We start from the raw sequence: 41,896 nt of genomic DNA, 5'->3' as shown, positions 1-41,896 counted from the left end.
TTGTTGATAAAATTCAAGTTAATGGTTCACTCATGTATTTTTTGTTTCTATCTTTGGGACAGGTAATTTTACAAAAATGATTCAGCCCAACTTTTTAAAAGAAGGTGATAAAATAGCAATTGTAGCTCCAGCCAAACAAATGTTGTTTGGAGAATTGGACGAAGTAATTCAATTAATAAAAACTTGGAAATTAACTCCTGTATTAGGAGAAAATGTTTATGCTGAATTTGATTTGGGATATCATTATGCAGGAACAGACGAAATCAGAACCGAAGATTTTCAATGGGCGTTGGATGATTCCGAAATCAAAGCAATTTGGTGCGCGCGTGGTGGATATGGTTCAGTAAAAATTATCGACGAATTAGATTTAACAAATTTCAAAAAATCTCCAAAATGGATAATTGGTTATTCTGATATCACTATTTTTCATAATCATTTTAACCGATTAGGTTTTCAAACAATACATGGTGTTACAGCGAAGAAATTAGCAAATACCGAATATCATCCAACATCTTATCAAAGTGTTTATGAAGCATTGTTTGGACATGAAATTAATTATGAAATTCAATCACATGCTTACAATAATTTAGGTAAAACTGAAGGCGAATTAATTGGCGGAAATCTTTCGATTGTGTATTCACTTTTGGGGAGCGAATCTGCAATTACAAATCCTTCGGATAAGATTTTATTTTTAGAAGATTGGTTCGAGAATTGGTATGCAGTTGATCGAATGTTGATGAATCTTAAACGCAACGGAATCCTCACTCAAGTAAAAGGAATTATTTTAGGAAATTTTACACACATGGATACGGAAGAAGAAAATGCTGATAACTACAATCATCCATTCGATCCAAAAACTTTCGAAGTCATTCATAGTTTTACAAAAAAAATAAATATTCCAGTAGCTTTCGGATTTCCTGCGGGGCATACAGGTCACAATGTTGCGCTAAAAATGGGGGCAAAAGTTCAGCTAAATGTTACTTCAAATAATGTAACTTTGCATCATTATACAAACAAATATGAAACAAGATAATTTAACAGTTATTACTCACCCGTTGGTAAAAGCAAAAATTACGCAAATGCGTGATAAAAACACAACAACGAAAGAATTTGGTGAATTAGTAGACGAAATTTCAGGTTTAATGTGTTACGAAATTACACGTAACATCGAGCTTGAAGAAGTAGAAGTTGAAACGCCAATTACCAAAACAATCGGTTACAAATTAAAAGGAAATGATATGGCTATCGTTCCAATTTTACGTGCTGGATTGGGAATGGTAAAAGGGATTCATCAATTAATTCCAACAGCTAAAGTTGGTCATATTGGGCTTTACCGCGATCATGATACATTGCAACCAGTTGAGTATTTGTGTAAGCTCCCAACTGATTTAGATTCTCGTGATGTGATTTTGGTTGATCCAATGTTAGCTACAGGAGGTTCTGCAATCAAAGCAATCGAAATTTTAAAAGAAAAAGGAGCAAAATCTGTTCGTTTGGCTTGTTTAGTTGGTTGTCCAGAAGGAGTGGAAGCAGTACAAAATGTTTATCCAGAAGTTCCAATTTTCTTGGCTGCTTTGGATGAAAAATTGAATGAAAATGGATACATCGTTCCAGGTTTAGGTGATGCTGGAGATCGTTTGTACGGAACAAAATAATTTTTTTGAATGAGTATTAGTTACGATTTCGGAAAAGAAGCAGAAGATTTTGCCGTTAATTATTTAATCCAAAATGGATACAAAATATTGGCTCGAAATTATTTTTACAGAAAAGCCGAAATCGATATTATTGCTCAATTTGAAAATGAGATTGTTATTATAGAGGTTAAGAGTCGTACTTCAAATTATGTTGCGGAGCCAGAAAGTTCTATTAACACAAAGAAGAAGAAATTGTTAATTCTTGCCGCAGATGATTTTATTCAGAAAAATAATTTTATTTCTGAGGTAAGATTTGATATTTTAGCACTTTTAAAAAAACAACAATCTTGGAGCGTAAATCATATCAAAAATGCATTTAATGCTTCGGAAATTTAATCAACTTTTATGGAAGTATTTATGAGTCTTTTTGACTTTATTATGCATATCGACCAACATTTAGCAGAGTTTGCAAATGAATATGGTTTGTGGTTGTATGCAATTTTATTTTTAATCATTTTCGTGGAAACAGGTGTGGTTGTGATGCCATTTTTACCTGGAGATTCACTGTTGTTTGCGGCAGGTATGTTGGCTGCGCAAGAAACAAATGATATGAATGTGTGGATTATGATTGCAATTCTTTTGGTGGCCGCTATACTCGGTGATACGTTGAACTATACCATTGGAAAAAAAGTTGGTTACAAAGCAACTAAAGTGAAGATTTTTGGTAAAAATTTCATCCAAGAAGAACATATCAATAAAACGCATGAGTTCTACGAAAAATACGGTTCAAAAACCATTGTAATTGCTCGTTTTGTACCAATAGTAAGAACTTTAGCGCCTTTTGTTGCAGGAATTGGACGAATGGGATATTCTATTTTCATTACATATAATGTAATTGGAGCTGTGTTATGGGTTGTTGGTTTAACGCTTATTGGATACTTTTTAGGAAATATAGAATGGGTTCAAAATAATTTTTCTAAAGTAATTTTAGGAATAACAATCGCTTCTGTACTTCCAATTTTAGTGGAAATTATCAAAGAAAAGTTCGGCAAAAAAAAGGTAGCTGAACAAGAATAACTATAAAAACTTAACTCGACTTCGGTCGAGTTTTTTTATACCTTTAAATCATGGAAATTTTAGATTATATTCTACATATCGATAAATATTTAGAAACCATTTTGAATGATTATCAACATTGGTTTTACTTGATTTTATTTCTCTTAATCTTTATCGAAACAGGTTTGGTTGTCATGCCTTTTTTACCTGGAGATTCGCTTTTATTTGCAGCAGGGATGTTAGCTGCGGCTTTTCCAGCTCAACTCAATATTTATATTGTATTAGGTTTACTTTGGATCGCGGCAATTGCAGGCGACACAGTCAATTATACGATTGGGAAAACCTTAGGAACGAAATTAGTTACAACTAAAATTTTCGGTAAACGAATTATTAAAGATTCTGCGATACTAAAGACCGAAGATTTCTTTACAAAATATGGTTCAAAAACCATTGTAATTGCACGTTTTGTTCCGATTGTAAGAACGCTTGCACCTTTCGTTGCAGGGATTTCTAAAATGCATTATGGTACATTTATTATATATAATTTTATCGGAGGAACAATTTGGGTTTTCGGGATTACATTGGCTGGCTATTTCCTTGGAACAATTCCATTTATCAAAAACAATTTCGAAATTGTCGTAATGGCAATTATTGTGTTTTCTTTGGTTCCAATTATTGTAGAATTCGTCAAAGAGAAAATAAAAAAATAAAAAATGAGTACAGAAAATTCGATTTTCATCATCTTACTTTTGTTGATAATCTTTTTACCAATTATTTTATTTATCATTGAGTCTCAAAAAGAATATAAACACGAAAATGATGAAGTTATTCGCGTCAAAATTGGTTTTTTAAGCTATATTTCAGTTTTTAATATGATTCTTTTTGCAATTCTTTGTCTTACTTTTTTATTTATAGCTTATCAATTATTGTTTGTGACAGATTTCATTTTAACTAACATAATTATTGGAATGATTTTTTTGATACTATTCTTTGTTTTTACCATTCCAGTTGCCAATACTTACAATCATCTCTTACATGAATCTAAGCGAGAAATTTATTTTTTCAGGAATAAAAAGGTTTTGTTCGTTGTAGAAAAAGAATCAGAAATTACTATTGATTTAGAAGATGAAATGATTGAAATCAATCACGAAGTTTCTAATAAAAGTTCTAAATATCAAACTGGTCATGGTAAATATAATTTTATTCAGAATGATGAAATTATTCCAATTTCAGATTTAATCAAATTTCCGCAAGATTTTCTTGATCAAAATAATATTGAGCAAGTTAAAGTTTCGAAACTTTTTATTTGGATTTAGATAATCATTCAAATAATTCGTATCTTCTATTTTTAAAAATATCAATCAATGAAAAACCTATTAATTATTTGTTCTATCCTTTTTTCTTTTGTTGTAAATGCACAACAAGGTTATCCTGTTCCTCCAAAATCAGAAAATAGATTATTTTACATTCAACACAACGACAATAAAAATACGTTTGTTTACGATGCACTTTTTTCGAGCAAAGGAATTTTAGATGATGATAATCCAGTTGATATTTATCGCATTCTTTATGCTGAAGATGGCTCAAAAAAGCCCTTGACTTCTATACAAAAGAAATTGGCATATGGTTTAGATATTAAGAAAATTGAAAAGAATGTTTTTCAGTTGACATTAGTATCTTATCCAACTCAAAAATTAACGCTTAAGCTTGATTCTCAAAAAAATCCAATTGTTCAAACAACTGTTAATAACAAGTTGATAACACTGAATCGTGTTTTCTTAAAACAGAAGAAAGGAACGGCTGGAATTTCGGTAAAGCTTGATTATATTTTATTTTACGGAAAAGATAAAAACGGAAAATCTGTAGAAGAGAAAATTGTTCTCTAAAAAATTCTTCCTAAATTAGAATCTGTTAGACGCAATTTAATAGCATATGATCGAAGTAAGAGAGGTGAATACGCCAAGTGAAATGAAGAAATTTGTCGATTTACCTTTTGAAGTGTATAAAGATAATCCGTATTGGGTGCCTTCTTTAAAGAAAGATGAACTCGCAAGTTTTGATAAAAATAATGCAATTTTTGAGACGGTTGAAGCTAACTATTTTTTAGCTTACAAAGGAAAAGAAGTCGTTGGACGAATTGTTTCGATTATTAATTGGACCGAAGTAAAAGAACTTGGAAAGACTAAAATTCGGTTTGGTTGGTTAGTTTTTAAAGATGATATCAACATTTTAAAAGCTTTATTAACAACTGTTGAAAACATTGCTAAAAATAATAAACTGAGTTATATAGAAGGTCCGATGGGATTTTCGAATATGGATAAAGCTGGATTATTAACAGAAGGATTTGATAAAGTTGCCACTTTGATCGGTTTATATAATTACGAATATTATCCAATATATTTGCAAGAATTAGGTTATCAACCAAAAGCCGAGTGGTTAGAATATTCTATTGATATTGCCAATTTGGGCAAGGTAAAGCAAATGGATAAATTGTGTGAAATGCTCAAAAAACGTTACGAAATAGATACGTATAAATTTGATACAATTGACGAAATGTTACCTTACGTAGATGAGATGTTCGATTTGTTGAATGTGACGTATGCAGAATTGCAAAGTTTTGTTCCGATAGAAAAATTTCAGGTTGAACATTACAAAAAGAAATATCTAAAATTTATTCATCCTGATTTTATTTCGTGTGTAAAAGATAAAAACAACAAAATGATTGCTTTTGCGATTACAATGCCTTCATTTTCGAAAGCATTTCAGAAAACGAAAGGAAAATTGTTTCCATTTGGTTGGTGGCATTTGATGCAAGCGCAAAAAAAGAACGATCATGTCGAATTTTATTTGATAGGAATTGATCCTCATTATCAAAATAAAGGTGTAAATGCCTTGATTTTTAAAGAACTTTATGATCGATTTATAGCAAGAGGGATTAAAACTTTAGAAACGAACCCTTTGCTTGAGGAAAATACAAAAGTGCAACAATTATGGAAAAACTTTGATCCTGTTGTTCACAAGCGACGAAAAACATTTTATAAAAATATAGAAGCATAAAAAAAGGTTAGGATTTTGTCCTAACCTTTTTAATTGAAATAATAATTAATCTTGATTGTCTTCTTTCCAATCTTTGATTGTACTTTCAATTTCTTCTCTAGATTTTCCTGTTTTTTCCTGAATTTTACCTACAACTTCATCGTATTTTCCTTCAGCATAAACTTTGTCATCATCAAACCAATCACCATATTTTTGTTTTACAGCACCTTTGATTCGATTCCATTTTCCTTCTAATTCTAATTTGTCCATAATTTTTTGTTTTATAAGTTGTAAATAGATTTATACTATATGTTGAACAAATATTAAACCATAGATTTCGAAAGACTTATAAAAAAATGTTAAATAAAATATAGGAATATTGGTTTAGAATACTGCGAAGTAAATCAAAATAATGATGATAATAACAACCACTATAAATTCAAAAATGGGGATAGTTCTCCCTCCAGATTTCAAATTTCTTTTTCTTTTCGAATACATACCAAACAACTTGTAACCAAATAATTATCTAAATTTATAAAAAATATTATAAAGTAATAAGTCATAAAAAAAAGACTTTGAAATATTTTTCAAAGTCTTTGCTGTTGTACGGGCGGGGAGACTCGAACTCCCACACCTTGCGGCACTAGATCCTAAGTCTAGCGTGTCTACCAATTCCACCACGCCCGCTAAAATCTCACCGATTTGGATTGCAAATATACACAAGTTTTCTTTCTAACAAAATTTCGAAATAAAATTTTTTTAATCTTTTTTTACATTCTAAATTTGTACAAAGCTTTTACAAAAATGGAAATTACAGGAAGAATTAAGAAAGTATTTGAAACTCAAAATATTACTGCAAGTTTCAAGAAAAGAGAATTTGTTGTTACAACGCAAGAACAATATCCACAAGATATTTTAATTGAGCTTACACAAGATAAGACTGATGTGTTGAATGCTTACAAACCTGGTGATGAAGTGAAAGTTTCTATCAATATTCGTGGTCGTGAGTGGATTAATCCAGAAGGAGTAGCAAGATATTTTAATACAATCCAAGCGTGGAGAATTGAGAATATGGCGAATGCAGCTGCACAAGCACCTCAAGGTTACGATAATTTTGCACCAGCGCCTCCAGTTGATACTTTTTCTAATGGAGATGATGATGATTTACCATTCTAAGTAAAAAAACATCAATTAATACTAAACGTGTTCTTTATTGGACACGTTTTTTTAATTTTATATAAATTATACACAAAACGATATGTATTGGTTAAGTTCTGATTTAATCTTTCCTGATTACGATGAAGTGAATAGCGAGGGAATTATAGCTGTTGGAGGAGATCTTTCGCCAGAACGCCTAATTTTGGCTTATCAGAAAGGAATTTTTCCTTGGTTTAATGAAGAAGATCCAATTATTTGGTGGTTTCCACAAGATCGATTTGTTTTGTTTCCAGAAAATTTGCATGTTTCGAAATCGATGAAGAAAGTTTTTCGAGATCAAACATTTACCTATTCAGAGAATAAAGCGTTTCGAGAAGTGATTACAAATTGTTCGCAAGCGTATAGAAAAGATCAGGACGGAACATGGATTACGAATGATATGATCGAAGCATATTGTACGTTACATGAAATGGGAATTGCTAAAAGTATCGAAGTTTGGCAAAACGACGAATTGGTTGGTGGTTTTTATGGAATTGATATAGGCGATATTTTTTGTGGAGAAAGTATGTTTGCGAAAGTAAGCAATGCTTCCAAAGCGGGTTTTATACAGTTTGTTGCAAAATATCACAAGAAATATAAATTGATCGATTGTCAGGTTTATACCGAACATTTAGCGAGTTTGGGCGCAATGGAAATTCCGAGTGATGTTTTTTTGGAGTATTTAGAACATAATCAATCAAAATAATATGAAAAAATTTACAGTTGCCGATATAGAAAAAGCACACGAAAAAGTGAAATCTGGAGCAGATTTTCCGAATTATATCAAAGAGATTAAATTTTTAGGCGTTATAGCTTTCGAGACTTGGGTGATAGATAGTCATACAAATTATTTTGGGACAGATAATTTTGAAAAAACTTCTGATGCACAATATGATGATTTAATGATTGTAGATGATGTAAATATTGAAAAGTTTACAGCGTATCTAAAAATTCATCAAAAAGGTGAGACTAATTATTTTACGTTTTGTAAACATTGCGCAGAAACAGGCGTAGAGAAATGGATTGTTTCTTTAGAAGATTATACGTGTACTTATTTTGACAAAAACGGAAATATGATATTAAATGAAAAAATCCCGCATTAATAGCGGGATTTTTTATGATTTACTATCAATTTACTTCGTAAAAGTAATAGGATATTTTAGATTGCTATACTCGTTAAGATCTGCATTTAACGATCCAACTAATAACCCAGCTTTTATTTTTAGCGGAACTAAGTTATCATCGTCAGAAATCCACATCGTAACCGATTCTGATTCTTTGAAAACACGACCAGATTGTACGTATGGACGAATTTTAATTGCTGCAATTTTCCCGAATTTTGTTTTTAGGGTTTCACGTCCCAAAACTTTCAATCGAAATTTAAGCGTTTCATCACCAAGAAAAATATTTTCGTTCAAATAATCTCCTGTTTTAAGAGTGGTATGATTGGCATTACGTAAGCTATAAAAAGCAGAAAGTAAATCTTGCGCATCGTAAGGAATCGTTTCTGTTGTAACTTTTCCATCTCGTTTATTTTCAACTTTTGCTTTTCTATTGGCATGATCAAAATAATAGATTTGATGACGTTTGTAACTTCCTTCTACAATATTTCGAACAAATTTTGTAGGTTTCAAATCTGTTTTGTCAATATACGATTCGTAATTATCATCTACCTTAAAAAAAGCACGCACAGCACCTGTTGAAGTTCCTTTTCCTATGATGTGATAATGGCTTTTTCCATTCAATGTAGCTTCTCTTACATCAATGGAAGCAAAACCTGCATTCAATCCAGAATAATGAACTCTAAATTTTAGATTTTCGCCAACTTTGTAGTTGTTTTGAGCATTTAAAGGCAATGCAAATGAAAGGACAATAAAAGTAAAAAATAAAATATATTTTTTCATTTTGAATTTTTGGTTTTGAGGTTAAGATTCAAATTGTTTGCCAAAAATAATAAAACGCCTTTATAAATTGATATAAAGGCGTTTTAATTTATGAGAATCTAATGATATTCTAATTTTCTTCTTTTAAGGAAGATATTTGATCTGCTTCAGTTGAAGTTTCAAAATCTGAAACATTGATAACCGAAACTATTTCTGGAACATATTTTTTGATGGTCATTTCAACACCAGACTTTAAGGTCATTTGGTTGACAGAACATGCTATACATGCACCTGTAAGGCGAACTTTTACAATATTATCTTCTACAGATACTAATTCGATATCGCCTCCATCTGAATTTAAGAATGGTCTAATTTCAGTTAAGGCCTTTTCAACTTCTGAATATTTTTCTTCTGGAGTCATGATCTTTTACTTTTTTTAATTTTTTGCCGAACAACCTGCCATCGTTGTAATACGAACGGCTTCTGTTGGAGGCAAAGTATTGTTACGTTCTACTAAACTTTGTACTGCGTTACGTGCAATTTCTTTGTAAACATTAGCTACAACAGTATCTTCTTGCATTGCAGCTGGACGACCAACGTCAGCAGCTTCGCGAATAGATTGTACAATTGGAATTTCGCCTAAGAAAGGAACACCAATTTGTTCTGCTAAGTTCTTTGCACCATTTTGTCCAAAGATATAATATTTGTTGTTAGGTAATTCTTCTGGTGTAAAATACGCCATATTTTCTACAATTCCTAAAACTGGAACATTAATCGCTTCCATTTGGAACATTCCAACTCCTTTTTTTGCATCTGCTAATGCAATATTTTGAGGCGTAGAAACTACAACAGCTCCTGTAATTGGAACTTGTTGAACGATAGATAAATGAATGTCACCTGTTCCTGGAGGTAAGTCGATTAATAAGAAATCTAATTCTCCCCAATGTGCATCACGAATCATTTGATTCAATGCTTTTGCAGCCATCGGTCCTCTCCAAACAATTGCTTGATCTGTATCAGCAAAGAATCCAATTGATAATAATTTAATTCCGTAAGCTTCTACTGGTTTTATTTTCGTTTTTCCATTAACTTCTACAGAATATGGACGAGCATCTTGACAATCGAACATAATTGGCATAGAAGGTCCGTAGATATCAGCATCTAATAAACCTACCTTGAATCCCATGTTTGCTAAACTTATTGCTAAGTTTGATGAAACAGTAGATTTACCAACACCACCTTTACCTGATGCTACAGCGATAATATTTTTAACACCTGGCAATTCAGAACCTTTGATTTCGTTCGGATTTTTTTCTTCAACTTCAACAGAAATGTTAAGTTTAAGATTTGACTCAGGTAAATTTTCTTTAAATGCATTTTTCAACGCAATTTCCAAACGCTTGCGTTCGTGCATTGCAGGCGAAGGAGAAACAATATCCAATATAATATCATTTCCCATCACTTGAGCGTTACGCATCCAATTGCGAATACCTAATTCTTCTAATACTTGATATATTTGATCTCTTGTGTAAGCCATCTTTTAATTTTAATGAGACAAAATTACGAAGAATCAAAGACTTTAAATAATCTAAAAACGTGATTTTAATTGTTTTGCTTTATAATTTGATAAATAGACTTAATTTGATGTATATTTAAACTTTAAATCTGACTATGGAAGAGCATATTATTTATCTGACGAATATAAGAAAACAGATTATTGATGAGCTTGAACAACACTCTCTGAAACAACTACTTTATATACCTGTTGGCTATAAAAACAATTTGTTTTGGAATGCGGCTCACGTTTTGGCAACACAGCAATTGATCCATTATTATTTAACCGATAATAGGATGTTGGTCGATATTCAGTTTATTCAGAAGTATAAAAAAGGAACAATCGGAAATACGGAAGTAACGGAAGAAGATGTGACAGAATTGAAGGAAATGTTGGAAAGTACACCAATGCAGATGTTCAAGGATTATCGTTCGGAAAAACTATCGTATTATCGATCATATAAAACAAGTTTTGGTATGACGCTAGAATCGATTGAAGATGCAATTTTGTACAACAACATTCACGAAGCAATGCATTTGGGCTATATGATGGCGATGAAAAAGAATATTCCTTTTTAAAATTGAGAATAAAATTTAAAAATTTAGATGTTAACATACAGAGATGCTAAACGAAGCGATTTAGAAAAAATAACAGAAATTTATAATTCTACAATAGCTTCGCGATTAGTAACTGCCGATACAGAACCAGTTTCAGTTGAAAGTAAAGTAAAATGGTTCGAAGAACATTCTTCTGAAAAAAGACCACTTTGGGTTGTAGAAAATGAGTCGAAAGACATTGTAGGATGGGTAAGTTTTCAATCTTTTTATGGAAGACCAGCTTATGATGCAACTGTGGAAATCAGCATTTATTTAGATGCAGCGCAACGTGGAAGAGGTTTAGGAAAGCAAGTGTTGGAATATAGCATTACGAAAGCACCAGAATTTGGAATTAAAACGATTTTAGGTTTTATTTTTTCGCATAATGAACCGAGCTTGAAATTATTCAAACATTTTGGTTTCGAAGAATGGGGAAACTATCCCAATATTGCAATATTAGACGGAATAGAAAGAAGTTTAACTATTTTAGGAAAACGAATCGCATAAAAAACCCTCACTTTAAATGAAGTGAGGGTTTTTGTTTATCAGATAAATTTTATTTCCCAATACTCCAAATCAGAGCTTTTTCTTTAGTTGCTCTGTAAATTGTAGCATGTTCTTCTTTCGGTTCTGGAGAATAATTCCATTGTAGATTTGGAAGTTTTTCTTGCGTTAAAATATTCTTCAAATCATCTGTATAAGGCAAAATATCACTTGCTCCAGATCCTGCAAACCATAACTTTTTTGGAGTTGAAGGAAATTTAGCTAAATCATTTTTTGCATTCAATAACATTTTGTGATTGTTCCACCAAAGTGAAGGATCAATTGCAATATAATAATCAAACATTTCTGGTTGTTTCAGAAAAGTTTCCATGATAAATAATCCAGCCAACGATTCGCCAATAATTCCTTTATTATTTTTAGTGCGATACTTTTTCGTGATTTCAGGAAATAACTCATCCTTGACAAAGTTTCTAAATTGATTAGAACCTCCCACAACATCGGCTATTTTTTTATCTTCTTCATTTTCAGTTGGTGGACTCAAATCTTTGCGACGTTGTATATTTTCTATTCCAACCAAAATAACTGGTTTTATTTTTTTCGAAGTAATCAAACTATCTAATGTGTTTGCAATATGTGGAAAATCTTCTTTTGTTCCGCCATCAGGCATATACAAAACGGATAACGAATCCTGAGAAGTCGAATATTCTATTGGAACCCAAACATTAATAACTCGTTTTTCATTTAGAATTTTAGAATCAATTGTAAATGTTTCGTGTTTCGGGATTGGATCGTTGTAAACAGGCAGATTAGAGTTTTTGCAAGATGTAAAAAAACTAATAGAGATTACAACTAATAAGTAGTTAAAAATCGATTTCATGTATTTCATATTAAAGTATTTATTCAAATATACAAAAATCATAAAGAGTTGATTTTCTATTTAATAAAAAAGACCACTAAAAAATAGTAGTCTTTCTCAAATTATTTTCAGAAGATTTTTAATATTCTAAAAATCTCACTTTATCTTCGATTGGTTGACGAATAGCTTCTGGGATTTCTCCATCAAATTTTCCCATATAGAAAACACCAACACATTTTTCACCTTCTTCCATAGTTGTAAACTCATCAACATTTGCAATTACATTTGCTGGAGAAGACCAATATGCACCAATATTTAAGGCACTTGCCATTAACCACATATTTTGAACAGCCATAGAGGTTGCAGCTAATTCTTCCCATTCAGGATTTTTTTCTGTGTTGATAAAATTGATTAAAACAATTTTATTCGACTTATCACATTTCTCAATTAATGCATTTATTTTTCTGTCGCTCAATTGATCTGTTGGCGTTCCTTGCACATAAACACGCTTTACGTATTCGCGGAAACGGTCTTTTGCAGGGCCTTCTAATACGACAAAACGCCAAGGTTCTGTTTTTTTATGAGATGGTGCCCAGTTTGCTGCCTCAAAAATTTGATTCAATTCTTCGCGTGTAATTTCTTCTTGTGTGTATTGCGGAGGAAATATAGAGCGTCTATTTTTTATGATTGATAATAAATCGTTTGCATTCATGTTGTAACAATTATTAATTTTATTCTACTAATCAAGCAAATTTACATTAATTTCAATAAAACCAACGTTAAGATGAAAACATTAGATTACAACAAAATTGAGTATTACAAAAACAATAAATTTCAATTTGATATTGGAAAATATTTCAATCAATCATTAGAACTTTTCCAAAATAATTGGCAGCCATTTGTTATTTATGCTCTTGTCGCAGCTATTATTTATATGTTTACTTCCTTCACTGTAATCGGATTGCTTTTTGTGATGTATCCACTTATAATGGGATTTATGATTGGAGCAGAACGTGCCGAAAACAAAATGTCAGTAGAACTAGGTGACTTTTTTGGAGGTTTCAAAAATATAGGAAGCTATTTCCTTTTAACACTTATCGTAATGGGAGTCGCAATAGTTGTAATGTTACCATACATTATTTTTTCTTTTTTACCACTTATGTTTAATGATCCCGAAAATGTAAACCCAGCATTAATGATTGGTTCATCGCTTTTTGGTATGTTATACATCTTAGTGGCGACAGTATTTTTATTGTTCTTACAAGCGTGTATTTATCTGGCTCCGTATCTTATTCATTATGGAAATATGAGCGCTATTGACGCAATGAAAACGTCTTATGCAATTGTGAAAAAGAATTTTTGGTGGATGGTTTTAATGGCGATTGTAGTTAGTCTGGTTGCTTCAATTGGTGCTATTGCTTGTTATGTAGGTGCTCTTGCAACGTATCCATTTGCTTATATTATGGTATATTTTATGTTAAAAGATATGATTTTGACAGATGATGAAAAAACAGAAATTGATCTACTTGGTACAAATCAAGAATAATATTAATTTTATCGAATGTTAGCAAAGCATTCGATTTTTACGAAAATGAATGAATTGGGAGCTGCAAAAGTTCCCTTTTTTTTTATGATCGATTTTTTGAAAGAAAATGGAGAAGTAATTCCGTTAAATGAATTACCTGATGAGATAAAATTTGAAATAGATTCACAAAAAAAAGAATCTTTTCAGAAAGATTTTAAATTCAATAAATTCCCGATTTCTTTCGACGAATATTTGCCAAAATTCAATTATGTTCACGATAATCTTTTGTTTGGAAATTCATATTTAACGAATTTAACGCTTCCAACAAAAATTGAAACTGATTTGACTTTACACGAAATTTTTCAGTTTTCTGAAGCAAAATATAAACTGAAATATAAAAACGAATTTGTTTGTTTTTCTCCCGAACGTTTTGTGAAAATTGAAGATCAAAAAATCTTTTCAAATCCAATGAAAGGAACCATTGATGCCTCGATTCTAAATGCGAAGCAACTTATTTTGAATGATGAAAAAGAAGCTGCCGAACATGCAACAATTGTCGATTTAATCAGAAATGATTTGAGTCTTGTTTCCGAAAATGTTGAGGTGATAAATTATCGCTACATGGATGAGGTGAAGACAAATGATGCAACACTTTTGCAAGTAAGTTCTGAGATAAAAGGCGATTTGAATGATGATTATAGTCAAAATTTAGGAACGATTTTCGATCAACTTTTACCTGCTGGTTCTATTTGCGGTGCGCCCAAAAAGAAAACCGTTGAAATTATTTTAGAAGCCGAGAAGTATCATCGAAATTTTTATACAGGAGTTTTTGGTGTTTTTGATGGCGAAAATCTTGATAGTGCTGTGATGATTCGTTTCATCGAAAATAATCAAGGTGAATTATTTTTCAAGAGTGGAGGAGGAATAACAGCAAAAAGTAAGGCAAAAGCAGAGTACGAAGAATTAATTCAGAAAGTATATGTTCCAATTTATTGAATCGATTTGTTGTGTAAACAAACAACTTCGAAATTTAGAATTTCATCAAGCGAGATTTGCTCGAACAAGAAATGATAATTTTACTGAAATCAATCCGATTTTATTGGACGAAATTATTAAGTTTCCGACAGACTTAACGGACGAAAAATATAAAGTTAGAATTGTTTATGATCGTGAAATTCAATCGGTAGAATTTCAACCGTATCAAATCAAACCAATTGAAAGTATTCAACTTTTTGAAATCGAAAATAAAATTGATTATTCCTACAAATATTTGGATCGTTGGTTTTTTGATGAGTATTTGAAAGAATCAAAAACAGATGATTTGGTCTTGGTAAAATCGAATTATATTACCGATTGTATTTATTCGAATATTGTTTTTTTTGATGGTTCTAAATGGATCACGCCACGAAGTTTTTTGTTGAAAGGAACAATGCGAGAAGCTTTGTTGCAATCAGGCGAAATCATTCAGAAAAATATAAAAGTTTCAGATCTAGTTAATTTTAAATCCTTTAAACGAATCAATGCAATGATGAATTTAGATGAAAGTCAAGAATTAGATATTTCATTGTTAATTAAATAACTCTATAAAATTGATAGAGTATTATTTGCATTTTCATTTTTTAACATTACCTTTGCATAACTTATCAAGAAAGGTGGAGGGATTGGCCCTGTGAAACCTTAGCAACCAGATGACTTATAATCTAAGGTGCTAAATCCAACCTATTAGAGGGAAAGATGAGTAAAAGTATTTCACTTTTATCTGTTGGTTTCTTGAAAGTTTTATGAAAATTAAAAATGAAAAGAAACAAATTTTTACTTGCTTCATTCGCATTTATTTGCGCATCTACACTTTTCGCTCAAGAAGTTGAAAAAGAGGAAACAAATCTTAACGAAGTTATTTTAATTGGTGGTCGTACATCAGAAAGAACGGTGGTTAATTCGTCGGTTCCTGTCGATATTATCGATGTTGAGAAATTGAAAACGTCTTCTCCTCAATTGAGTGTGAATGATATTTTGAATGTGGTTATTCCTTCTTTTAATTCGGTTCGTCAATCATCTGCCGATGGAACGGAGCATATTGATCCTGTGACGTTGCGTGGAATGGGACCAGATCAGGTTTTGGTTTTGATTAATGGAAAACGACGTCACACAACATCCTTAGTGAATTACCAAAATACGGTAGGGAATGGTTCTGTAGGAACAGATTTAGGTGCAATTCCGATTTCAGCAATTGATAAAATTGAAGTTTTACGTGATGGTGCGGCTGCACAATATGGTTCTGATGCGATTGCGGGAGTTGTAAATATTGTTTTGAAATCTAAACCAGGTGGTGACGCGTCTTTGACGTATGGTCAGACTTCTCGAAATGATGGAGAAACGTACAATTTTAACGGCAGTTATGGAACGAAATTAGGACAATCGGGTTCGATTGTTTTTTCGGCAGTTGTAAGTGAGCGCAAGAAAACGAATCGTTCGAAAGATCATAATTTAGATATTTTTGGAGATAATTTCGCCTACGATTTTGCAGATGATCCAGATGCTGCAAGAGCTGCGGATGACGCTAAAATTGCTGCTTTAGGGCTTTCGAGAAAAGATTTTAGATTTCAAATTGGAGATGCGGCAATCAAGAATCAACAATTTTTTGTAAATGCTGAAACGGCGATTAATGATCGATTAGATTTTTATTCATTTGGAGGAGTTTCGTTGCGCCAAGGTAATGGATTTGGTTTTAGAAGATTGCCAAGTGAATTGTCTGAAGATGCGTTAAAAATTTATCCAAATGGTTTTCAAGCAACGTTAAAATCTAATGTAAATGATTATTCAAATTCGACAGGATTACGTTATTCATATGATGGATGGAAAGTTGACTTGAGTAATACTTTTGGTTTAAATTCATTCAAATATGATTTAGAAAATTCAATTAATCAATCATTAGGTTTAAATTCTCCAACCGATTTTTATGCAGGGAAACATCAATTTTTACAAAATACAGTCAATTTAGATTTTTCGAAACGAATCAATCAAAATGTTAGCTTAGCGTTTGGAGGAGAATATCGTTTTGAACAATATAAAATCGAAGCAGGAGATGAAGCTTCTTACACAGGTTCTGGATCTGAATCTTTTGTAGGATTTTCTCCATTAAATGCTGTAAAAGGTGATCGTCATTCAGTTGTGGCTTATGTAGATGGAGAATTGAAATTTGGAGATTTTACGGCTGATTTAGCTGGACGATTCGAAAATTACTCAGATTTTGGAAGTACAATCAACGGAAAATTAGCGATGCGATATGAATACGCAAAAGGATATTCGGTTCGTGGAGCAATTTCGACAGGATTTAGAGCGCCTTCTTTGCAACAAAAATATTTTAGTAATTCATATACCGATTTATTCTTGAATGATAATGGAGATCAAGTTTTGGTAACAAAAGGAATTATCCGAAATGAGTCTGAATTGTCGAAAGAAATTGGTTTGGATAAATTGAAAGAAGAAAAATCAATCAATGCAAGTTTAGGTTTAACATTTCGTCCGACTTCAAAATTATTCATCACATTGGATGGATATTTTATAAAAGTTGATGACAGAATTGTTTTGACTTCTGATATTACAGATCCTGCTTTAGAAAAATATAATGTTGCGACAGCACGTATTTTTACGAATGCAATTGATACTGAAACCAAAGGTTTGGATTTAGTAATTTCCTATGATACTCGTTTAGGTCAAGGAAAATTGAATGCAAGTTTATCAGGAAATATCAATGAAACAAAGATTGTCGGTTATCATTTTCCAACAGCTTTGACAATTCCTACGGATGAATTTTTTGGTCCTGATCAAGTCAATATTATCGAATCGTTAAGTCCAAAAACAAAAGCAACTTTAGGATTGAATTATGCAATTTCTGGATTCAATTTTATGGTGCGTAACACGTATTTCGGAAAAGTGACAAAAGATGGATATCCTTGGGGAAGTATCCAAGAACACACGGGAAAAGTGGTGACGGATGCTTCGATTGGTTATGAGATTACAAAGAATTTCAACTTTACAATTGGTGCAAATAATTTGTTTGATGTTTTCCCAGACAAGCAAGTTTACGAAAATTCTTATTATGGAGTTTTTCCGTATGCACCGGTGCAAATGGGGATGACAGGAGCGTATTATTTTGCGCGTGCAAGTTTTAAATTTTAATCAATAATAAAATATTCTAAGTGTCAATTTTAATGTAAATTCAAACATTCAATTGGCACTTTTTTGTGTATGGCACATTCAAAAATTGGTTGGAAAACCGCAGCAGCTTTAGTGATTTCGAATATGATCGGAACAGGTGTTTTTACCAGTTTGGGTTATCAAATTTCTGATTTAAAAAATACAACTTCTATCTTATTATTGTGGTCAATAGGAGGATTGTTAGCGTTGATTGGCGCATTTATTTATTCGGAATTAGCTTCAAAATTTAAACAATCAGGAGGAGATTATATTTATTTATCTCGGACATTTCATCCCGTTTTTGGTTATTTATCAAGTTGGATTTCTTTATTCGTTGGTTTCTCAGCGCCGATTTCTTTAGCGGCTTTGGCAATGGGAAAATACTTGAATGTTTTCGGGTTTGATTTAGGAAAAGAATTTGCAATAGCCATGATTTTGATTGTTGCCGTTTTTCAATCATTCAGTCTAAATTTGAGTAGTAAATTTCAGAATATTTTTACTATTCTAAAAGTTGTATTTATTGTTGTTTTAATTGTTTTAGGTTTTTATTTTGCTCCAGCAGTTGAGCCAAATGCGGTAGTTTTTGATTCGACTTGGAAAAATGAATTGTTACTTCCTGCATTTGCGACGTCTTTGGTTTATGTTACTTTTGCTTATACAGGTTGGAATTCGGCTTCATACATCGTAGAAGAAATTGAGCAACCAAAACAAAACTTACCAAAAGCACTATTTATAGGCGTTATTTTTGTCACGATTTCTTATGTTTTGCTAAATTATGTTTTCTTGAAACATGCATCAGCAGGAACTTTGGCTGGACAAGAAAATGTTGCAAATATTTCGTTCGGTAATCTGCTTGGAAATAATGTAAAATGGGTGAGTTGCTTTATTGCTTTACAATTAATTGCGACGATTAGCGGTTATTTGTGGATTGGTTCTCGTTTGACGCAAGCCACAGCGCGCGAAAATAAATTGTGGAATTTTATGGCGAAAGAGAACAAAAATAGAATTCCAGTTCGTGCAATTTGGGTGCATACAGCAATTAGTATTTTGCTAATTTTTTCAGGAGATTTTGAAGTGATTTTTACCTATACATCGTTTGTTTTACAAATATTAGCAACATTAGCAGTTTGTACAGCTTTCTTTATCAAACAAGATCAATTAACTATTATCAAAAGTAAATTCTTTTATGTCTTACCTGCTATATTTTTAGCATTTAGTTTATATATCTGTTATTTCGTTTTGATGCAAAAACCAAAAGAAAGTTTATTTGGTTTAGGTATTATTGCATTAGGAATTGTATTATTCTATTTTGATAAAAGAATTGAGAAAAAAGATTAAATATTAGTTCATAATAACACAAAACCCACTCAAATTTGAGTGGGTTTTTATTTTTTAATCTTTTATTCCGTTAAAAATATATTGTAAAATCGGGTTGATTTCTGGATTTTCAAGATGTTTTTTGAAAATTTTGGTATGATATTTCGGTTTATTAATCATTTTACGCTCAACTAATTCGTCAATTGTATCAATGTATTCAACTGAAGTTTTTCCAATCAATAAATTATCCAAAGAACGCCCTTGATCAACATAATTCAAAATTGTTTTCAAACCTTTCAAGTAAAGTGCATCTTTTGTAAAACCACCACCACGATAAACGCGAGTTGTCAGATAAAATGCATCTTCTGGTTGCATTTTGTATTCTTCCATCAAGGTCATAAATGTTTCGTTGAATGATTTTCCATTTGTCAACATATGAACTGCCATAACGCGTAAACCAAGTTCTCTTAGTCGGCTATGATTAATAGAATCAGAATAATATTCACTTAAAATCGCTAAACCTTCTTGCGTTAATGTATTTACAGGTAAACCAATACTAAAGATTTTTAATGGTTGATCCAACGCGTTCATCGTTGTTACCATGTGAACTCCAATTTCGTGCTCAATTAAACCATTTGTAAAACGTTTGTCAAACTTAACGCCACGTTTAATCACAACTTTTCTCTTGCTATTGATTACAAGTGCTTTTGATGCGATATCATCCGAAACTTCGATGTCAAATTTGAAACCATAATCATTCGTAGCATTTCTAAAAAGATTAACCACTTCTTCCTCTGTATAATTTCCTTGTTTATCCATTCTAAATTCAGGACAATAAAGGATAAAGTTCGCGTTTTCGATATCTTTTTTGGATGGTTCGCCAAAGTAACGCAACGAATTGTATAAAAATTTATCCGTACCAAGATTGGCTAATAAATCGACCTTATCAAAATAAGCGTTAATCGTGTTAACATACATATTTTGAATACTAATATCATTGATTTTCTCGACTTTAATATTCGATAATTTTCGTTTAAATTCGAATGGATCAATGTTAAGCGGATTGTACTTAAATTGTGGCTCGTATGTATATTTTGAAGCTAAGAATTTCTTCTTTTCAAATTCTAAATTAATCGGATTGATAACACTTAACAATTCAAAATTCTGAACCAATTGATACAATTGTTTATCAATTTTGACCAAATCAGATTCTAATTCATTGTGCAAAATATTCACTTGCTTAGAACCTACTTTGTATGTCGTTTCCGTTTTTACAAACTCGTAAGCGTGGTTAAGAATCGCCGATTTGAAACCTTCTTTTATTTGGTTAATAATCTCTGGAAAAGATTCTCCTGTCAATTCATCGCAATAAATTTTTGAAACTTCTGTCGCTAAAACCAATGTATTTTTGAATCGATTTGTAACAAATTCTAACAAATATCCGCGTCCATAAAATACATCGTTAATCGCTGAATAATTGTGAATATTTTCTAACTCAATATTCGCTAATTCATCGCGCCAACTTTCTACATAATTTCCGTAACGTTCGTTATCAACTCGCTCCGCACCAATGTTGAACACTGGAACCGGACGATCCCAACGTTTCCAATTGTATGAGTGAATATCATAAACCAAACACGACTTAAATTTAGTTTCAAGCTTGTTGATTAAAGCTTCCAAAACCTCATAAAAAGCATGATGTTTTGCAATACTTTTTTGTTTTTGAGAAACCGACAAAGGCTCTTTCCAAACCTGTTTTCCCCAAGCTTCTTCGTACACAGCAGTTTCTGGACCACGATTTAGATCGTATTCAAATCGAGAATCACAACCTTGAATTAAGATTGGAAAAGTTTCTACAAACTCAGCTGTATGCGGATCTTCCTCGTACCAACGTTCATAATTGCTTAATAAACATTTTTCGCGAATATCTTCGCGCATTTGTCCACCATCATGAATGGCAGCACAAACGTAAGGAATGTATTCGTCGATTTTTATTTTGAATGATTCGTCTTCTGCATAAGCTTCAAATACAATTTCGTTCTCAATATTATCTAAAATTTGCTGTATACTTATGGATTTCATGCTTTAAATTCTTTATATTTCTCCAATAACATCGACACGATTTGTTTCTGAATTTCGTTGTTATTGTTTACATTATTGTGAGGAACAATTCCTCCAGGACTTACGACATTTAGCTCAACCATTTTTCCGTTAATCAAATCGATACCACAAAAATAAATTCCATCTTCATTTAATTGTTTTCCTATTTTACGGCATAAATCTAACTCATGTTCACTCATTTCGTGTCTAATCGCAGAACCACCAGCCGAAATATTAGAACGGTGGTCACCTTCTGCAGGAACACGCATAATTGCACCAATCGGTTCACCATTAATCACAATAGCGCGAACATCACCTTTTTCTGCACCTTCTATATAATTTTGACAAATAATAGGCTGAGAATATCCGGTATGATTGATATAAAAATCGCAAATCGAGCTTAAGTTACCAATATTTTTTCGTTCGAAAAGTATAACACCTTTACCACCCATTCCGTCTAAAGGTTTGATGATAAATTTCTCGAAATTATTTTCTTCTACAAACGATTTTATCAAATCAATATCTTTTGTAATAAGTGTTTGAGGAACAATTGTTTCTAGACCATCATCAAAAGATGCGGCGTATATTTTATTATTTGCTTTACGTAATCCCGAAATTTTATTCACGAAGAAAACTTTATCTTCGATTAATTCTAACATATTCAACAAAAGCGGATCAATTGGTGGATCGGCTCTCATAAAAATTATATCAAATTCGGTCAAATCTTTTATACTACTTTCAAATTTCATGGTGTGATAAAACTCAACACAATCATTTGTTTCTGTAGTTATCATCTTTTTGCAGTTTCCTACAACTTTGCCTTTGGCAATAGAGATATCTTTTTTTGTTAAATAGGATACTTCAAATCCACGATCTACGCATTCTTTAATAATTCGCATAGTGGTGTCTTTTCCTGGTTCAACCTTGTCCCAAGGATACATTACGAAGCATATTTTCATATAAATAAAAAGGGTATTAAAATCAATGCAATAATAACTAAAAGTTTGATACAAAAAATGATCTATAAAAAATTATAGAATATTTATTTTTATTCTATGAAAGATATTGATTTCTAATGATTAATAAAAGAAAATGGTGATTGATTTTTTAATTTCAATCACCATTTGGTTGGTAAACTATAAACTATTTATTTCTTATTTCTTAAACGATCAATTGTTTCTTGAACTTTAGGATCATCAGCTTTTACGCTGTAATAATCTGCAATTTTTCCATTTTGATCAAGAACCAAATATCTTGGTATCCAATTTAAATCAATCCCTGTGCCAAAATTGCCTTTCCAGTTGTTTCCTAAGTAAAAGTGTTGACCTTCAATCTGATATTTTTTAATACCATTTTTCCAAGCTTCCTCATTCTTGTCCATTGAAAGGTAAACAAAGGTTACGTCAGGATTTTTTTCGTGCAAAGATTTCAAAGCAGGCATGTTTTTGATACAATCTCCACACCAAGTTGCCCATAAATCCAACAAGACAATTTTTCCTTTATAGTTTGAAAAAACTTTTTCTATGGTTGCCGAATTTCCTTCTAAATCAACTACGCTATCTTGCAAAGCTGTTGCGGGAAATTCAGTTTTCATCACTGACGGAATTTTTTGCGAAAATGCATTAATTCCAACAAATAATATTAAAACGCTAATTATTTTTCTCATGATAATTTTTTATCGATTTCATGTATTTACAAAATCTATACCAATTCAGTAGACTTTAAAGCAAAGGTAAATATTTATTTCTAATCATTGCAAAAAGATGTAATTTTGTTTCATGCAAAAATATCTGATTATTGGGCTTGGTAATATTGGTGCTCAATACGAAAATACTCGTCATAATATTGGTTTCAAGGTTGTTGAAGAAGTTGCTAAAAAAGTTGATGCTAAATTTTCACCATCAAATTTTGGTGAAGTAGCACAGTTTAAATATAAAGCGCGTCCAGTTACGTTGTTAAAACCAAATACATACATGAATTTGAGTGGAGATGCGGTTCGTTTTTGGATGAAAAAAGAAAATATTTCGTTAGAAAATATTTTTGTCATTACAGATGATTTGAACTTGCCTTTCGGAACAATTCGTATGCGTGGAAAAGGTAGCGATGGTGGACACAATGGTTTGAAGGATATTCAAAATAAAGTTGGCGGACAAAATTATGCGCGATTACGCTTTGGTGTAGGAAACGAATTTTCGGAAGGTAAACAAGTGGATTATGTGTTAGGCGATTGGTCGGCAGAAGAAAATGAAAAAATGAATGAACGATTGAATTTGGCTGCTGATGCAGTTTTGTCGTTTATTTTTCAAGGATTAGGTAATACAATGAATCAATATAATGGTAAATAAAATTTTAGGAGTTGCAATGATTGCAGGAACACTTTTTTTAGGTTCTTGTGCAAGCAATTCGTCAAGTTCAGAAGGAAAAGAAGCGAGAATAGAAGAAGTAACTTCGACATTAGATAATGTAAATGAAATCAATTTCAAGAACAAAAAGAATGTTTTGTTAGACGTTCGTACACCTGAAGAATTTGCTGAAGGTCATGTTCCTGGAGCGGTAAACATTGATGTAAAAAATCCAAATTTCGAAGAAGAGATTCAGAAATTAGATACAAAAAAGAATTATTTCATTTATTGCAAATCTGGTGTTAGAGCAAAATTAGCAACAGAAAAAATGCAAGAAAAAGGTTTCAAAAATGCGAAGAATTTCAAAGATGGAATGTCGACGTACAAAGGAACTGTAGTAAAATAATGGAAGGATTTCGTCCCGAAATATTAAAAGAAATTGTCACAACAAAAATGTCTTTCGGTAAATACGAAGGGCGATTGTTGTGCGATTTACCTGTTTCTTATTTGGAATGGTTTGTTGGTAAAGGTGGTTTTCCGAAAGGAAAATTAGGCGTTTTATTATCCACCGTTTACGAAATAAAACTAAATGGTTTAGAAGATATTATCTACGAATTAAAACGTCAATTTGGTTAAACTTCCCATTCATAAAAATTTGCATCATCACGCAATTGAAATCCAGCACTTGGATATAATGAATTTCCAATATCATTCGTAACACTGGTTTCTAACAGCATCGCGCAAGCATCAGTTTTACGGCATAAACTTTTTGCTTCTTCAATCAATTCTCTTGCAAAACCTTGTCCGCGAAATTCTGGCGAAACAAATAAATCATTCAAAATCCAAAAACGTTTCATTCGAGTAGATGAAAATGAAGGAAACAATTGTACAAAACCAACGGCTTTTTCGTCTTTATTATAGGCTAAAAAGATAACCGATTCATCATTTACAATTCTGGCTCTTAGAAATTCTTCTGCTGCTTTTACATCAGATTTCTTATCATAAAATTGACGATATGCATCAAATAAAGGAACCAATTCGTCTAAATTATTTATAGTAGCTTGTTTTGTCATGATTCTGTGATTAAATATTCTTTTTTATTGTATTTATCTACAAAATATAATTGATTATTTCTGCATCTCATTTCCCCAAAAACAGATTTTATATTTTCTAATACAATTTTATATTCAAGTGTAAATATATTTATTGAAATAAGATTTATATCTGGATTTTTAGTAGAATTCCATTGTTGTAAATATATCATCGAATTGTGTTTATAAAACCAATCTCCAAAGATTTTATTATTCAATTCTTTAATTTCTGGATTAGAATTAAGCGAGAAAAAAGTTGGACCAAATCGAATTTCTCCAGCAAATTGTTTTTGAATTATTAATGATTCATATTCTATAAAATTTTCCCAATCCATAACCTTCAAATTCTCACATTAAATTTATCCATACAAATTACTTCCATCCAAATATTCCCAAACTTTTGGAGGTAACATAGGTTTTATATTTTTTCCATATTTGATTGCATTTCTGATAAATGTAGAAGAAATTTCCATCAAAGGCGCTTCAACCATTTCGACATTATCCAAATTTTCTTCTTGCGAATAACCAGGACGCGGATAAACATACATTTGATAATCGCGCATTAAAATCTCAGCGTTTTTCCATTTTGAAATTCCATCTAAATTATCAGAACCCATAATCAACGCAAAGTCATGCTCAGGAAATTTTTCGTTTAGATGAATTAATGTATCAATCGTGTAAGAAGGTTTTGGTAACGTAAATTCGATGTTAGAAGCACGAAGATTAGGATAATCTTTAATCGCTAATTCTACCATTTCTAATCGATCATATTCATTTGCTAAAGAACTTTTTTTCTTCAATGGATTTTGAGGCGAAACCACAAACCAAACCTGATCCAAATCGGTGAATTGTTGAAAATGATTGGCAATAATTAAATGTCCGACATGAATAGGATTGAATGATCCAAAATATAAACCGACCTTCATAAAATTGATTTTTTAGAAAAACAAAAATACGATAATTAATAAAGTTTCGGAAGAAAGTGAAATGATGTAAGTTTTTTGTCATTTTGAATGTAGCATTAGAGAAATGAAAAATCTTAGATTCCTCTTTTCATCAGAATGATTTTTACTTTAGTGCTATTTTGAGTTTGCTTAATTTTTTTCTGTTTCTTGATGCGATATTGAAACAAGTTCAATACGACAAATAATAAAAAAATCCAGCCGGAGCTGGATTATATGTTTAGAATTTTACTAATTCTTTATATAGTTTGTGCGTTGGAAGTCCCATTACATTGAAATAACTTCCATTCATATTCTCCACACCAATGTAACCAATCCATTCCTGAACTCCATAAGCGCCCGCTTTATCGAAAGGTTTGTAATTATCAATGTAGAAATAAATTTCTTCATCTGTTAAATCTGCGAAAGTAACTTGCGTTTCGTCTGAAAAAGTAACTTCTTTTTCTAAAGAACGAATTGTAACTGATGTATAAACAGAATGTGTTTTTCCGCTTAATTTTTTAATCATTTCGTACGCTTCTTCTCTATTCGAAGCTTTTTCTAACGAATCATCATCCACCCAAACAGTTGTATCCGACGTAATAATCAAATCATTTGGTTGAATATCTGTATAAGCTTTTGCTTTTTTAGCGGAAAGATATTCGGTGATTTGTTCTTTCTTGAATTCGTTGCGATCAAATGTTTCGTCAATATCCAATGAAATTGTCGAAAATTGCAATCCTAATCCAGCTAAAAGTTCTTTTCTTCTTGGCGATTGTGATGCCAAAATGATATTGGTATCTTTTAGTTTTTCTGTTAATAACATTTCAAATTCTTTTATACAGAAGCAATTTCTTCTGCATTATACCACTTGTTTTGAACTTTCAAAATTTGTTCTAATAAATCGCGAACGCAACCTTTCCCTCCATTTTCTGGCGAAATATATTCCGACGCTTTGCGTACATCCATACAAGCATCGTTAGGACAAGCTGATAATCCAACTAAATTCATCACAGCTAAATCTGGATAATCATCGCCCATATAAGCAATTTCATCAGGATCTAATCCATAAGAAAAAAGTAAATCTTCGAAAGCTTCTACTTTATCACGTTTGTTTACATAAATATCAGTTAAGCCTAAATATTTTAAACGATTTACAACAGCTTCATCTCTTCCGCCTGTAATCACCGCAATACGAATTCCTTGTTTGATGGCTAATTGCATCGCATAACCATCACGCGTATTCATTGTTCTCACCATTTCGCCAGTTGGTAATAAAATTAAATTTCCATCTGTCAAAACTCCATCTACATCTAAAATAACGGTTTTAATGTTATTTAGTTTTTCTTTATAACTTATCATTTTTCGTAAACTCGTTTGATTGAATCTGTCAATATTTGGTAAATCTGTAATAATCTCGAATCATCTTGTAAGGCCTCTAAATGACGATCAACAATGACTTGATCTCCACGTTTTGCTGGACCAGTTTGCGCATCTTTAGGACTCATTTCGATTACTTTATTTGCTGTTTCTTGTATAAGAGGCAACAAAACATCGAACGGAACATTGTTTTGTTCACAAATATTTCCAGCGATATAATATAAATGATTGACAAAATTATTTGCCCAAACACCTGTCATATGTACTTGCATTCTACTTGCAAAATTTAGTTCGTGAACTTCGTTTGAAATACGATTTCCTAATTCATTCAATTTTTTCAAATCTTCAGGATTTTCTGCTTCGATGAAAAATGGAATATTATCATAACGCATTGTTCTTTCTTTCGAAAAAGTTTGCAATGGATAAAAAACGCCTTTTCGGTAATCGCCTTTCAGAACAGACATTGGAGAGGATCCAGAAGTATGAACAACCAAAACATCATCATACGGAATATAATGAGAGAATTCTTCGATTCCAGAATCGGCACTTGCAATAATATAAATGTCTGCTTTTTCTATTTCAGAAATTTTATCAGTATACGAAATTCTATTTGCTTCTCCGATTTCTCTAGCATGTTCTAATGTTCTATTGAAAATTTGTCGAACATTGCAAGTGTTTTCGATTAATGCACGAGTTAAGTGAAACGCAACATTTCCTGCACCTAATATGACAATTGAACTCAATGTTTTAGCAATTTTTTGATTAATATTAATTGAATGATAAATGTAAGTTTTTCAGTCGAGGAAAAAAATTTTTAAAAAAAATTAAAAATTCTTGTAACATTTTGAAAGTTGTTGCGTCTTATTAGTAAAATCATCCAACGATTAGGTTTACGTATTATGTAAAACATAGTACTTGAAAAATTTGAAAAAAGTTTAAATATTTTGTAACAAAACATTTTTTAAAACGTCTAATTAGGAAAAAGTACGGACAACTCTTATTATGTATTATGTAAAACATAGTACTATTAAAAAATATTAACTATGAGATTAAACAAATTTACTTTAGCTATTCTTTTCTCCGTTTGCTCTATTTACGGATTCTCACAGGAACAACATCCTGTGAAAGGAAAGATTGAAAATGCAAAAAATGAAGCGGTTGGTATGGCTGCAATTCAGATTTATAAAGCAGATTCAAAAGAATTATTCGATGAAGTGTATGCAAATGAAGACGGAACATTTGAGATTCCAGATTTGGAAGACGGAAATTATCGTTTGGTGATTACAGAATTTGGTTATCAACAATCTGTAACAACTGCAGAGGTAAAAGGAGGTGAATTAAATTTAGGTAACATCATTTTACAAGTAGAAAAAGCGGAAACCGTAGAACTGAAAGGTGCATTTGTTCGTGCGCAAACTTCTCAATATCGTAATGAAATTGATAAACGTATTGTTGAAGTTGGGAACGATTTGGTATCTGCTGGATCTGATGCTGCTTCTGTTCTGAATAATATTCCGTCTGTAAATGTGGATCAACAAACAGGAGCATTGTCATTAAGAGGAAACGAGAATGTAAAAGTTTTTGTAGATGGTAAACCTTCTTCTCAGTCAGCAGCGCAATTGTTAAAGCAAATTCCTTCGAATCAAATTCAACGAATTGAAATTATTACCAATCCTTCAGCAAAATATGAAGCGGATGGAAACTCTGGAATCATCAATATTGTTTTGGTTAAAGGAACTAAGAAAGGTTATAATATTGGGTTAATTGCAGGTTATGAACAAGGGAAGAAAAGCCGTTTTAATACATCATTGAATACAAATGTGAATGTAGGGAAATTCAATTTATTTGGAAATATTAATTACGCTGATCGTCCATCAAAACAAAATGGTATTGGTCGTAATTATGATGATCAAATTGATCAATTATTTGATATTCAAAATACAAAAAATAGAAATTTATCATATAAAGCAGGATTCGATTGGTTTATCAATGATAAAAATGCTTTAACGATTTATACTAATCAGTGGGATGGAGATCATGCTGCTTTAATCAATACAAATGTTTTAAAAACTAATTTTAATAAATTAAATAGAAATGATATTTGGTCAGATTCGAGAAGTTCTGATTATAGTTTGAATTATAAATTAGATTTCAATAAAAAAGATCACAATCTTGTTTTAGATGCATTTTATTCGATTAATAAAGAGGATGATGATAGAGATTACTTAAATACATTTCCAAAAGACGAGTTTTATCAAGAATATCGTTACGATAAAACGCAAACAACTCGTATTAATTTAGATTATACCAATCAAATTGAAAATGCAGGAAAGTTAGAAGCAGGAATTCAATATCGTAAAGAGTCTAATGATAATGATATGGATTCTACTAAAGAATTAACAAATCCTCTTAATGGAAATATATACAATCCGTCAGTAGATTTTCAGTTCGATCGTTCGTTTTATTCTGCTTATACAAATTACAAACAGAAATTTAATAAGTTTGGAGCTCAAGTTGGATTACGTTTAGAGCGTGTTGAAGATAATGCAGATTGGTTTTATTCACCAAATGAAGCAGGAACTCTGAAAAAAGATTATACAGATTTATTTCCTTCGGCTTTCTTAACGTATGATTTGACTGAAAAAGCGCAATTATCATTAAACTATAGCCGACGAATTAATCGTCCAGGAATGTATCAGTTAACACCTGTACCTCAGTTTACGACAGCTTTAATGTCAAGTAAAGGTAATCCAGAACTTAATCCAGAATATACAAACTCAATTGAATTAGGGTATTTGAAACAATTGAAAAAAGGATCAATTTCAGGAAATTTATTTTACCGTCATGTAACTGATAATATTATTCAGACTTTCAAAAAAGATCCAGAAGTAGAATCAGCTTTTATACAATATAATATGAACTATGATAAAGTGAATAGTTATGGAGTTGAAGCAAGTTGGAACTATAAATTAACTAAATGGATGAGTACTTATCTTGCCGGAGATTTTACTTCATCAGAAATGCAAAGTGTTATAGAGGATGAAAATAATAATCCTGTTGTTAAGAAAATTACAGCGAATACATTGTCATTGAGAATGAATAATACTTATACATTAACAAAACAATTAAGTTTACAACAATTTGGATTCTTCAGAGGTAAAAATAAATTTTTACAAGGAGAAATGTTAGATATGTGGCGTATGGACTTAGGAATAAAATATAGTTTTATGCAAGGAAAAGCATCATTTTCAGCTCGTGTAAATGATATTTTCAATACAATGAAAGCACGTGTTAATATGGATAATCCATACGAAGGTTTTGCAAAATTCAAATGGGAATCAAGAACATTTTATTTAGGATTTAATTACAACTTCGGTGGTAAGGTAAAATCAAGAGCCGAAGCTCAACAGAATAAAACAGAAAACCAAGGAGGAGGAATTGGATTACAATAAACATTCTTCATTTATTTTAAATATTTTCAAACGAAAAAGAGTTCCGAAATAATTTTTGGAACTCTTTTTTTATTGGGTTAAAATTATATTTTTATTGAACTTCTTTTTTAAATAATTTATTCAATGTTACAGCGATGGCACCGTCACCAGTCACATTTCCTGCTGTCCCGAAACTATCCATTGCGATATAAAGTGCAATCATCAACGCTTGATTTTCTGCATTAAATCCTAACATCGACGCAATAATACCAATTGCTGCCATAATCGCTCCACCAGGAACTCCAGGCGCTGCAACCATTGCAATTCCAAGCATCATGATAAATCCTAAAAATTGAACAAAATCAATTTCTATTCCTTGGATTAACATCAATGCTAAACAACAACAAACGATTTTTAACATCGAACCAGATAAATGAATTGTCGCACACAACGGCACAGCGAAATTAGCAATTTCGTCACGAACACCAATTTTCTTTACTTGCGCAATTGTTATAGGTATTGTTGCAGCAGAAGATTGTGTTCCTAATGCTGTGAAATAAGCTGGTAACATCAATTTCATCATGGTAAATGGATTTTTTTTTGTAATAATTCCAGCAATTGTAAATTGAAGCACTAATAAGAAAACATGAAGCACGAAAATTACACCAATTATTTTAAGGAATACGTTCATAATTGTTACAACTTGTCCTGAATATGACATGTTCAAGAAGATTCCGAAAATGAAAATTGGTAATAATGGAATGATTAAATTTTGAATTAAATACGTAATAATTTCTTCGAAATCATCTGCAAATTTTCCAAAAGTCGAATCTTTTAATCGTGATAATCCAATTCCGAAAAGAAATGAAAATACCAAAGCTGGCATTACATCAAATAACGGAGGAAACTCTATCGAAAAGTATGGTGTAAATTCTTTGGCTTTTTCTGCTAAATTAATTTGCCCAGTTTGATGTTCTAATAATTGTGGAAAAATAGACATACTCGCTGAGTAGCCTAGTAATCCTGAAAAAATGGTTGATCCGTAAGCAATTAAAACGGTTGCTAATAATAATTTTCCGGCTGTTTGTCCTAATCTTCCAATTGATGGAACGATTAATCCAACAATGATTAATGGGATTAAAAAGTTAAGTAATTCGCTAAAAAAATCATTGAAAGTCATAAAAATACGACCAATAGCTTCTGGTATTATTCCGCCGAGTGAAATTCCGAGTACAATGGCTAGAATAACTTTTACGAGTAAATTGTCTTTAAGTTTGTGCATAGTCAAATTTAGAAAAAATCCGTTCAATACAAGGTTTTAATTCAAAATGTTGATAAAAAGAAAAAAGCGATGCTAAAATTTAGCATCGCTTTTTGGTATATAATTTTTGATAAAATTATTTTTTAGGTAAACGAACAATTCGGCTAGCATCGTTCGTATAAGCTTTACTTCCGCTTATTTTTTTGTATGCAAACTTCGATGCCAAACGTGTATTTTCTGTTGTAATATTGTTGGTAACATCACCTTTATTATTCATTCTGTCCACAATATCATACGTTACATCGTAGCCTAATTGCTCGTAACGCGTCGGAAATTCACAATAAACTTCCTTGAAATCTTTGATCACACTTTGCACTTCCGTATCTCTTGTATTGATTAATCGCGCAGTACTAAACACAAAACCAAATTCGCGGAACGCATCGATATTTTTCGCATTATCTGCACTATAAACATCATAAACCGAAACTGATTTTATCCCGAAGGCTTTGATATTGTCTTTGTTAAATGTTTTTAATTTCTCTAAATATTGTTTTCCCAAATTATCATCATCACCAACTAAAACTGTGATAATTGGTGTGTAATAATCTTCGCCGTTTACTTTGTCGTGTGGTTGAACAATTTTTGCTGCGCTATCTACAATCACAACATTTGCTTTCAACTGTTTTTCTAATTGTTTTTTCGTATAACTTGCTAACTCTTGATCGTCACGATTTGTTAATAAATAAACTTGTTCTCCAGCAAAGTTTTTCCCAATTTCTTCGATGATTTGATCTGCAATTACTTCATCTTTTGGATTAGAAATCAATAAATCATTGAAAGAATTTAACGAATCGTCATTTGCATAAGGCGAAATCACCGCGATTCCAGAATTGCTGAAGAAATTCGCAACTTCCGTGACATCAGACGTATTCAATGGACCAATAACGGCATCCGTTTTACTAAAATCTGTTGTAGATAAAATATCTTGTAAGTTTCCGCTTTTCGTGTCGATCACTTTTACATTTACATTTTTACCTTTTTTTGCTAAACGAGTCAACGCCAATTTAGCTCCAGTAAAAAATTGCATCGCTTGCGAATTTTTCAATTGCGGATTATTTGCAACATCAAAAGGTAGCATAATCGCAACATTAATTTCGTTGTCGTTCGCACGTTTCAGCTTTCCTGCAGTTCCGTATTTGATGATTTTAGCATTTTTTTGCAATGGAATTTTAAGTGTCATTCCAGCTTTTAAACCATTTATTAAATCAGGATTTAAACGCAATAATTCATCTAAATTTGTGTTGTATTTTTCTAAAATTCCGTAAGCCGAATCTCCATTCTGAACAACATAATTGATCGTATTTTCTTCAATCACAACAGAACCAGATTTTTTAGGAATTGTAATCACCATTCCTTCTTTTACACCTGTTTGTAAAGCTGGATTTTCTGCATATAAATCGTCAACACTTACATTATATTGTTTTGCTAAAGTGTATAAAGTTTCTCCTTTTTTGATTAAATGTGTTCCTTTTGGAACAGAAAAAACTTTGTTTGTCACATCTTTTGGAAGCTTGATTACGTCACCAACTTCTAAACCTCTTTCTTTGATTTGAGGGTTTAATGAGTTCAATGTTTCTTCCGAAATTTTATATTTTTTTGTCAAATTGTAAACCGTTTCTTTCGGCTCAATTGTAATATATTGATAATTGTCGTCTGAAGTTTTTACGTTTGACGTAGTTGTTTGTGTATTGGTCTCAGTTGGTTTGGTTGTCGTAGTTCCTTTACCTGGAATCACAATCAAATCACCTGGATGAATCCCATTTTTTTCAATTTTAGGATTGGCTTTATACAATTCTTCTTGCGAAACACCATATTGTTTCGAAATTCCGTAAACGGTTTCTTTTGCTTGAACTGTATGCGTTTTTTGTTGAGCATAAAGTGCTGATGCACCAACAAATAACAATAAAGCTAATATTTTTTTCATTTAGATGAATTTTCGTGGTCAAATATACAAATTATGTTTTGTTTAGAGTTCCTCTTTCAATGTATTTATGATGAACTCGAAATCAAAAGGTCGAAGACTATCTTCAATAAAATCAATGAAATACTGAATATTAATGTAATCAAAATCAGCAAAATTTTTCACACGTTCTTGCAAACCATTTTGTTGAGAAAGATCATTTAATAATTGCTCGATTCTCTTCAATAAATCCTCATTTTTTTTCACTTCTGCATGTACCAAACGTTGTTTTATTTTCTCAAAACCTTTCAACTGTTTTGTACGCTGCGCTTGTATCATATCCGCAAAAGAAGATTCTGTTAACGAACTCAAATGTTCCAAACGATCAAAAATACTTTTTAATTCTTCTTCTAATTCAGGAAGTTTTGGAGCAATTTCTGACGAATTTATCGAACGTTTTTTTGTGATTGCTAAACTATTCGAAAATAAATCTTCGTTTGATAAATCTAATTTTTGTTGTTTTTCGTATTGTTTTTCAGTTCGGATTAACAATGAATTTCTCAAAACTAAAAGTGGAAAATCAACTTCAAATTGATTGAACATTTCTTTCAGTTGTAACCAATAAGCCATTTCGCCACCGCCGCCAACATAGGCAACATTTGGTAAAATTGTTTCTTGGTACAATGGTCTCAAAATCACATTTGGGCTAAATTTATCTGGATTTTGATGTAAATCGGCAATAATTTCTTCTTTCGAAAATTTGATTGAAGTGTTATTGACAAAATACGTTCCATTTTGTTCAACAATACGTTCGCGCGAATTATTTTGATTGATATAAAACAAATTTATCTCACGAGGATTTACTTGAATAGAATAACCCAATTGTTCTAATTTCTCATTTTGAGGTATTACTTTTTTGAATGATGTTGACTGAATTAATTCTTCCTCAAAAGTCGGTATCATTAGTTTTTTCAATTCTTTATCATCTCCATCAATCATTAACAATCCAAGATCTTTGAATAATAAATGAACCAATTTTCGTGTTGCGTCTGTCAAATTATCATTCGATAAATAAGATGCTTCAATCAAATTTTGCAATTCAGTTTTCTTTTTTCCATTTGGAATTAATGACAAAAATGAATCAAAAACTTTTTGTAAACCGTTTGTTGATAAACGACCAACTGGTCCACCAAATTCTTTTTCCCAATGAATAATTCGATCTCCAAATTTGAAATGATTAATTTCTTCGAAATCGTGATCTTCTGTCGCCATCCAAAACATCGGAACAAAATTGATTTCACTTTGTTCATTATTCAATTCTTCGCATGCTTTGATAACTTGCAAAATTTTATAAAAAAAGAAAATTGGACCTGTAAATAAATTTAATTGATGTCCAGTCGTAATTGTTACTGTATTCTTTTCTCTTAATTTTTGTAGATTATTTTGTTGCTTTTCCGATAAATCTAAATGACCTAATTGTTTCGAAATTTGTTCAACAAGAATTGCTCTATTTTTATAATGTCCAAGCTTATTTTTCGCTTGTTTTATATAGTTTTCTTTGGTTGGAAATAGGTTGTAGAAGTTTTTCAAATCCTCGTCTTGATTGATATAATTTAGCATCAATTTTGAAAAATAATTTGAATCCTTAAGTGATATTGTTTCCATTTAATTTTTATTAATCGTTTGATGTACATCCATTGCTCTGTCTGTTGCAAAAATGTCGACACCATCTTTTTCTAAATCGCGGTAAAGTTGTCCATTTCTCGCCGAAACACTTTTGTCTAAGTTTCCTAACGTCCCAAAAATGACCAAAATATCCTTGTCATGAATTTTGTTTAAAAATGATTTGTCATTGCGTCGAGTTCCTGTAAAGGCAACCATTTTGTCAGTCGGAATTCCGCTGTTCATCATTTCATTAAATTCGCGTTCGTTTCGCATCGAAACAGACAATAGCATATCTGGCGCAAGTTGATGCAACTTTTTCGCTTGACCAACTGTATACGTCACCAAAACAACCTGTTTTTGCATGTTTACATGTTCTATTGTCTTCACAATATCACGATAATCAACACCTTTTTTGATGTCAACCATAAAATAAATCGGTTTACTTTTCCCCCAATTTAGCGCTTCTGCAAAAGTCGGAATTTTGTATGACGTTTGTTGTCCAAAATCATCTACCAAAAAGTATTCCTTAATGGTTTTTAAGTCAACTTGATTGACATCTTGTCGCCCTGTGCTTGTTCGTTGCAACGAATTATCGTGCATTAAAATAAGTTGATTATCCTTTGTTTCGGCAACATCAATCTCAAAAATTTGAATTCCTTTTTGATAAAGATGTTCAAAAGTTTCGACACAATTTTCAGGAAAACCATGTATTCCACTTCCGCCACGATGTGCGCTGACAAAGTTTTTATTTTTGGTCGAATATTTGAAGGATATTTCTTCGGATGAAGTATTTTGATGTGTTTCGGATTGATTTTTCTTCGGATTACAACTAAAAATAGTTAGTAAACTGAACATTAAAATTCGGAGATAATATCGTTTAAAATAGTTGAAATTCATATTTTTAAATAAAAAATTAAATTAATTCATTCTAAAATTGCGAATGAAGCTGTAAATTTAAACTGAAAATAATCAACAAAATAAATTATTATGGGACTTAGAACTTTTTTGAAAAGAATTTTAGGAAAAACTGAAACTGCGATTGATGTTGCGGGAGATAAATTTGACGATGTTTCGGCAACTGTAAAAAAAGCAGGAACATTGATTGCAGATGACGCATCGGATTTTGCGCGTAAAACAATCAATAATATAAAAGATGCTTCGGGTGATTTGAAAGAACAATCGAAAGAAGCCGCTAGAGATTTTAAAGAAAGATCGAAACAAGATTATAACGAAGTAAAAGATATTGCGGAAAAGCAAATGAAAGAAACAAGTGCTTTTGTGAAAGAGAAAGTTTCGGATTTGAAAGAAACTTTTAAAGAAGAAAAAACAGAATTGGAAGAAAAAGCTGATGAGTTAAAAACAAAAGCCGAAAATAAATTAGACGAAGATTCTGAAGACATTAAAAAAGAGACAAACGATTAAAAAGTCTTTATTTATCAAGTTTTATTACAATTTATAAATGTTAAATTTAACATTAGTTATTGATTATTATAAAATTGGTTTAATTTTTGATTTAATAATTTTTCCTCGAAATAATTAAAATGACTGAATACAAAGATCTCGAGCCCTCTACAAACCCTAAACATAAAAATGAATTCGTAAAGAATATTATTATTGCTGTTTTAGCAGTATCCTTGTTATTAGCTATTGGGTATATTGTATATTCTAAAGAAGCAAATGCAAAATCTTCGATAGAAATGCAAAGTGATATCAATGATTTGGAACGATCTAGAGAAATTCTGAAACAAGAATTACGTATAATTAGATCAGATTTTGATGATGCTAAAACTCGAGTTGTAAAAAAAGATTCTTCTTTAAGTTATCAAGATCGATTGATTTTGGAGAAACAAAAAGAGATTCAATCAATCTTAAATAAAGAAGGAATTACAAGTGGAGAGTTGCAGCGTGCTAAACGTTTGATAACCTCTTTACAAGCAGATATTAAAGTTTATAAAGAAGAAATTGTTCGCTTGAAAGACGAAAATAAAAAGCTGACAAACAAGAATACAGAGTTAACTTCGGAAAATTCTCATTTGAATGAGCAGAAAAAAACGGTTGAATCAAACTTGAGTACTGAAAAAGAAAATCATCAGAATTTAATCAAAGAGACAAATTCTACTTTATCGATTTCAAATTATACGATTAAAGGTTTGAGAGTAAAATCAAGCGGAAAAGAAGTGGAAACAACGCGAGCAAGAAGAATTGATAAAGTTAGAGTATCTTTTGATTTGGATAAAAACTTGAATGCGACTTCAGAAACCAAAGAATTGTATGTATCTATTTATAAACCAAGCGGCGAGATAGGAAAATTTAAAGGTGCTGATGCAGGTGAAACAACTTTACGTTCTGGATCTTCTGTAGAATATTCTGATCGTGTAAAAGTTAATTACAATAATATGTCTGGTTCAAGAGTTAATTTTGACTGGGTTGATTATGACTTTCCAAAAGGTGAATATAAAATCGATATTTACCAAAATGGATACAAAGTTGGTCAAAATGTGATTACACTTCGATAAATATTAAAATTATAAATACATAAAAAAACTCTTCAAGATTCTTGAAGAGTTTTTTTATTAACAATATTTTTCTCCGTTTTTCTGTAATTTCAAATCGCTCACATAAGTTTTTATAAACTGTACATTGCTTCGAGGACAAATGAGTAATCCTTTCTCCGAATTAATAACCACATAATTGTCTAATCCATCAATAATAATAGCTTTGTCTTGTGTAGAATAAATAAAATTATTTTTAGCGTTGTAACCAGAAAAATGTTTGCATAATAATGTATTGTGATTTTCGTCCTGATCTTCACCTGTGTATTTATACTTTTCGTTGATTGCAGACCAAGTTCCAATATCACTCCAGCCAAAAGTTGTTGGAATGACATAAACATTATCTGCTTGTTCTAAAATTCCTTTGTTGATAGAAGTTACATCTAACGTTGTGTAAACAGGTTTTAAAGTTTCTGTATTTTGTAAAGAACGTTCAAGATTAAAATATTTTTTCAAAGTTTCTTTCATCGAAGGTAAATGTTGTTGAAAAGCTTTTACAATACTATCTACAGACCAAATAAGGATTCCTGTATTCCAAATAAATTCACCACTCGTTATAAAAGATTCAGCAAATTCTAAATCAGGTTTATCGATATAAGATTTTACTTTTTTTATAGGTGTTGTATTTTCGATGAACTGAATATAACTGTAATTAACATCTGGTCGCGTTGGAGCTACTCCCAAAGTAATCAATCGATCGTTATCAGCATCTTCGAAAGCAAGATTTACTTTTTCTACAAATTCATCTTCATCAAAAATAAAATGATCTGAAGGAGAAATAATCAATTTTGCATTTGGATTAAATTGTTGGATTGTCATTGCGGCCAATAAATTACAAGCTGCGGTATTCATGACTCTTGGTTCGATGATAAAATTTTTATCCTCAAAATCTGGTAATTGTTCTTTTACAATCTCTTTATAATCTTGAATAGTTACAATGAAAATATTTTCTTGCGGAACGACTTTTTTAAGGCGATTATACGTTAATTGAATAAAAGTTTTTCCTATTCCTAATAAATCATGAAATTGTTTTGGTTTTTTAATTGTACTCAAAGGCCATAATCTCACTCCTGTACCACTGGCAAGGATAACAGCGTAGTTATCTTTATTATTCATGATTGTCTTTTAAAGTTTATTTACAGTTGCAGTTGCGTTTATCAAATATTTTTTCTTGGTTTTCAACTCTAAACAAAGATACCTTAATTTTCTTTTAGATTCTTTTTTAAAGATTCTTTTTCCTATCGAAAATATTGTACCATCCTCCAAATCTTCAAGATAAATTTGAGCAGGATTTTTATCATCTATAATATATTTTGAGATATTAATATCTGCTCCTAAACTCGCTTTCGGATGTTTGGCATGATGAAGAATATACGGTTGCAATTCTTCGGGATAAATGTGAAGAGATTCTAATAATAAATGCCCAAAAATGGTTTTCCATTCTTTTCCATGCGGATTTATTTTACGCGAATCAAACTGAACAAAAGTTTTGAGATGCGCCACTTCATGTGTAAAAACAAAAAAGAAAGCATACTGATTTAAGTCGCCATTCACTGTAATTTGATGACGATTATTTTCGACCAATTTGCGATAATCTCCCAACTTAGTTTCACGTCTTCTTGTAATTTTTAACGTTATAAAATGATTTTCTAACCACTTTTTTACATACAAGTCTGCATTATGAGGGAGATAAGAAGTTAAATGTTCTAAATTCACATTGTGCAAGATAAATAAAAAGCCTTTCCAATAAAAATATTAATTTTGTCGTAATGAAACTAATCGAAAATTTAGGGTCATACTTTATGCTTATGGGTAAAGTATTTAGCAAACCTCAAAAATTGAGCGTTTTCTGGAAATTGACCGTTAGAGAAATATATGATTTAGGTGTCAACTCTTTAGGGATTGTAACCTTTATCTCAACATTTATGGGTGCAGTTGTAGCAATACAAATGGCGCAAAACTTTCAGGGAGCTTCTATTCCTGTTCCAGATGCCTACATTGGTTATGCAACCAAAGTGGTTTTGGTATTAGAGTTTGCTCCAACCATTATGTCGCTAATTTTAGTTGGTAAAGTAGGTTCGTATATCGCTTCGAGTATCGGAACCATGCGTGTTACCGAACAAATTGATGCGTTAGATGTTATGGGAATCAATTCTGCAAACTTCTTGATTTTACCAAAAATTATCGCCTGTGTATTTTTCAATCCTTTATTGGTTATGATTTCTATCGGATTTGGATTATTAGGCGGTTATTATATTGGAGTTTTTACAAAACTATGGTCGGCAGCCGATTTTATTACAGGTTTACAAATGAATATGGCAACAAAATTGTTTGTCTATACATTCCTTAAAACAATGGTATTCGCGTTTGTTATCGCAACAATTCCGGCATACTATGGTTATAAAGTAAAAGGAGGTTCGTTAGAAGTTGGTCGTTCTGCAACAACAGCTGTTGTATGGACATCAGTAGCAATTATTGTGATCAACTTAATATTAACACAAACAATTTTGAGCTAATGATTGAAGTAAAAGATATCAGAAAATCATTTGATGCAGTAGAAGTACTGAAAGGTTTTTCTGTCACTTTCGAGAAAGGAAAAGTTAGTTTGATTATTGGTCAAAGTGGTTCTGGAAAAACTGTTTTTTTGAAAAATTTGATTGGATTATTAACGCCAACTTCAGGTCAAATTTTGTACGAAGGAGATAATATGATCGAGTTTGATTACAAAGAAAAACAACGTTTACGTTCAGAAATTGGAGTAGTTTTCCAAGGTTCGGCTTTGTATGATACGATGAATATTGTAGAAAATGTAAAATTTCCATTGCAAATGTTTTCGGATATGTCAAATGCTGATGCCGAAAAACGTGCGCGTGAAGTGTTAGATCGTGTAGAAATAGCTCGTACAGCGCTTAAAAAATATCCGTCAGAAATATCTGGAGGAATGCAAAAACGTGTGGCGATTGCGCGCGCGATTGTAAATAATCCAAAATATTTATTTGCTGATGAACCAAACTCTGGTCTAGATCCAAAAACAGCTTTGGTAATTGATCAATTGATCTACGATATTACAAAGGAATTAAATACTACTACAATTATCAATACACATGATATGAACTCGGTAATGGAAATCGGTGACCATATCGTATTTCTTAAAAACGGTTTCTTAGAATGGGAAGGGACGAAAGAAGAGATTCTGGTGGCTGATAATCCGAATGTAATTGATTTTGTATATTCGTCAAATCTTTTCAAGAAATTGAGAGAAGCTCTATTAAAAGAAAAACAATAAAAAACAATAAAAATAAAAATTCTATGAAAAAATTAATTTTAGCTGCATTTATCGGCTTAACTGCAAATTTTGCAATGGCACAAAACATCAACTTTGGTATCAAAGGTGGAGTTGTTTTTAATACAGATAAAGGAGAAGTTTGGAATGATGCAACAAATAACATTTTTAAAGGTAAAGCTGCAGCAGGTTTTCAGGCTGGTGCTTTAGCACGTGTTTCTTTAGCAGGTATTTACATTCAACCAGAATTACTGTATACGCAATTCAAAAATGAATACAATATTGAAGGAGAAAGTTTTGATGTTACTAAAAAACGTATGGATATTCCTGTAAATGTTGGAAAAAGATTTTTAGGAATCGGACATATTCAAGCTGGTCCAGTTTTCTCTTACTATTTTGATGATAAATTATCTGTAAAAGATTTTACAACTGCAAAACAAGACGAATTTAATGTCGGAATGCAAATTGGCGGAGGCGTACAGGTTTCTAAATTATTATTCGATTTACGTTACGAATTTGGTCTAGGAAAAA

General features: G+C 31.4%; 48 protein-coding genes, 1 tRNA gene and 1 riboswitch (1 of these 50 only partly in view). Of the genes, 27 read left to right on the top strand and 22 right to left on the bottom strand.

Features of this window, described 5'->3' with window-relative positions; genetic code table 11:
• Positions 1–76 precede the first annotated feature (76 nt).
• Genes N5E64_RS01620 through N5E64_RS01585 form a run of 8 tightly spaced genes read left to right on the top strand, consistent with a single transcriptional unit; the run spans position 77 to position 5,747 of the window.
• Positions 77–1,033: an LD-carboxypeptidase gene (locus N5E64_RS01620; RefSeq protein ID WP_280035412.1), complete on the top strand. Its 957-nt coding sequence runs from the start codon at positions 77–79 to the stop codon at positions 1,031–1,033.
• A complete protein-coding gene (upp, locus tag N5E64_RS01615) occupies positions 1,020–1,655 on the top strand; it encodes a uracil phosphoribosyltransferase (RefSeq protein WP_280035411.1) in 636 nt (211 codons plus the stop codon). Before N5E64_RS01620 ends, upp begins: the two co-directional genes overlap by 14 nt.
• 9 nt (positions 1,656–1,664) lie before the next feature.
• Positions 1,665–2,030 (top strand): YraN family protein, encoded by a 366-nt coding sequence (locus N5E64_RS01610; RefSeq protein ID WP_114998692.1) that lies wholly within the window; start codon positions 1,665–1,667, stop codon positions 2,028–2,030.
• Between the two features lie 9 nt (positions 2,031–2,039).
• Entirely contained in the window at positions 2,040–2,711 is a 672-nt protein-coding gene (locus N5E64_RS01605; protein WP_180905395.1) for a DedA family protein, read from the top strand.
• Between the two features lie 50 nt (positions 2,712–2,761).
• Entirely contained in the window at positions 2,762–3,400 is a 639-nt protein-coding gene (locus N5E64_RS01600) for a VTT domain-containing protein (protein ID WP_280035410.1), read from the top strand.
• A 3-nt stretch (positions 3,401–3,403) separates the two neighbouring features.
• Positions 3,404–4,006, top strand: a complete 603-nt coding sequence (locus N5E64_RS01595; protein WP_114998695.1) for a hypothetical protein — start codon at positions 3,404–3,406, stop codon at positions 4,004–4,006.
• 48 nt (positions 4,007–4,054) lie between these two features.
• Positions 4,055–4,576, top strand: a complete 522-nt coding sequence (locus N5E64_RS01590) for a DUF4833 domain-containing protein (protein ID WP_114998697.1) — start codon at positions 4,055–4,057, stop codon at positions 4,574–4,576.
• Positions 4,577–4,622: 46 nt separating this feature from the next.
• On the top strand, positions 4,623–5,747 hold the full coding sequence (locus N5E64_RS01585) for a GNAT family N-acetyltransferase (RefSeq protein ID WP_280035407.1): 1,125 nt from the start codon (positions 4,623–4,625) through the stop codon (positions 5,745–5,747).
• Between the two features lie 45 nt (positions 5,748–5,792).
• Here N5E64_RS01585 and N5E64_RS01580 read toward each other — a convergent pair whose 3' ends face one another.
• Together N5E64_RS01580 and N5E64_RS01575 are read right to left on the bottom strand one after the other, a co-directional pair.
• A complete protein-coding gene (locus N5E64_RS01580) occupies positions 5,793–5,996 on the bottom strand; it encodes a CsbD family protein (RefSeq protein ID WP_038336421.1) in 204 nt (67 codons plus the stop codon).
• A 335-nt stretch (positions 5,997–6,331) separates the two neighbouring features.
• Positions 6,332–6,413: transfer RNA gene (locus N5E64_RS01575), tRNA-Leu, on the bottom strand.
• A 117-nt stretch (positions 6,414–6,530) separates the two neighbouring features.
• On the opposite strand from N5E64_RS01575, the gene N5E64_RS01570 reads away from it, so the two are divergent.
• The 3 genes from N5E64_RS01570 (at position 6,531) to N5E64_RS01560 (ending at position 8,026) form a co-directional block, all read left to right on the top strand.
• A complete protein-coding gene (locus tag N5E64_RS01570) occupies positions 6,531–6,902 on the top strand; it encodes a DUF3127 domain-containing protein (RefSeq protein WP_019976879.1) in 372 nt (123 codons plus the stop codon).
• Between the two features lie 82 nt (positions 6,903–6,984).
• Positions 6,985–7,629 (top strand): leucyl/phenylalanyl-tRNA--protein transferase, encoded by a 645-nt coding sequence (gene aat, locus N5E64_RS01565; protein ID WP_280035403.1) that lies wholly within the window; start codon positions 6,985–6,987, stop codon positions 7,627–7,629.
• Position 7,630: 1 nt separating this feature from the next.
• Positions 7,631–8,026, top strand: coding sequence for a DUF1398 domain-containing protein (locus N5E64_RS01560; protein ID WP_125349574.1), 396 nt, complete (start codon positions 7,631–7,633; stop codon positions 8,024–8,026).
• A gap of 30 nt (positions 8,027–8,056) precedes the next feature.
• Here the strand turns inward: N5E64_RS01560 and N5E64_RS01555 are convergent, their stop codons facing one another.
• The 3 genes from N5E64_RS01555 to N5E64_RS01545 form a co-directional block, all read right to left on the bottom strand.
• Positions 8,057–8,827 (bottom strand): DUF3108 domain-containing protein, encoded by a 771-nt coding sequence (locus N5E64_RS01555; protein ID WP_280035402.1) that lies wholly within the window; start codon positions 8,825–8,827, stop codon positions 8,057–8,059.
• 109 nt (positions 8,828–8,936) lie between these two features.
• Entirely contained in the window at positions 8,937–9,227 is a 291-nt protein-coding gene (locus N5E64_RS01550) for a NifU family protein (protein WP_114998704.1), read from the bottom strand.
• A gap of 15 nt (positions 9,228–9,242) precedes the next feature.
• Complete coding sequence (locus N5E64_RS01545; RefSeq protein WP_114998705.1) at positions 9,243–10,343, bottom strand: Mrp/NBP35 family ATP-binding protein; 1,101 nt, start codon at positions 10,341–10,343, stop codon at positions 9,243–9,245.
• A gap of 134 nt (positions 10,344–10,477) precedes the next feature.
• On the opposite strand from N5E64_RS01545, the gene N5E64_RS01540 reads away from it, so the two are divergent.
• The gene (locus N5E64_RS01540; RefSeq protein ID WP_038336414.1) at positions 10,478–10,939 is read left to right on the top strand and encodes a DinB family protein; all 462 of its coding nucleotides are present in this window, start codon (positions 10,478–10,480) and stop codon (positions 10,937–10,939) included.
• A 27-nt stretch (positions 10,940–10,966) separates the two neighbouring features.
• Complete coding sequence (locus N5E64_RS01535) at positions 10,967–11,464, top strand: GNAT family N-acetyltransferase (protein ID WP_280035400.1); 498 nt, start codon at positions 10,967–10,969, stop codon at positions 11,462–11,464.
• Between the two features lie 49 nt (positions 11,465–11,513).
• Here the strand turns inward: N5E64_RS01535 and N5E64_RS01530 are convergent, their stop codons facing one another.
• Both N5E64_RS01530 and N5E64_RS01525 read right to left on the bottom strand, forming a co-directional pair.
• A complete protein-coding gene (locus N5E64_RS01530; RefSeq protein ID WP_280035399.1) occupies positions 11,514–12,347 on the bottom strand; it encodes an alpha/beta hydrolase in 834 nt (277 codons plus the stop codon).
• Between the two features lie 109 nt (positions 12,348–12,456).
• Positions 12,457–13,029, bottom strand: a complete 573-nt coding sequence (locus N5E64_RS01525; RefSeq protein WP_114998710.1) for a nitroreductase — start codon at positions 13,027–13,029, stop codon at positions 12,457–12,459.
• Positions 13,030–13,101: 72 nt separating this feature from the next.
• On the opposite strand from N5E64_RS01525, the gene N5E64_RS01520 reads away from it, so the two are divergent.
• The 5 genes from N5E64_RS01520 to N5E64_RS01500 all read left to right on the top strand — a co-directional run bounded on the left by N5E64_RS01520 (position 13,102) and on the right by N5E64_RS01500 (position 19,380).
• Entirely contained in the window at positions 13,102–13,863 is a 762-nt protein-coding gene (locus tag N5E64_RS01520; RefSeq protein ID WP_280035398.1) for a hypothetical protein, read from the top strand.
• A gap of 15 nt (positions 13,864–13,878) precedes the next feature.
• Positions 13,879–14,838, top strand: coding sequence for an aminodeoxychorismate synthase component I (locus tag N5E64_RS01515; protein WP_280035397.1), 960 nt, complete (start codon positions 13,879–13,881; stop codon positions 14,836–14,838).
• Complete coding sequence (locus N5E64_RS01510; protein ID WP_280035396.1) at positions 14,822–15,421, top strand: aminotransferase class IV; 600 nt, start codon at positions 14,822–14,824, stop codon at positions 15,419–15,421. The genes N5E64_RS01515 and N5E64_RS01510 overlap by 17 nt, the downstream gene beginning before the upstream one ends.
• Before the next feature lie 58 nt (positions 15,422–15,479).
• A riboswitch (SAM riboswitch) is annotated at positions 15,480–15,583 on the top strand.
• Positions 15,584–15,636: 53 nt separating this feature from the next.
• Positions 15,637–18,024: a TonB-dependent receptor gene (locus N5E64_RS01505; RefSeq protein WP_280035395.1), complete on the top strand. Its 2,388-nt coding sequence runs from the start codon at positions 15,637–15,639 to the stop codon at positions 18,022–18,024.
• Positions 18,025–18,093: 69 nt separating this feature from the next.
• A complete protein-coding gene (locus N5E64_RS01500) occupies positions 18,094–19,380 on the top strand; it encodes an APC family permease (RefSeq protein ID WP_125349567.1) in 1,287 nt (428 codons plus the stop codon).
• Between the two features lie 54 nt (positions 19,381–19,434).
• Here the strand turns inward: N5E64_RS01500 and N5E64_RS01495 are convergent, their stop codons facing one another.
• The 3 genes from N5E64_RS01495 to N5E64_RS01485 all read right to left on the bottom strand — a co-directional run bounded on the left by N5E64_RS01495 (position 19,435) and on the right by N5E64_RS01485 (position 23,125).
• Positions 19,435–21,441: a flavohemoglobin expression-modulating QEGLA motif protein gene (locus N5E64_RS01495; RefSeq protein ID WP_180905380.1), complete on the bottom strand. Its 2,007-nt coding sequence runs from the start codon at positions 21,439–21,441 to the stop codon at positions 19,435–19,437.
• Entirely contained in the window at positions 21,438–22,418 is a 981-nt protein-coding gene (gene gshB / locus N5E64_RS01490; RefSeq protein ID WP_084106936.1) for a glutathione synthase, read from the bottom strand. Before gshB ends, N5E64_RS01495 begins: the two co-directional genes overlap by 4 nt.
• Before the next feature lie 188 nt (positions 22,419–22,606).
• On the bottom strand, positions 22,607–23,125 hold the full coding sequence (locus N5E64_RS01485) for a TlpA disulfide reductase family protein (RefSeq protein WP_114998723.1): 519 nt from the start codon (positions 23,123–23,125) through the stop codon (positions 22,607–22,609).
• Positions 23,126–23,237: 112 nt separating this feature from the next.
• Here N5E64_RS01485 and pth point away from each other — a divergent pair, with 112 nt between their 5' ends.
• Genes pth through N5E64_RS01470 form a run of 3 tightly spaced genes read left to right on the top strand, consistent with a single transcriptional unit; the run spans position 23,238 to position 24,437 of the window.
• The gene (pth, locus tag N5E64_RS01480; RefSeq protein WP_038336392.1) at positions 23,238–23,804 is read left to right on the top strand and encodes an aminoacyl-tRNA hydrolase; all 567 of its coding nucleotides are present in this window, start codon (positions 23,238–23,240) and stop codon (positions 23,802–23,804) included.
• On the top strand, positions 23,794–24,207 hold the full coding sequence (locus N5E64_RS01475; RefSeq protein WP_280035392.1) for a rhodanese-like domain-containing protein: 414 nt from the start codon (positions 23,794–23,796) through the stop codon (positions 24,205–24,207). The genes pth and N5E64_RS01475 overlap by 11 nt, the downstream gene beginning before the upstream one ends.
• Positions 24,207–24,437 (top strand): DUF3820 family protein, encoded by a 231-nt coding sequence (locus N5E64_RS01470; RefSeq protein ID WP_280035391.1) that lies wholly within the window; start codon positions 24,207–24,209, stop codon positions 24,435–24,437. Before N5E64_RS01475 ends, N5E64_RS01470 begins: the two co-directional genes overlap by 1 nt.
• On the opposite strand, the gene N5E64_RS01465 is transcribed toward N5E64_RS01470, so the two are convergent.
• From N5E64_RS01465 to N5E64_RS01440, 6 genes are all read right to left on the bottom strand, one after another.
• On the bottom strand, positions 24,434–24,874 hold the full coding sequence (locus N5E64_RS01465) for a GNAT family N-acetyltransferase (RefSeq protein WP_280035390.1): 441 nt from the start codon (positions 24,872–24,874) through the stop codon (positions 24,434–24,436). The two genes, N5E64_RS01470 and N5E64_RS01465, sit on opposite strands and share 4 nt — an antisense overlap.
• Positions 24,871–25,227, bottom strand: coding sequence for a hypothetical protein (locus N5E64_RS01460; RefSeq protein ID WP_280035389.1), 357 nt, complete (start codon positions 25,225–25,227; stop codon positions 24,871–24,873). The genes N5E64_RS01465 and N5E64_RS01460 overlap by 4 nt, the downstream gene beginning before the upstream one ends.
• Positions 25,228–25,251: 24 nt before the next feature.
• Positions 25,252–25,818 carry a nicotinate (nicotinamide) nucleotide adenylyltransferase gene (gene nadD / locus N5E64_RS01455; RefSeq protein ID WP_038336386.1) on the bottom strand — a complete coding sequence of 189 codons (567 nt, stop codon included), beginning with the start codon at positions 25,816–25,818 and terminating at the stop codon, positions 25,252–25,254.
• Positions 25,819–26,074: 256 nt separating this feature from the next.
• Positions 26,075–26,659: a Maf family nucleotide pyrophosphatase gene (locus N5E64_RS01450; protein WP_038336384.1), complete on the bottom strand. Its 585-nt coding sequence runs from the start codon at positions 26,657–26,659 to the stop codon at positions 26,075–26,077.
• 11 nt (positions 26,660–26,670) lie between these two features.
• Positions 26,671–27,195: an HAD family hydrolase gene (locus N5E64_RS01445; protein WP_114998734.1), complete on the bottom strand. Its 525-nt coding sequence runs from the start codon at positions 27,193–27,195 to the stop codon at positions 26,671–26,673.
• On the bottom strand, positions 27,192–27,956 hold the full coding sequence (locus tag N5E64_RS01440; RefSeq protein ID WP_280035387.1) for a Rossmann-like and DUF2520 domain-containing protein: 765 nt from the start codon (positions 27,954–27,956) through the stop codon (positions 27,192–27,194). Before N5E64_RS01440 ends, N5E64_RS01445 begins: the two co-directional genes overlap by 4 nt.
• A gap of 300 nt (positions 27,957–28,256) precedes the next feature.
• Between N5E64_RS01440 and N5E64_RS01435 the strand changes: the two genes are divergently transcribed.
• Positions 28,257–30,665 (top strand): TonB-dependent receptor, encoded by a 2,409-nt coding sequence (locus tag N5E64_RS01435; protein WP_280035385.1) that lies wholly within the window; start codon positions 28,257–28,259, stop codon positions 30,663–30,665.
• A 91-nt stretch (positions 30,666–30,756) separates the two neighbouring features.
• On the opposite strand, the gene N5E64_RS01430 is transcribed toward N5E64_RS01435, so the two are convergent.
• The 4 genes from N5E64_RS01430 to N5E64_RS01415 form a co-directional block, all read right to left on the bottom strand.
• Positions 30,757–31,926 (bottom strand): dicarboxylate/amino acid:cation symporter, encoded by a 1,170-nt coding sequence (locus tag N5E64_RS01430; RefSeq protein ID WP_280035384.1) that lies wholly within the window; start codon positions 31,924–31,926, stop codon positions 30,757–30,759.
• A gap of 115 nt (positions 31,927–32,041) precedes the next feature.
• Entirely contained in the window at positions 32,042–33,889 is a 1,848-nt protein-coding gene (locus N5E64_RS01425; protein ID WP_280035383.1) for a LysM peptidoglycan-binding domain-containing protein, read from the bottom strand.
• 42 nt (positions 33,890–33,931) lie between these two features.
• Entirely contained in the window at positions 33,932–35,530 is a 1,599-nt protein-coding gene (gene bshC, locus N5E64_RS01420; RefSeq protein WP_280035382.1) for a bacillithiol biosynthesis cysteine-adding enzyme BshC, read from the bottom strand.
• Positions 35,531–36,385 (bottom strand): glycerophosphodiester phosphodiesterase family protein, encoded by an 855-nt coding sequence (locus N5E64_RS01415; RefSeq protein ID WP_257468014.1) that lies wholly within the window; start codon positions 36,383–36,385, stop codon positions 35,531–35,533. It lies immediately after the preceding gene.
• 132 nt (positions 36,386–36,517) lie between these two features.
• Here N5E64_RS01415 and N5E64_RS01410 point away from each other — a divergent pair, with 132 nt between their 5' ends.
• On the top strand, positions 36,518–36,952 hold the full coding sequence (locus N5E64_RS01410; RefSeq protein ID WP_280035378.1) for a hypothetical protein: 435 nt from the start codon (positions 36,518–36,520) through the stop codon (positions 36,950–36,952).
• Positions 36,953–37,071: 119 nt separating this feature from the next.
• Positions 37,072–38,046, top strand: a complete 975-nt coding sequence (locus N5E64_RS01405) for a hypothetical protein (protein WP_280035376.1) — start codon at positions 37,072–37,074, stop codon at positions 38,044–38,046.
• A gap of 57 nt (positions 38,047–38,103) precedes the next feature.
• On the opposite strand, the gene N5E64_RS01400 is transcribed toward N5E64_RS01405, so the two are convergent.
• Positions 38,104–39,198 (bottom strand): mannose-1-phosphate guanylyltransferase, encoded by a 1,095-nt coding sequence (locus N5E64_RS01400; protein ID WP_280035374.1) that lies wholly within the window; start codon positions 39,196–39,198, stop codon positions 38,104–38,106.
• Positions 39,199–39,207: 9 nt separating this feature from the next.
• Complete coding sequence (locus tag N5E64_RS01395; protein WP_180905771.1) at positions 39,208–39,798, bottom strand: SprT-like domain-containing protein; 591 nt, start codon at positions 39,796–39,798, stop codon at positions 39,208–39,210.
• Positions 39,799–39,851: 53 nt separating this feature from the next.
• On the opposite strand from N5E64_RS01395, the gene N5E64_RS01390 reads away from it, so the two are divergent.
• The 3 genes in view from N5E64_RS01390 to N5E64_RS01380 are tightly spaced (at most 23 nt apart) and all read left to right on the top strand, a layout consistent with a single transcriptional unit that may run on beyond the window.
• A complete protein-coding gene (locus N5E64_RS01390; RefSeq protein ID WP_171622564.1) occupies positions 39,852–40,598 on the top strand; it encodes an ABC transporter permease in 747 nt (248 codons plus the stop codon).
• Positions 40,598–41,368: an ABC transporter ATP-binding protein gene (locus N5E64_RS01385; RefSeq protein ID WP_280035372.1), complete on the top strand. Its 771-nt coding sequence runs from the start codon at positions 40,598–40,600 to the stop codon at positions 41,366–41,368. Before N5E64_RS01390 ends, N5E64_RS01385 begins: the two co-directional genes overlap by 1 nt.
• A 23-nt stretch (positions 41,369–41,391) precedes the next feature.
• Positions 41,392–41,896 carry the 5' portion of a porin family protein gene (locus N5E64_RS01380; protein WP_280035371.1) on the top strand. The gene runs 92 nt beyond the window's last position, so only the first 505 of its 597 coding nucleotides appear in the window; it begins with the start codon at positions 41,392–41,394; its stop codon lies off the right edge, out of view.

The organism is Empedobacter sp. GD03739 (assembly GCF_029843245.1).
GTDB lineage: Bacteria > Bacteroidota > Bacteroidia > Flavobacteriales > Weeksellaceae > Empedobacter > Empedobacter falsenii_B.
Note: the sequence above shows the minus strand (reverse complement) of the source record. Positions and strands in the feature narration are given on the sequence as shown.

Coding starts and splice junctions, on each gene's coding strand:
- N5E64_RS01620 (WP_280035412.1), top strand. CDS start 77: ATGATTCAGCCCAACTTTTTAAAAGAAGGTGATAAAATAGCAATTGTA.
- upp (WP_280035411.1), top strand. CDS start 1,020: ATGAAACAAGATAATTTAACAGTTATTACTCACCCGTTGGTAAAAGCA.
- N5E64_RS01610 (WP_114998692.1), top strand. CDS start 1,665: ATGAGTATTAGTTACGATTTCGGAAAAGAAGCAGAAGATTTTGCCGTT.
- N5E64_RS01605 (WP_180905395.1), top strand. CDS start 2,040: ATGGAAGTATTTATGAGTCTTTTTGACTTTATTATGCATATCGACCAA.
- N5E64_RS01600 (WP_280035410.1), top strand. CDS start 2,762: ATGGAAATTTTAGATTATATTCTACATATCGATAAATATTTAGAAACC.
- N5E64_RS01595 (WP_114998695.1), top strand. CDS start 3,404: ATGAGTACAGAAAATTCGATTTTCATCATCTTACTTTTGTTGATAATC.
- N5E64_RS01590 (WP_114998697.1), top strand. CDS start 4,055: ATGAAAAACCTATTAATTATTTGTTCTATCCTTTTTTCTTTTGTTGTA.
- N5E64_RS01585 (WP_280035407.1), top strand. CDS start 4,623: ATGATCGAAGTAAGAGAGGTGAATACGCCAAGTGAAATGAAGAAATTT.
- N5E64_RS01580 (WP_038336421.1), bottom strand. CDS start 5,996: ATGGACAAATTAGAATTAGAAGGAAAATGGAATCGAATCAAAGGTGCT.
- N5E64_RS01570 (WP_019976879.1), top strand. CDS start 6,531: ATGGAAATTACAGGAAGAATTAAGAAAGTATTTGAAACTCAAAATATT.
- aat (WP_280035403.1), top strand. CDS start 6,985: ATGTATTGGTTAAGTTCTGATTTAATCTTTCCTGATTACGATGAAGTG.
- N5E64_RS01560 (WP_125349574.1), top strand. CDS start 7,631: ATGAAAAAATTTACAGTTGCCGATATAGAAAAAGCACACGAAAAAGTG.
- N5E64_RS01555 (WP_280035402.1), bottom strand. CDS start 8,827: ATGAAAAAATATATTTTATTTTTTACTTTTATTGTCCTTTCATTTGCA.
- N5E64_RS01550 (WP_114998704.1), bottom strand. CDS start 9,227: ATGACTCCAGAAGAAAAATATTCAGAAGTTGAAAAGGCCTTAACTGAA.
- N5E64_RS01545 (WP_114998705.1), bottom strand. CDS start 10,343: ATGGCTTACACAAGAGATCAAATATATCAAGTATTAGAAGAATTAGGT.
- N5E64_RS01540 (WP_038336414.1), top strand. CDS start 10,478: ATGGAAGAGCATATTATTTATCTGACGAATATAAGAAAACAGATTATT.
- N5E64_RS01535 (WP_280035400.1), top strand. CDS start 10,967: ATGTTAACATACAGAGATGCTAAACGAAGCGATTTAGAAAAAATAACA.
- N5E64_RS01530 (WP_280035399.1), bottom strand. CDS start 12,347: ATGAAATACATGAAATCGATTTTTAACTACTTATTAGTTGTAATCTCT.
- N5E64_RS01525 (WP_114998710.1), bottom strand. CDS start 13,029: ATGAATGCAAACGATTTATTATCAATCATAAAAAATAGACGCTCTATA.
- N5E64_RS01520 (WP_280035398.1), top strand. CDS start 13,102: ATGAAAACATTAGATTACAACAAAATTGAGTATTACAAAAACAATAAA.
- N5E64_RS01515 (WP_280035397.1), top strand. CDS start 13,879: ATGTTAGCAAAGCATTCGATTTTTACGAAAATGAATGAATTGGGAGCT.
- N5E64_RS01510 (WP_280035396.1), top strand. CDS start 14,822: ATGTTCCAATTTATTGAATCGATTTGTTGTGTAAACAAACAACTTCGA.
- N5E64_RS01505 (WP_280035395.1), top strand. CDS start 15,637: ATGAAAAGAAACAAATTTTTACTTGCTTCATTCGCATTTATTTGCGCA.
- N5E64_RS01500 (WP_125349567.1), top strand. CDS start 18,094: ATGGCACATTCAAAAATTGGTTGGAAAACCGCAGCAGCTTTAGTGATT.
- N5E64_RS01495 (WP_180905380.1), bottom strand. CDS start 21,441: ATGAAATCCATAAGTATACAGCAAATTTTAGATAATATTGAGAACGAA.
- gshB (WP_084106936.1), bottom strand. CDS start 22,418: ATGAAAATATGCTTCGTAATGTATCCTTGGGACAAGGTTGAACCAGGA.
- N5E64_RS01485 (WP_114998723.1), bottom strand. CDS start 23,125: ATGAGAAAAATAATTAGCGTTTTAATATTATTTGTTGGAATTAATGCA.
- pth (WP_038336392.1), top strand. CDS start 23,238: ATGCAAAAATATCTGATTATTGGGCTTGGTAATATTGGTGCTCAATAC.
- N5E64_RS01475 (WP_280035392.1), top strand. CDS start 23,794: ATGGTAAATAAAATTTTAGGAGTTGCAATGATTGCAGGAACACTTTTT.
- N5E64_RS01470 (WP_280035391.1), top strand. CDS start 24,207: ATGGAAGGATTTCGTCCCGAAATATTAAAAGAAATTGTCACAACAAAA.
- N5E64_RS01465 (WP_280035390.1), bottom strand. CDS start 24,874: ATGACAAAACAAGCTACTATAAATAATTTAGACGAATTGGTTCCTTTA.
- N5E64_RS01460 (WP_280035389.1), bottom strand. CDS start 25,227: ATGGATTGGGAAAATTTTATAGAATATGAATCATTAATAATTCAAAAA.
- nadD (WP_038336386.1), bottom strand. CDS start 25,818: ATGAAGGTCGGTTTATATTTTGGATCATTCAATCCTATTCATGTCGGA.
- N5E64_RS01450 (WP_038336384.1), bottom strand. CDS start 26,659: ATGTTATTAACAGAAAAACTAAAAGATACCAATATCATTTTGGCATCA.
- N5E64_RS01445 (WP_114998734.1), bottom strand. CDS start 27,195: ATGATAAGTTATAAAGAAAAACTAAATAACATTAAAACCGTTATTTTA.
- N5E64_RS01435 (WP_280035385.1), top strand. CDS start 28,257: ATGAGATTAAACAAATTTACTTTAGCTATTCTTTTCTCCGTTTGCTCT.
- N5E64_RS01430 (WP_280035384.1), bottom strand. CDS start 31,926: ATGCACAAACTTAAAGACAATTTACTCGTAAAAGTTATTCTAGCCATT.
- N5E64_RS01425 (WP_280035383.1), bottom strand. CDS start 33,889: ATGAAAAAAATATTAGCTTTATTGTTATTTGTTGGTGCATCAGCACTT.
- bshC (WP_280035382.1), bottom strand. CDS start 35,530: ATGGAAACAATATCACTTAAGGATTCAAATTATTTTTCAAAATTGATG.
- N5E64_RS01415 (WP_257468014.1), bottom strand. CDS start 36,385: ATGTTCAGTTTACTAACTATTTTTAGTTGTAATCCGAAGAAAAATCAA.
- N5E64_RS01410 (WP_280035378.1), top strand. CDS start 36,518: ATGGGACTTAGAACTTTTTTGAAAAGAATTTTAGGAAAAACTGAAACT.
- N5E64_RS01405 (WP_280035376.1), top strand. CDS start 37,072: ATGACTGAATACAAAGATCTCGAGCCCTCTACAAACCCTAAACATAAA.
- N5E64_RS01400 (WP_280035374.1), bottom strand. CDS start 39,198: ATGAATAATAAAGATAACTACGCTGTTATCCTTGCCAGTGGTACAGGA.
- N5E64_RS01390 (WP_171622564.1), top strand. CDS start 39,852: ATGAAACTAATCGAAAATTTAGGGTCATACTTTATGCTTATGGGTAAA.
- N5E64_RS01385 (WP_280035372.1), top strand. CDS start 40,598: ATGATTGAAGTAAAAGATATCAGAAAATCATTTGATGCAGTAGAAGTA.